Source organism: Pontibacterium sp. (assembly GCF_964228735.1).
In the GTDB taxonomy this organism is placed as follows: Bacteria; Pseudomonadota; Gammaproteobacteria; order Pseudomonadales; family Balneatricaceae; genus Pontibacterium.
In genome coordinates this window covers 1-47,122 of sequence record NZ_CAXRBQ010000117.1, presented here as the reverse complement: position 1 = coordinate 47,122, position 47,122 = coordinate 1, and the positions used below count along the sequence as shown (strand labels likewise).

Below are 47,122 nucleotides of genomic sequence, written 5' to 3'. Positions count from 1 at the left end.
GGTCGCTCTGATAAACGTGACGGGCATACAGTTCGTACACCTGATCCTGGTTTATAAATATCACCCGATACATACGATCATCACTGGCCATTGGTGTTCTTCTTACCTCACTTCAAATGCTCACTGCTCGTCTCATATATGGAGGCGCTGTGATCTTTTACAAGTTTAATCCACAACAACATACTGGTTATTTTTTAGACACATTTTCGCTAGGCAGGCCTCAGCCCATCCAGTATAATTCGCGGTCCTCAATATTCCGGGCACTCACATACACGCGCCCGTTGATCATTCCGAACGAAACACAGGTGAATAATGGCGAAGAAGCTGTTTATCAAAACCCATGGCTGTCAGATGAACGAGTACGACTCTGCCCGTATGGCGGATCTGCTGGGTGAAAGCCATGCCCTTGAACTGACAGACAACCAGGACGAAGCAGATGTCCTGCTGCTCAACACCTGTTCGATTCGTGAAAAGGCGCAGGAGAAGGTGTTCCACCAGCTCGGCCGCTGGCGCAAGCTGAAAGCCGAAAATCCGGATCTGAAGATCGGTGTGGGCGGCTGTGTAGCCAGTCAGGAAGGTGATGCCATCCTCAAGCGTGCACCGTTCGTGGATATGATCTTTGGTCCACAGACCCTGCACCGCCTACCGGAGATGATTGACGTCACCGACAACGGTGGCGTGGGCATCGTGGACGTATCCTTCCCGGAAATTGAAAAGTTCGACCACCTGCCAGCACCAAAAGTGGAAGGCGCCGAGGCATTTGTATCGGTGATGGAAGGCTGCTCCAAGTACTGCACCTTCTGCGTGGTGCCATACACCCGTGGTGAAGAGGTCAGCCGCCCACTGGATGACGTGATCACCGAATGTGTTGAGCTGGCGGAACAGGGCGTGCGTGAAGTAAACCTGCTGGGCCAGAACGTAAACGCGTATCGCGGTGATACCCACGACGGCGATACCGCCGATCTGGCCGAGCTGATCCGTTGTGTCGCAGCGATCGACGGTATTGACCGTATCCGTTTCACCACCAGCCACCCGGTTGAGTTCACCGACAGCCTGATTGACGTCTATGGGGAAGTGCCAGAGTTGGTTAGCTTCCTGCACCTGCCGGTTCAAAGTGGCTCCGATCGTATTTTGATGGCGATGAAGCGCGGGCATATGGCGATCGAATACAAGTCCAAACTGCGTCGTCTGAAGAAGATCCGTCCGGATATAACGTTTTCTTCCGATTTCATCATCGGCTTCCCGGGCGAAACCGACGCAGACTTCGAAGCGACCATGAACCTGATCGCCGATGTCGGTATGGATCAGTCCTACAGTTTTATCTACAGTCGCCGTCCGGGCACACCAGCATCCGATCTGCCTGATGACGTAAGCGAAGAGACCAAGAAACAGCGCCTTAAGATTCTACAGGACCGCCTCAACCAGCAAGCGATGGCGATCAGCCGTCGCATGGTCGGCAGCACACAGCGCATTCTGGTCAACGGTTACTCTAAGAAAGATCCGGGCATGTTGTCTGGCCGTACCGAGAACAACCGTGTTGTAAACTTCCGCTGCGACAATCCTGACCTGATCGGCCATTTTGCGGATGTACGGATTGAACAAGCCTACGCCAACTCCCTGCTTGGGGAACTGGTTGGCTCAGAACTGGATCAAATGCAGTAACTCTCACTGTATTCAGGAGATAATTTGAACACATCACCTTCCATCAAGCTGGCGCTTGAGCCGGATAATCCGGAATACCTCGCCAATCTGTGCGGCCAGCTTGATGAACATATAAAAATGATCGAGCAGCGCCTCGGTATCGAAATCCGCAATCGCGGTAATAACTTTCAGCTGGTAGGCGATATGGACATCATCCGTATCGTCTCCGAAATGCTCGAAGACCTATACGACGAAGCCAAACAAGGCAACCTACTGACGCCGGAGCAGGTCCACCTGTACCTGCAGCAGTCCGGTGTCGAACAGAAACAGCAGGAGCTGGCCGAGGAAGACCGCGAAGTCAGTATCCGTACCAAAAAAGCGCTGATCCGCCCGCGCGGTCCGAATCAGCAACTCTATGTACGTTCCATTCAGACCCACGATATCAACTTCGGTATCGGTCCGGCAGGTACCGGTAAGACATACCTGGCAGTGGCTTGTGCGGTGGAAGCACTGGAGCGTGAAGAGATCGACCGTATCCTGCTGGTGCGTCCAGCCGTGGAAGCTGGCGAGAAACTGGGCTTCCTGCCGGGTGACCTGAGCCAGAAGGTCGACCCTTACCTGCGCCCACTCTACGATGCCCTTTACGAGATGCTGGGTTTCGAGAAGGTCGGCAAACTGATCGAACGCAACGTGATTGAAGTTGCCCCGCTGGCGTACATGCGTGGTCGTACCCTGAACAACTCGTTTGTCATCCTCGACGAGAGCCAAAACACGACTCGCGAGCAGATGAAGATGTTCCTGACCCGTATCGGTTTTGGCTCCACTGCCGTAATCACCGGCGACATCACCCAGGTCGACCTGCCGAAAGGCACCCTGTCCGGCCTTGTGCACGCGATGAAGGTGCTGGATGGCGTGAAGGATATCGGTTTCACCCAGTTCTCCGCCAAGGACGTTGTGCGTCACCCACTGGTACAACATATCGTGCGTGCGTATGACCGCTTTGAGAAAGTGGAACAGGCACGGGAAGAAGCGAAACGAAAGGAACAGGCCAAGTGAGCTACTTTGTCGACCTACAGGTCGAGATCAACGACAACGACCTTCCTTACGAAGCGCAGTTCAACCAGTGGGTTGAAGCGGCGCTGACCGGTCGCAAAGACGAGGCGGAGCTGTGCATCCGCCTGGTCGATCCGGAAGAAAGCCGCGAGCTGAACCATCAGTACCGCGGCAAGGATAAATCCACCAACGTCCTCTCCTTTCCCTTTGAGGTGCCGGACGATATTCCACTCAACCTGCTGGGCGATCTGGTGATCTGTGCCGAGGTGGTTCGCCGCGAAGCGGAAGAGCAAAATAAACCCCTGCATAACCACTGGGCACATATGGTTGTGCACGGGACCTTGCATCTGATCGGCTACGATCATATAAATGACGAAGACGCCGAGGAGATGGAGCAGCTGGAACGTGAAATTCTGGCCCAGCTGGATATCCCGGACCCCTATAAGGAAATCTGACAGAGACACACTATGAGCGAAGACCGAACGGGACAATCTCGTGGCTGGCTGAGCAAACTGACTCAGGCATTCAGTGATGAACCCAGAACACGAGATGATCTGTTAACCGATCTGCGTGACGCCGCAGACGAAAACCTGCTGGATGCGGAAGCCCTGGGCATCATTGAAGGTGCCATGAACGTATCCGACAAACAGGTACGCGACGTCATGATCCCCCGCTCCCAAATGGTCGTTGTGGAAGCTGAACAGACCCCACGCGAATTTTTGCCGGTGGTTATCTCCAGCGCCCACTCCCGCTTCCCGGTTATCGGCGATACTCCGGACGAAGTCCTGGGCATCCTGCTCGCAAAAGACCTCCTGCCCCTGATCCTGGAAGGCAACCTCGAACAGTTTGATATCCGCAGCAAGCTGCGCGAACTGACCGTCATCCCAGAGTCCAAGCGCCTCAACGTGCTGTTGCAGGAGTTCCGTACCACCCGTAACCACATGGCGATCGTGGTGGACGAATACGGTGGTGTGGCGGGGCTTATCACCATTGAGGATGTGCTGGAGCAGATTGTCGGCGAGATCGAAGACGAACACGACGCGGAAGAGGATGACGGCAACATCCGTCCGTTCTCCGACAACGGATACATCGTCAAGGCACTGACACCGATCGAAGACTTCAACGAGTTCTTCGATGTGGGCCTGCCCGATGACCTGTTTGATACCATCGGCGGTCTGGTCACCCAGCGTTTTGGCCATCTGCCACAGAAAGATGAACAGGTTGAGCTCGACGGCTTCAGCTTCAAAGTCCTTTCCGCTGACAACCGCCGTATCCGCCTGTTACAAGTTATCCCCAAAGCGGCCGCCTGACCGATGTTGACTGTGCGCCTGTTGTTGGCCCTGCTTGCCGGTGCATCAGCAACAGCTGCACTGGCACCGTTCCATCTAATCTGGCTCGCGCCCGTCGCGCCGCTGCTGCTCTACCTGATCCTGCAAAACGCGTCGCCGCGCCAGTCTCTGCTACTGGGCTGGATTTTTGGTGTGGGCTTTTTTGGCGCCGGCGCCTCCTGGGTGTTTGTCAGCATCTCGGAGCACAGCGCAACCCCGCTGCCGATCGCCATCCTGCTCACCTCACTGTTTGTGATGGGTCTCGCCTTGCTCTACATGTTGCAGGCCTGGGTCTGGAAACGTTGGTTCAGCGGCAGTTGGGGCGCACTCTCGTTTATCGGCCTGTGGATTCTGGGAGAATGGCTACGCAGCTGGCTGTTTACCGGCTTTCCCTGGCTCTACCTGGGTTACGCCACTCTGGATACGCCGTTGGCGGTATTGGCGCCGATTGGCGGCGTCTGGCTCAACTCTCTGGTTGTTGCCGCCAGCGGTATTTTACTGGTGGAGCTGGTGCGTGATAGCCGCTGGAGCGCCCGTGGCAGTTACCTGATTCTGCTGGTTTTACCCTGGGCCGGATTGCCGTTTCTCAACCAGCAATGGACTGAAATCCGCGGTGAAGCGCTTTCAGTTACCCTGATCCAGGCGGATATCGATCAGGAAGCAAAGTGGGACCCACGCCACCGTGAAACCATACTCGCCCAGTACGAAGCTCTGACCCTGCCGCACAGTGGAGATGATCTGATTATTTGGCCGGAGACTGCGATCCCAACCTTTTTCAGCCGTGCCGCCCCGCAGCTGGAACGCTTGCTGCAGAAACTGGATGACGATGGCACCACACTGATCAGCGGCCTGCCTACCTCCACGCGGGATCCGGACAGTCGGCGTCGTCTCTACCACAACAGCTTGGCGGTACTGAGCAATGGCTCCGGCGTATACCACAAACAACGTCTGGTGCCGTTTGGCGAGTATGTCCCATTAGAGGACTACCTACGCGGTACCCTGGAGTTCTTTAACCTGCCGATGTCGAGTTTCAGTCTGCCCCAGCAGGAGCAACCTCTGCTGGCTGTGAACGGTCACAAACTGTCCGCAGCAATCTGTTACGAGATTGCCTATCCGGAACTGGTGCGCGCGGGCGGACAGCAAGCCGACATCATCCTGACCGTGTCCAACGACACTTGGTTTGGCCATTCGATAGCCCCGGCACAACATATGCAGATCGCCCGCATGCGCGCACTGGAGAATCAGCGCTGGATTATCCGCGGCACCAACAATGGTATTTCCGGTTTTATTGATCCAATAGGCAAGGTGACTGAACAGGCACCCCGTTATACACAAGCCACCCTGAGCGGCAGCGTGCAGGCCCGTCAGGGACTGACACCCTATCAGCAATTGGGTAGCTGGCCAGTGTTGGGGCTGGCGTTTTTGTTCAGCGTAATGGGTTTAGGAAACCGCAACCGCGGCTCGGTTAGCGATAACGCCCAGGGATTTCGTCTAAGCCCTCGTCGCTGATCACCTCAGACAGAAACCAGCCCGGCACAAACTTACCCACACACATTTCGTAGTGCTCGCCATCGGCGAAGTGGACACTCAGGCTGAAGCCCATACCGGGTTGATGGTTCAAGCCGATCACCCGGTCACTATCCGGTGCCAGGCGAAGTACGGAGATTGATTCCTGATTGTCAGCATTGCCGTGCTTGATATCGATCCGCTCAATGACCCGGCTGGACACGTTCACCAATTGCACCGAAAGCATCTGTGCGGGTTTATCGGCTGCGGCGTAGAACCCCAGAGCTGCTGCGCTGGAACTCATTACCAGTGTAAGCAGCAGGCACCAGAGTCGACTTCCTGATCTCATTTACTTTGTTCGTCCTGCGTCCAGGGTTGTGAGATACGACGGAAGAAACGCCCCTTACATGAGGTGCACTCACCGATCTGCGCGGTCTGGGTCAACACCTGGGTAGCTTCACAGTTAAGGCACTGCAGGGTACCTGCGGTTGCCAGCTCACCGGCGATATATTCATCGTCGCCGTGCTCCAGGCGTTCACGCAGCTCTTCCTGCTGAATGCGGGTTTTGTCTGCCAACCCCACCAGCATTTTTTTCATACGCTCCTCAAGGATATTGAGGTCAAAATGCAGCCAAGCGGCGATCCCCTCGCCGGTTTCGTGGGCGTAGAAGCCGAGCTGTTTCATATCCCGCTTGATGTAGGCCTTCATCAGGTCCATCTCATCGCGGGTCATCTCCTCTGCGGTCAGCTCCACCTCAACCGCTTCCTCGATTTTCTCCTGCAGATAATCCCAAGAAGTTGCTTCCGCATCGGACAGGTTTTTATGCAACCGGGCCATGACACGGTTATAGGCACTGATTCCCTGAGCCGGATCTTCACGGCGATCACTATCTTTATCGGTCATATGATGCACTCCCGTCTGTTGGCTCTACTTCATATATTGTATGCTATGCACCATAACTCAAACTTTCCATATGAACATTTAACCGGCATCAATCGGATGCCGGTTTTCAGTTACCGGGTTCAGAAAAGATCACGATGAACGAACAGTATCAGCCACAGGACATTGAGAATAAGGCCCAGCAACACTGGGAAGACAATGACAGCTTCAAATGTACCGAGGAGCCAGGCAAGGATAAGTTCTACTGCCTGTCCATGTTCCCGTACCCAAGCGGCCGTCTACACATGGGCCACGTTCGTAACTACACCATCGGTGACGTGATCTCCCGCTACCAGCGCATGCAGGGCAAAAACGTCCTGCAGCCAATGGGCTGGGACGCGTTTGGCCTGCCAGCGGAAAACGCGGCGCTGAAAAACAACGTTGCGCCAGCGAAGTGGACCTACGAAAACATCGATTACATGCGCAACCAGCTCAAGCAGATGGGCTTTGGTTACGACTGGAACCGCGAACTGGCTACCTGCCACCCTCAGTACTACCGCTGGGAACAGTGGTTCTTCACCAAACTGATGGACGCGGGCCTGGTTTACAAGAAAGAAGCTGAGGTTAACTGGGATCCGGTTGACCAGACCGTACTGGCCAACGAGCAGGTGATCGACGGTCGCGGCTGGCGCTCCGGCGCCCTGGTTGAGCGTAAGAAGATCCCACAGTGGTTCCTGAAGATCACCGACTACGCCGATCAGCTGCTGGAAGACCTGGACAAGCTGGAGCAGTGGCCGGAGCAGGTCCGCACCATGCAGAAAAACTGGATCGGCCGCTCCGAAGGCGTCGAGCTGGTCTTCGACGTAGACGGTTACGGCGAGCTGGAAGTGTTCACTACCCGCCCGGATACTCTGATGGGTGTGACCTACGTAGCGGTAGCAGCGCAGCATCCACTGGCGCAGCAGGCAGCGGCGAACAACCCGGAGCTGGCTGAATTCATCGAAGAGTGCAAACACACCAAGGTGGCGGAAGCTGACCTGGCGACCATGGAGAAAAAAGGCATGGCGCTGGGTGTGGAAGCAATCCACCCACTGACCGGCGAGAAAGTACCTGTTTGGACTGCTAACTTCGTCCTGATGGATTACGGCTCAGGTGCCGTAATGTCCGTACCGGGCCACGACCAGCGTGACTACGAATTTGCCAAGAAGTACGGCCTGACCATCAAGCAGGTGATCAAGCCTGCAGACGCAGCTGAAAGCATTGACCTTGACGAAGAGGCGTACACCGAGAAGGGTGTGCTGCTGAACTCCGGCGACTTCGATGATCTGGAATTCGACATGGCGTTCAAAGCGATCGCCGCGGAACTGGAAGCCAAAGGCAAAGGCAAGGTTACCGTTAACTACCGTCTGCGTGATTGGGGTGTGTCCCGTCAGCGTTACTGGGGTACACCGATCCCTGTGATCAACTGCCCAAGCTGCGGTTCCGTACCGGTACCTGAAGATCAGCTGCCGGTGGTTCTGCCGGAAGATGTGACCTTTGACGGTGTGGGCTCTCCGATCAAGAAGATGGACAGCTTCATTAACTGCAGCTGCCCGAAATGTGGCGGCGATGCAGAGCGCGAAACCGACACTTTCGACACCTTCATGGAGTCCTCCTGGTACTACGCACGTTACGCCAGCCGTATGAGCGAAAACCAGATGCTGGAGCCGGAAAAGGCCAACTACTGGCTGCCGGTGGATCAGTACATCGGTGGTATTGAGCACGCGATCCTGCACTTGCTCTACTCCCGTTTCTTCCACAAGCTGATGCGTGATCAGGGTCTGGTGGATTCAGACGAGCCGTTCCAGCGCCTGCTGTGTCAGGGCATGGTTCTGGCAGACACCTACTACCGTGAGACTGAAAACGGTGGTCAAGAGTGGTTCTCACCAACAGACGTTCAGGTGGAGACCGACGACAAAGGCCGCATCATCAATGCGACTCTGAAATCCGACGGTCAGCCGGTGCTGTCTGCAGGCGTGTCCAAGATGTCCAAGTCCAAGAACAACGGCATCGATCCACAGGTAATGATCGACAAGTACGGTGCCGACACCGTGCGTCTGTTCATGATGTTCGCAGCACCACCAGAGCAATCCCTGGAATGGTCCGACTCCGGCGTGGAAGGTGCACACCGCTTCCTGAAACGTCTGTGGAAGCAGGTATTCGACCATAACCAGAACGGCGGTTCTTCCGTTGCACTGGATACAGCGGCACTGACCGATGATCAACAGGCGCTGCGCCGTAAGGTCCACGAAACCATTCAGAAGGTATCCGACGATATCGAGCGTCGTCAGACCTTCAACACTGCCATCGCTGCAGTGATGGAGCTGTCCAACGCGATCAGCAAGTTCGTTGATGTGAGCGAGCAAGGCCGTGCCGTGACTCAGGAAGCCCTGAGCACTGCTGTTCAGCTGCTGGCACCAATCGTGCCTCATGTGACGCACGAACTGTGGACCGCCCTGGATCAGGACGGCGACATCCTGACCGCTCCATGGCCTCAGGTTGATGAAAGCGCGCTGGTCCGCTCCTCCATCGAGATGGTGGTACAGGTGAACGGTAAGGTACGTGCAAAAATCAGCGTGGCGGCAGACGCCGACAAAGACGTGATCCTGCACACCGCACTGGCGGAAGAGAATGTGCAGAAACACATGGCCGACAAGAGCATCCGCAAGCAAATTGTGGTGCCGGGTAAACTGGTCAATATCGTAGTCGGATAACAAGCGGATAAAGGAGCATCCCATGGCCCTGCAACTGAATGTAAAACCGCTGCTGGCGATTACGCTGGCATTTACCCTGTCGCTGCTCTCCGCCTGCGGGTTTCATTTGCGCGGTGCCGTGGATGTATCCGCCGACAAACTGCAGCTGAGCCTGCAGGACGAGAAAGCGGGTGAAAGACTGAGCCGTTCCCTGAAGCGCAGCCTGCAGGACAACGGTATCCAGCTGGTCGCCGATGCGCCGTACAACCTGAAGGTCGACAAATCCCGCTTCTCGCGTGAGTCGGTTTCTTTGGATAACAGCGCGCGCGTGGACGAGTACTCGCTGACTCTGACCGTGGATTACACCCTGCACTCGATCAAGTCTGACCTGAGCAAAACCGAGTCCGCCATCATCGAGCGCGTGTATACCTACGATGCAGATGCCGCAGCCGCCAAGGATGAGCAGGAAACCCTGCTGCGTAACGAGATGTACGACGCCATGGCCACCCGCATCATCCGCAGCTACATGGCATTCGACAGCAAGAAATGAAGTTAAAACAGGAGCAGCTCGCCAGCCGACTGAAAGGTGAGGTTTCCCCCGTCTATCTGATCACTGGCGACGAGCCGCTGCTCTCAGAAGAGAGCTGCGACATGCTCCGTAGCTATTTCCGCCAGCAGGGCTTCACCGAACGGGAAGTCCTGCACGTGGAAACCGGCTTTAAGTGGGAATACCTGCTGGAGTGCGCCAACGCCCTCTCCCTCTTTGCCGACAAGAAGATCATCGAACTGCGCCTGGGCAGCAGCAAGCTGAACAAGCAGTCAAGTGAGATCCTGCGCCAGTACCTGGCCTCCCCCTCCCCGGACAACGTCCTGTTGCTGATCGCCGACAAGATGGATGGCGCCAGCAAGAAATCCGCCTGGTTCAAAGCCATTGATCAAAGCGGTGTGATCGTAGAGCTCTGGCCGATCGAACCCAACCAGCTGCCCACCTGGATTCGCCAGCGCGCCGCCCAGATCGGTTTGCAGCTGGAGGATGATGCTGTCAGCCTGCTGGTCGACCGTATCGAAGGCAACCTGCTGGCCGCCAAGCAGGAACTGCAGAAACTGCTCCTACTGTATCCGGACAAACCGGTCAGTGCCGACGATGTAATCGAAGCCGTGACCGACAGCTCCCGCTATGATATTTACGGCCTCACCGAAGCAGTCTTACTGGGCCAGGCAGATCGCTGCAATAAAATTCTCCAGGTACTGCATCAGGACGGGACGGAAGCCGCTATCGTGCTTTGGGCGCTGGTGCGTGAAGTCCGTGCGCTTTATAACATTCAGTTAGGCCAGTCTGGCGGCATGAGCTTTGACGCCGTATGCCAGAGGGAGAAGATCTGGGGCAAACGCAAACCTCAGCTTGGCCGCGCCGCACAGCGCCTGCGTCGCTCAGCGCTCGAAAAGCTACTGCAGGAGTGTGGTGAGGTTGACCGGATAGTGAAAGGCGCACAGGCGGGAGATCCCTGGGTGAACCTCGCCAGCATCTGTTTTACCCTTGCGGGTGTCACTCTGCCCGTTTCTTAACTATCATGTAATTCTAATGCGTCTTAACGCAGCACACGGATTGTAAAGGAAGGGCTTCCCATGCGCACAACTGCATTGTTAGTGGCCTGCCTGAGTCTGGCCACCACCGGCTGTGAACAGAAATTTGATCCCGCACGCCTGACAAAAGGCGACGAACTCTACGACTATTACTGTATCGGCTGCCACAAAAGCCGTGGCCTTGGTCCCTATCTGGAAAACCTGCCGATTACCGAGAACAGCCTCAAGGACTACCAGATCATGCTGGTGATCAAGTATGGCTACAACGAATCACACTCGATGCCCACCTTCGATAACCTCAGCGCAGAACAGGCGGAGGCGGTCTCCTCGTACATGGTACAGAAACGCCGGGAACAGCTGACTGCCCAGCAGTGAGCACGCGGGCAATTATTGAGCAGTTTGCTACAGCCCCATGTTCTGTCGCCCCGGGTGAGTTACCCTGAGCTTTTCCACAATATTGCCCCCAGATTTTCTGTATAACCGCTGTAACAAAAATGTTGATAACTGCCCTGAGCTCCACAACATTTTTTCAGAAATCTATTGACAACTCACTTCCTGCGAAAAGTTAGCCACACAGTACAGAAATAGCACACCAAGCCAAAACCCTTATAATCCGGGGCTTTCAGCCATGTACACCAAGCCTATACCCGGTTTACCCCCAGAGTTATCAACAGATTCTGTGAGTAACCCCAAAACATGACTACTAACATAAAAAACCGGCGTAATGCCGGTTTTTTGTACAGCCAATTTCACTTATACCAACTGGTGATCCACACGGGTTTCCAGCTTGATGTTGTCGTGCAACGGGCAGCGGTCACACACCGCATCCAGGAAAGCCTTCTTCTCATCTTCAGACAGGTCTGCGTCAATGCTCGCATCAACCGCGATGGTCTGGAAACCCACCCGGTCATCGGTCTCCTTGCCCAGCAAGCCGGCAGGGTTCAGCGTAGCGTCTACTTTAAGCTCCATACCACGCAGTTCGATCTTCTGCTGCATCGCGGCGATACGGGCGATGCTGGCGATACAGCCGGCCAGGGAGAACAGGAAGTATTCCAGCGGGGTTGGACCTTCGTTGGTGCCACCTGCATTGGCTGGCTGATCGATAACAACCTTGTGGTCACGAATATCAGCATACACAGCAGCGCTGTTACCCATGCTTGCAGTTACAGAGATGGTCTTCAGGGCAGACATGTTAAATACCTCTAATTAAGTTGATGCTAATATAATTAGAAGCCCTCCACTCTGCAACTGCTGGTAGCTAAATCCAAACCCAAAAAAAGGGAGCCTAGGGCTCCCTCTGGTGATTCATCTTGGGTTGAGGATTATTTCACCTCTTCCCCTTTGGCCTGCAGATCAGCATGGTAAGAGGAGCGGACCAGCGGGCCACAGGCCGCGTGCTTGAAGCCCATCTCTTTTGCCAGACGGCTGAACTCGTCAAACTCTTCCGGCGTTACGAAACGCTCTACCTTGAGGTGATCGCGGCTTGGCTGCAGGTACTGACCGATGGTCAGCATGTCCACATCGTGGGCACGCAGGTCACGCATGACGTCGATGATCTGCTCGTTGGTCTCACCAATGCCCACCATCAGGCCGGACTTGGTGCGTACGTTTGGATTACGCGCCTTGTACTTCTTCAGTAGCTGTAGGGACCACTCGTAATCGGAACCCGGGCGTACCTTCTTGTACAGGTCAGGCACAGTTTCCATGTTGTGGTTAAACACGTCCGGTGGTGTCTCGGTCAGGATATCGATGGCGATATCCATTCGGCCTCGGAAGTCCGGTACCAGGGTTTCGATCTGAATGCTATCAACCCGGGCACGGGTTTCGCTGATGCAGTTGGCAAAGTGCTGGGCACCGCCGTCACGCAGATCATCACGGTCTACGGAGGTCACTACCACGTAGCGCAGCCCCATATCGGCAATCGCTTCGGCCAGTTCTCGCGGCTCATTTTCAGCCAGCGGGTTCGGGCGGCCGTGTGCCACGTCACAGAATGGACAACGACGGGTGCAGATGTCCCCCATGATCATGAAGGTAGCGGTACCGTGGCTGAAGCATTCGCCCAGGTTCGGGCAGCTGGCTTCTTCACATACTGATGCCAGTTTGTGGTTGCGCAGCTTGTCCTTGATTCGCTTGACCTCAGCGTTTGATCCCATGCGCACGCGCAGCCAGTCCGGCTTACGTGGCATCTCATCTTTGGCAGTAGGAATTACCTTCACCGGGATGCGGGCTACCTTGTCCGCACCGCGCAGCTTAACGCCTTGCTCGGCACGTTTCGGGGTTTCTTTCGCTGGGTTTTGAGAGTCGGTAGACATGTTGCTAGCTTATTCCAGAACGTCAGAATGGGAGACCTGAGTATACCCGATTTTGCCTACCAATTGGTCGACCAGCTTTTGCATAAGGTCCTCCAATTTTGGCATTTCGGCCAGCTCAGCAAGCTGTGTCATCGGCATTCCCGCGTAGCCACAAGGGTTAATACGCAGGAATGGCCCCAGATCCATGTCCAGGTTTAGCGCCAGGCCGTGGAAGGAACAGCCGCGTCGTACTCGCAGGCCCAGGGAGGCGATCTTGGCATTGCCCACGTACACACCCGGAGCATCCGGTTTGGCATACGCTTCGACGCCATACTCAGCCAGCAGATCCACCAGACTACGCTCCATAATATCGACCATCTCACGTACACCCAGCTTGCGGCGGCGCAGGTTGATCATCAGATATACGATCAACTGGCCCGGGCCGTGGTAGGTCACCTGGCCACCACGGTCGACCTGCACCACCGGAATATCACCGGTGGCGAGCAGGTGCTCAGCCTTGCCGGCCTGGCCCTGGGTAAAGACGGGCTCGTGCTGCAGCAACCAGATCTCGTCACGGGTTTCGTCGTCACGCTGATCGGTAAACGCCTGCATCTTCTCCCAGGTTGGGTTGTAGGGTTCGATGCCCAGGGTACGAATCAGTACCTGATCTTTGATGCTCATTCAGATCACCATGGTGACACGACCGGTTGCCATCAGCGCCTGGTGCAGCGCGCGCAGCTGGTCCTCACCAGTGGCGGTAATCCGGAATCGTACCGACTGGAAGGTGCCTTTTTTACTGTCCTGAATAGTCACGGTTTTCAGATCCAGGTCCGGCACATACTGCTGCACCACTTCGATCACAAAACCTTTGAAATCTTCACCACCGCGACCAATCACCTTGATCGGGTAATCTTCACAGGGAAATTCAATTTTTGGAGCTTCTGTATCACTCATCTTTCAGTCGCTTTATTGTTTACCGGTCATCAGCTGTTGCTGGTAACGGATAAAGAGTTCAAACATCGTACGCCAAAGCGGGCCTTTATCCCCATCACCCACCGGCTCACCATCAATCTCAATCACCGGCACCACCCCACGGGTGGAGCTGGAGATCCAAACTTCATCTGCCGCCTTGAGCATCTCATAGTCGATATCCACCTCCTGCCAGGGGATCGTATGCTCATCGGCCAGCTGCATGATCAGTTCCCGGGTGGTGCCACCCAGAATCTCTGATCCGCGTTTGGGGGTGTAGATCACACCCTGCTGAATCACAAAGACATTGCAGGAGGCCCCTTCGGTCAGCTTGCCATCGCGCATCATCAACGCTTCGTCAGCGTTCTGCGCGTTCGCCTGATGGACCACCAAGATATTGGGCAGGAGACCGTTGCACTTCACATCACAGCGGTGCCAACGCAGGTCAGCCGTAACGATCACCTTCATCGGCGCTACATCGTCCGCACCTGCAGTGTAGATATCCTTGATCGGCGTGCAGCAGGCAAACACTGTCGGCTGCATCGTATCGTCGTAGCTGTGGGTGCGTTTCTCCGCCGCGCCGCGGGTCACCTGTAGGTAGACCGAGAGATTGCCACCGCCATTGCGGCGCACCAGCTCGTTCAGGATCGGTTCCCATTGCAGATGGGGTTTGATCTGCAGCGCCCGCAGGCTGTATTCAAGGCGGGTGAGGTGTTCACTCAGGCGAAAACCGATCCCCTGATAAAACGGAATCACTTCATAGACACTGTCTCCAAACAGAAAACCACGGTCAAAAACCGATATTTTGGCTTCCGTTGCAGGCAGATATTCGCCGTTCAGATAAACAATACTCATAGCCTAAAAACGCAAATGCCCACACCTTTGCAGATGCGGGCATCTCTGCTCGGTTGGGTCAGGGTTAGCCGATCAAGCCAACAAAGAACAGCATGATCGCGTGCCAGATTCGCTTCAGCAGACCCGCAGGCTGGATATCTTCCAGCGCAACCAGTGGCACTTCCTCAACCAGCTCACCGTTCAGCAGGATGTTCACCTTACCGTAAACATCACCTTTGATGACCGGCGCCTTGATCACCTGATCGATATCCATCACCGCTTCCAGCTGATCAACCTGGCCACGTGGAATGGTCACCGCCAGCGGATCAGCCAGGCCTACACGCAGCTGGTCACGGGAACCGGACCATACGGTCGCGTTGCTCAGCGTCTCATTGGCATTATAGAGCTGATGCGTGCGGTAGTAACGGAAACCGTAGGAAAGCAGTTTCTGACTCTCCTGCGCGCGGGCTTCCTCACTGCGGGTACCCATCACTACAGAGATCAGACGCATGCCGTCACGCTTGGCGGACGCAACCAGGCAATAACCCGCGGCATCGGTATGACCGGTTTTCAGACCATCCACGGTCTTGTCACGCCACAACAGTTTGTTACGGTTTGGCTGGCGAATCTTGTTGTAGGTGAAGTACTTCTCGGAGTAGATACCGTAATGCTCCGGGTAATCCATAATAATCGCACGGGCCAGCAGAGCCATGTCCATCGCCGAGGACACATGCCCCTCTTTTGGCAGACCGGTAGCGTTCATGAAGTTGGAGTTCTTCATACCCAGCAGGTCAGCATGCTGGTTCATCAGATCGGCAAACGCCGTTTCGCTGCCAGCAATGTGTTCAGCCACTGCAACGGATGCGTCGTTACCGGACTGAATGATGATACCCTTCATCAGGTCTTCCAGTTTTACCTGGGTACCCTCACGGATAAACATACGGGAACCACCGGTACGCCACGCTTTCTCGCTGACCAGTACCAGGTCCTGCTTGGAGATATTGCCCTTGCCCAGCTCGTAGTCCAGGACATAACTGGTCATCAGCTTGGTCAGACTGGCCGGTGGGAATGCGGTTTCCGCACTCTTCTGCGCAATAACCTTACCGGTATCCGCATCCATCACCACATAGGCACGGGCAGCGATCTGAGGTGCAGCTGGAATAAGAGAAGAAGCCTGTACGCTCACCGCACACAGGCTGAGAATCATCAAAAAAACGAAACGAATCTTGGCTTTAAACATTGTTATCCAAATATCAAAAGCGGAACTGGAAATTAAACACTACAGATGACGCACAACTGTACTGAACCCCTCAGTCTAAGTCCACCAGATGGGTGTCCGGATAACCGGACTGTTCCAGCTGACTCAGCAGATCACGCACCTGGGTTTCGGAGTTAACCGGCCCTACCTGTACCCGGTATAACACCCGCCCGTTGCGATCCAGATTGCGTATGACAACCGGCTGCCCGGTTAGTGCCCTTACAGTTTCAGTCACGCGCTCAGCAGCGACGCGGTTGCTGTAGGCACCCACCTGAAGATACTGCCCCACGGGTACAGCACGCTGCACATTGTCCCGTACCGGCACACGTACATTCGGTGCGGTCCTCACCGGTGCTGCCGTTTTTGCCGTGGCAATCAGTGTGGTTGGCTTCTGCCAGGTACGTGGATCAATCGCTTCCACCTCGACCTGGGCGGTACCGCTACGCAACATATCCAGCTTGGATGCAGCAGCATATGAAAGATCGATGATGCGTCCCGCATGGAAAGGACCACGATCATTCACGCGCACAATCACCTGACGGCCGTTTTTCAGGTTGGTCACCCGCACATAGGTCGGGAGCGGCAGCGACTTGTGGGCCGCCGTCATGGCATACATGTTGTAGGTTTCACCGTTTGAGGTGGTATGGCCATGAAATTTCTTACCGTACCAGGAAGCACCACCACGCTCGCGGTACCCCTGAGCACTGTTCATCACGTAATAGCGCTTACCAAATACCACGTACGAGCTTTTATTGCCGCCACGACTGCGCGGCTCCACCTTAGGCACTGCATCCTTCACGTGAGAGACATCCACGGGTTTGGCCGGCCCGCGATCGTGTTTCATGGAATAACGCCCACCGCCACCGGAGGAACATCCCACCAGCAGAAGCAGTGTCGTCAGCAGCGCAAGCAGTCTCATGACTTGTTTTTACCGTATTCGGCTTTTACCGCCTGACTCAGCTCATGTACTGCCATCGCATACAGACGGCTGTGGTTATAGCGGGTGATGACGTAGAAGTTGTGCAGCCCAAGCACGTGTTGGAATTCGCCGTCTTTTTCCAGGCGCATCAGCGTCGCAGGCTGATCGGAAGCCAGCGGCATACGCGCCTGCACACCACGGGCAGACCAGTCCGCCAGGGTCAGCTTAGGCTTGAGGCCGTCGTTAAACCAGCTGTCCTCGGCGTTTTTATCCACCTTCACATCGCTGATCACGGTGCCGCCCTGCTTCCAGCCGTGACGGGCAAAGTAGTTGGCAACACTGCCGATTGCATCGGTTTTGTTGGTCCAGATATTACGCTGACCGTCACCGTCAAAATCCACGGCGAAGTTACGGAAACTCGACGGGATAAACTGACCGAATCCCATAGCACCGGCGTAGGAACCTTTCAGGCTAAGCGGATCGATCTGCTCTTCCTTCACCATGTGGAAGTATTCCTTCAGCTGGCCGCGGAAGAATTTGGCGCGCTTCGGATAATCAAAACCCAGGGTAGTGAGCGCATCGACAACGCGGTATTTACCCATGATCCGGCCATAGTGGGTTTCCACCCCAATGATCGCCACGATGTATTCCGCGGGCACCCCGTACTCTTTTTCTGCACGCGCCAGCGCCTCGGCATTTTCCTGCCAGAAAGTCACGCCCCGGGTGATACGTTTGGGCTGGATGAAGATATTGCGGTATTCGCCCCAGGTCAGACGTTTTTCCGCCGGACGGGAGATCGCTTCCAAAATCGATTCCTGACGGGAGGCTTCAGCCAGCACGGCACGCACATCCGCTTCTGCAAAGCCCTCGGACACCAACTCTTTGATAAAGGCCTGACCTTCCGGGTGCTGCGCATAATTGCTCGCTTTGGCCTCGGAGATCGCACAACCGGTCTGCAACAATACTGCACTACCCAGCAGCACCGACAAAAGATGTTTCTTACCCTGTTGTTTCTTACCTTGTTCCATCCGACTCTCCCCTAAACTCGCTAACGCAGCATCATCGTCTTGTGGCTATGCATCGACATCAACAAACCAAACCCCGCCATCAATGTCACGATGGAGGTTCCACCGTAGCTTACCAGTGGAAGTGGTACGCCCACCACCGGTAACAGACCACTTACCATACCAATATTCACAAAAACATAGACAAAGAAGGTCAGCGTAATACTGCCTGCGACCAGTCGCCCAAAGCTGTGCTGGACGGTCGCCGCCATCCACAATCCACGCCCGATAATCGCCGCGTAGAGCAATAACAGAGTAACAACACCCACCATACCCAGCTCTTCGGCGATGACCGCGATAATGAAGTCGGTGTGGGATTCCGGCAGGAAGTCGAGCTGCGACTGGGTGCCGTCCAACCAGCCCTTCCCTGTAACTCCACCGGAACCGATCGCGGTCTTGGACTGAATGATGTTCCAGCCCGATCCGAGTGGATCGCTCTCCGGATCAAGGAAGGTCAATACACGCTGTTTCTGGTAATCCTTCATCACCATCCACAACCCTGGCAGTGCCGCGGCCGCCAATCCCAGCGCGGCAAAGATGTAGCGCCAGAGGATGCCACTGAACAAGAGCACAAAAATACCGGACGCGGCAATCAGCAACGAGGTCCCCAGGTCGGGCTGCTTCATGATCAGCACGGTGGGCATACCGATCAGAATCAGCGCGACAAAGGTATGTTTCAGGCTCGGCGGTAGAGGACGTTTGGCCAGGTAGGTGGCGATCATCAGCGGCAATACCAGCTTCATAATCTCCGATGGCTGGAAACGGAAGCCGGGCAGCTGAATCCAGCGCTGTGCCCCTTTTGCGCCCACACCAAACAGGATTACACCCACCAGCAGGGCGACGCCAACAACGTAAATCCAGGGCGCCCAGCGGCCGAAGAAACGGGGTTCCAGCTGCGCCAGGAAGATCATGGCAACAAAGCCCGCCCCCATACGGATCGCCTGGCGGGTAACGTACCCCATATCCTGGCCGGAGGCGCTATAGAGGATAAACAGGCCAAACGCACTCAACGCCAACAGCAGCATCAGCATAATCGGGTCGAGGTTGGTGTAACTCCAGAGCGAGCGTCGGCGTCGCAGGGAGTCACTCGCCTCTGGCATATGGCGGCGAAATTCAGTCGTGGTCATAACCCATCAGGCTCTCAAACTCGGTACTTTCAACCTCTTCCTCACCCACCAGGTAGGCATCCATCACCTTACGTGCAATAGGCGCGGCCGTGGTCGAACCGCCACCGCCGTTTTCTACAATCACCGCAACGGCAATCTTGGGATCCTCCACCGGCGCAAAGGCAACAAACAGAGCGTGGTCACGCAGACGCTCGGCGAGCTTTTCTGCATCGTACTCCTCATCCTGCTTGATACCCACCACCTGTGCGGTACCGGTCTTGCCGGCAAAGCGATACTTGGCCCCCTGGGCCGAACGACGGGCAGTGCCTCGCGGACCATGTACAACGTCGACCATGCCCTGGATTATCAGATCCCAATACTCCGGGTGGTTCAGCTGCACATCCTGCGGTTTATCCTTGCCGAAATCGTAGTCCATCTCACCGATGGCAAAACCTTTCTCTTCATCCGACTGGTACGCCCCTTTCAGCATACGTGGCTGTACCCATCGCCCGCGATTGGCAATCACGGCCGTAGCGGTCGCCAGCTGCATCGGGGTTGCCAACAGGAAGCCCTGACCGATACTCAGGTTAAGCGAGTCCCCTGGATACCAGGGTGCACGACGGTTGTTCCGTTTCCACTCCCGCGATGGCAGGATGCCCCGGGTTGCTTCCGGCAGGTCGAGACTCTCGATGGAACCAAAGCCAAAACGGCCCAGATAATCGGACATCGGATCAACGCCCATTTTGTGACCGGCGGAGTAGAACCAGACATCACAGGACTGCGCCAGCGCCAGGTTCAGGCCCACAATACCGTGCCCGCCACGTTTCCAGTCACGGTAACGACGGCCATCTTTGGTGAGAGTGTACCAACCGGGGTCGCGTACCTTAAACGATGGCGATACGGATCCGGAATCAATGGCGGCCAACGCCGTGATCGGCTTAACGGTTGAACCAGGTGGATAGCGGCCACGCAGGGCGCGGTTAAACAACGGCAGATCGTCGGACTCACGCAGGGCACCGTAATCCTTGCTGGAGATCCCTGTCACAAAATTGTTCGGGTCATACCCCGGTGTGGATACCAGCGCCAGTATGCCACCGTCGTTTGGATCGATCGCCACTACGGCGGCACGCCGTCCCTCCAGCAATTTTTCGGTGGTTTGCTGCAGCTTGAGGTCCAGGCTCAGGATCAGATCCTCACCCGGTACCGGGTCGGTGCGTTCCAGCACGCGCATCACACGGCCACGGGCATTGGTTTCCACTTTCTGGAACCCCACCTGGCCGTGCAGGATCGATTCGTAATATTTCTCGATACCCAGCTTGCCGATGTAATGGGTTGCCGAGTAGTTGGTCTCATCCACCCGTTCCAGCTCACGCTCGTTGATACGGCCCACATATCCCAAGGCGTGCACCAGCGAAGAACCGTACGGATAGTAGCGGATCAGGTCCGCTTCGATACGTACCCCCGGCAGGCGGTGATAGTTAACAGAGATACGGGCGATTTCGTCTTCGGTCAGACGGAAGCGCAGCGGCACCGACTCGAACGGACGGCGGCGCTGCTTCATGCGTTTACGGAACCGCTCGACCTGCTTATCGGTAATCGGGATCAGCTCCTGCAGGCGCTGCAGGGTGCCATCCAGATCTTTCACTTCCTCTTTGAGCAGGGTTACGCTGTAGCTGGGCTGGTTATCCGCCAGCAACACACCGTTACGGTCGTAGATCAGACCACGGGTGGGCGCCACCGGCTGCAGCTGGACACGGTTCTTGTCCGACAGGGCACTGTAGCGGTCATGCTCCATCACCTGCAGGAAATAGAAGCGGGCGATCAAACCGAACAGTGCGATCAGCACGATGGCAAACGCGATCACCGCCCGGACACGGAAGGTGCGTGTTTCCCTGTTGTGGTCTTTTAGTGGCGTGGAACTCATTCCAGCCCCTATTTGTGATACGGATGTCCCTGGATCACAGTCCAGGCACGGTAGAGCTGTTCAGCCAGCAGCACCCGCACCAGCGGGTGGGGCAGGGTCAGGGCCGAGAGAGACCATTTCTGATCGGCCAGGGCAACACAACGGCTGTCGAGGCCGTCCGGACCACCCACCAGCAAAGAGACATTGCGTCCATCCATGCGCCAGTGTTCCAGCTGATCGGCCAGCTGTTCGGTGGACCAGCTCTTGCCGCCCACCTCCAGCGCAATCACCCGATCCCCTTTGGGGATCGCCGCCAGCATCTGGTCACCTTCGAGCTTCTTGGCCCGAGCGACATCGCTGTTCTTGCCGCGATGCCCCAGCGGCAATTCAACCAGCTCCAGCTGCATATCCTGCGGTAACCGCTTGGCATATTCGTTATAGCCGTCGGTTACCCAGCGCGGCATCTTGCCGCCGATGGCGATCAGGCGCACTCTCATCGGGTTTACTGAACCTCGCTCTCGGTCTCGTCGATACTCCAGAGGCGTTCAAGGTCGTAGAAGCTGCGTGCATCCGGCATCATCACATGTACCACCAGGTCACCCAGGTCAACCAGGATCCAGTCGCCCACCTGCTGACCTTCAACACCCATTGGCTGCACGCCCGCTTTTTTAACCTTCTCTGCCACGTCCTGAGCAGTTGAGACCACGTGACGGGAGGAAGTTCCGCTCGCGATGATCATATAGTCGGTAATAGAGGACTTACCGCGCACATCCAGCAGGGTAATGTCTTTGGCTTTCATGTCTTCCAGAATGCTGGAAACCAGTTCGATCAGTTTTTCTGTCTGCATCTTCTCAGTTCAATTGGTTGTATAACCGTAGAGGTTATTGTCTTGTATATACGCCCATACCGGATCGGGAATTAGGTAACGGGGCGAGTAGCCATCGGTGACCAGCTGGCGCACCTGGGTGGCTGAAATGCCTAACGGCGTCATCTCATGGATCAGGACATGCCCGGCGGGTTTACTCAGCAGCGTCGCCGTGTCATGCACCCGGTTGGCCCGGGTAAAGCCTTGCATGGTTTCATCGGGCTCAAAGTGATAGCCCGGACGTGCCACCACGATGATGTGGGCATAGTCCAGAAACTCGAGCCACTGGTGCCAGCCTGGCAGCGTCAGATACGCATCCATCCCCATCACCATGCAGATCGGCATGGTTTCCCCCAACTCCTCACGTAAGCCCTGCAGGGTCAGCAAAGTGTAGGAGGGTTTATCCGAGGTCACTTCGCGGGCATCCGCCCGCAGCGAAGGCTCATCCGCGACAGCCGCGTCCACCATCGCCAGGCGCTGCTCCGACGTACAACCCGGCGCATCTCGGTGCACCGGTTGTTTCGACGGAATCAGACTGACTTGGGGCACATCCAGCCACTGCTGGATCTCGAGCGCGGTACGCAGGTGGCCGTTATGGACGGGATCAAAAGTCCCGCCCATAAAAACAAACGCCTGGTTCACCAGAGACTCCACTTACTTGCGGATATGACCGTCGCCAAGGACCACGTATTTTTCGGACGTCAGGCCATCCAGACCCACCGGGCCACGGGCATGGATCTTATCGGTGGAGATACCGATCTCGGCACCCAGACCGTATTCGAAACCATCCGCAAAACGGGTGGACGCGTTCACCATCACCGAGCTGGAATCCACCTCCAGCAGGAACGCGCGGGACTTGGTGTAGTTCTCGGTGATAATCGCATCGGTGTGATGAGAGCCGTACTTGTTGATGTGACGGATCGCTTCCGCCATATCCTCAACCAGCTTGATCGACAGGATCGGTGCCAGGTACTCGGTGGACCAGTCCTCTTCAACCGCTTCGTTGATGTACGGTAGCAGCTCCCGGGTTGCTTCACAGCCGCGCAGCTCAACACCGATCGCCTGGTAGCGCTCCGCCAGCTCCGGCAGCACTTCAGCCGCAATGGCCTTGTTCACCAGCAGGGTTTCCATGGTGTTGCAGGTACCGTAGCGGTGGGTTTTGGCGTTGATCGCCACGTTAACCGCCTTGGCCTTATCCGCATCACTATCGATGTAGACGTGGCAGATACCATCCAGGTGCTTGATCACGGTGACCTTGGCATCACGGCTGATGCGCTCGATCAGGCCCTTGCCGCCGCGCGGTACGATCACATCCACATATTCCGGCATGGTGATCAGTTGACCCACGGCCGCACGGTCGGTGGTTTCAACCACCTGTACCGCACTTTCCGGTAGACCGGCAGATTTCAGACCCGCCTTGATGCACTCAGCCACCGCCTGGTTGGAATTGATCGCCTCGGAACCACCACGCAGGATGGTTGCATTGCCGGACTTCAGACACAGGCTCGCCGCTTCCACGGTCACATTCGGACGGGATTCGTAGATGATGCCGATCACACCCAGTGGCACGCGCATCTTACCCACCTGGATACCGGTTGGACGGTAGTTCAGGTCAGTGATGGCACCTACGGGATCGGGTAGACCTGCCACCTGACGCAAACCTTCAATCATGGTATCGATACGTGCGGGAGTCAGTTCCAGACGATCCAGCATGGCATCGTCCAGACCGTTGGCACGGCCGTTTTCCAGATCTTTCAGGTTTGCTGCGTGCAGCGCTTCACGGCTGCTATCGATAGCATCAGCCATCGCCAGCAGCGCTGTATTCTTGGTGCCTGTGGAGGCTTTTGCAATCAAACGAGCTGCGTCGCGTGCCTGCTGGCCCAGCTCGATCATGTACTCTTCTACATTCATGAAGTTATCTTCCCGATCAGTAATCGCCCCATTATAGCGCCGTGAGAGTTCCGGGTCATGGCTACTCTTCGCGGAATTGAATTAACCCTTCCCGAAATCTCCTGCTATGATTGAACGTTTGTCGCTTGCAGAGGCCTAATGAACCCGGCTTCGCGGCCGAAACGAGGTGATAAGGAGATAAAACCCCGTTTGTAACTGGTTAAATGGAACCGCCGTCAGCGGAACCTTTTCTATATTTTGATTTTCAGTATCTGATTCAAGCCATATTAACGTGAGCACGGACAACCGCCCCGCCATTTTCTCAGCCAGATCCCTGTCGCTGATTGCCGCCGTAGTGTTTCTCGGCAGCCTGCTGCTGGGTGGCGGGTATTTATGGTTCGCCTCCAACCAGCAGGCCGAAGCGGAAACACGCCGTCTGGGACACTCACTGGCCAAACAGACCACCTTCCTGATCCGCCCCCTGATACTGGCCGACGACCGCATCAGCACCAACTACCTGCTGCAGGAACTGGCTGAGCTGGAACATGTGACTGGTCTGCAGCTTACCGACGCCCAGGACCAGGTCATTGCCCGCGCAGGTGAAAATGAAGGGATCAATATCCAACGTCAGATGATGCAACAGGAACGCCGCATCGGCACCCTGACTCTCTGGCTTGCCCCCAAACCCCTGCAGCAAGTGATGCAACGCCAGCTGTTGCTTGGCCTGTTGATCGCCCTGATCAGCGCCAGCCTGACGGCCATTGTGCTGTGGTACCGTTGCCGGGCAACCGACACCGCCGTGCCGCTTACGCAGAACGAAGTAGTCGAGGACTACCCCGCCGACGAGCCGGATACAGCCCCGGAAACCACGGCAGAAGCGACAGCAAACCACGATCTGGTTGAGTTGCTTCGCCCTGAACCTGCACAACCCGCACCACAGTTAACACCTGACCACTCTGCAAAAGCAGAAGAAGAGCCAGCCACCGACGAACACATAGCGCCTGCTACCGAAGCGGATGCACCTGCGATAGAGCTGGAGGAACAACCGCTCAATCAAAAGACCGAAAAAGCAGCAGCCAAAGAGAATCCGCTGCGTCGCCGCGGCCGTGACGAAGAACAACTGACGCTGTACTCCTTTGAGCACGAGATGGAGCTGATGCTAACACCGGACGATGCGGCCTATCTGCTGTATATCGATGCCACCAGCGCCCACGCCGAATACGCCGATGCGGCAGAACGCGATGAGCTGCTCGCGATCTACGCCCAGCTGGCAGCTCAGGTTGCACATATCTACAGCGGACAGTTGGAAACGCTGAAAAATGGGGATCTACAGATCAACTTTGCCGCGCCGGTCGAGAAAGATGCCCACGGCATCAACGCACTCTGCGCAGGCCTGCTGTTCGTATTGTTATACAAAGGCTTCAATAAACAGCGTATCGGGCAGTTCCAGCCGGTTATGAACCTGCACATTGCTTTGGTGCGTGGCCAAAAGGGCAAACCAGCAATCCTGCAGGAGGAATCCCGCTTCCTGACCCGTACCACGCAGAGTAACGAGCTGATCAGCCACACCGCCCTGACCGAAGCACCGGATATCAAGCGGGCGCTGCTGAAAGATGCGGACATCCGCCGCGAAGATGAGGACAAGGTACTTATCCACAAGGTAGAAAAACGCTACCAGACACTGTTTGAGAAGCAGTGCAACCACCTGCTGACCAAACTGAAACAACAGGCTGAAAGCACCCACTAAAACGGCTAACGCCATCCTAACCGATCATCGCACCGTTTTTGCCACTCCTTTTCACCACATACATGCGTGTATCGGCTTCGCGCAACAGAGTATCCACATCGTCGCCGTGATCCGGGCCGATCGCCCCACCTACAGAACAGCTCACTCGCAAATTATCAACGATGTGGTCAAAGGGGTCATTCAGCACATCCAGAATACGGGACGCAAGCTGGTCTTTTGCCTTGAGCACATCACGCCCAAAGATCAGGATGGCAAACTCGTCACCACCGATACGCGCGACCAGATCTTCTTCGCGCAGAATGCTGTCCAGACGACAGGCAATCTCAGTCAGGACCTTGTCACCGACCGGGTGACCATGCTCATCATTGATCCGTTTGAAGTCATCCACATCCACGTAAAGCACTGCCAGTTTTTCCCGGCTTTCCCGGGCGGAGTCCAGAGCGGCCGCGGCTGCTTCCTGGAAGGCTTGCCGGTTGGGAATCTGGGTTAAAGAGCATCGGTACGCCAGATCACGGTACTGCTCGCTGCGCCGATGCGCCTGCTGGGCTTCCTGCTCCCGTGCCAGCAATTGCTGCTGCATCTCGCGCCGGGCCAGGATATTTTCCACCAGGCGTTCCAGCAGCCCCATATGTCCATGCGCCCAGAAGCCGATGATCGGTACCGCCAGCAATCCCATCAACAAAACGTTGATCAGAAAATTAAACTCCGACTGGATCCGCTCGGCGGCCCCCGCGTTGTAAGCATCATAAGCACGCTGTAATACAGCCAGTGCTTCAATTGCAGTCCTGTCGCTGATCTCTACCCGCTTCTCCAGAATGGCAGGCTGAACACCCTCCACGACGCCCAGCTCGGCACTGCGTACGGATGCCATATAAGCCTCAAAGGTTTTTCGGATGGTGCGCAGCGCAACCTGCTCTTTCATGGTCAGCTCAAGACGACTGTATGAATTGAGGGCATTGCGCGTTTCATCGATATCCAGCGCAAGCCGGTCGAGATAGGTTTGGTCCTGACGTAAGACGTAGTTTTTGTAGTGGTGGATAAAACCACCGTAGCCAACAGCACGATGAATGCGCGCCAACGCATCTCCGCGGGCACTGGTTTCATAACTGTAATCGACCCAGCTTTGCCTGAGCTTCACCAGGTTGTAGAGGAGCGATCCGCCCAGTGTAAGCATTGCTGTGGCCAACAATGTTGCCAGCAACGCCGTCCGCTTTTTGTATCGCTGATTGAGTAAATGCCCTTCCATTGGCGCTCTTTCAAATCCCTTTTCGTCATCTGTGATTGGTTATTCGAACAGCAAAGGTATTCGGTTTACTTGCGGCTCAGTTAATCCAGCCTAGACCAAAACGGGCAGGTTTCAACCTGCCCGTTTTTACAATGCGGCTAACACCTTTTAAGGCGCCCGCCTGGCTTATTCAGCGCTGATCACTTCCAATCGATCAACCCGCTGATAACCCCGTGGCAGTTTGTTACCCCGTCGTCCACGCTCACCCCGGTAGTGCTCGAGATCACTGCCCTTAAGCTTGTGGTGCTGGCGGCCGGAATGCACCACCAGCATGTCATCCGGATTAAACGCAGTCAGCGCAACCAGAATTTCCTCACGGGCAGCAGCACGGGCAGAAGGGATGTTGATAATCTTGTTGCCCTTGCCACGTGCCAACTCCGGCAGTTCCGCCACTGGGAAGATCAGCATCCGGCCCTCGTTGGTCACCGCAGCCAGCAGCATGTCCGCGGTATTCTCCAGCTGCTGCGGCGTCACCACTTTCGCCCCCTTCGGCAACGTCAGCACCGCTTTACCATTCTTGGTCTTGGAGGTCAGGTCGGCCAATTTGGCGACAAAGCCATAGCCCGCATCGCTGGCCAGCAATACCCGATCAGAATCCTTACCCGCTACAGCCGCATCGATGGTGGCGCCTTTTGGCAAGGTAATCTTACCGGTCACCGGCTCACCCTGGCCCCTTGCCGATGGCAGGGTATGGGTATCCAGCGTGTAACTGCGCCCGGTTGAATCCAGCAGCAACGTTGGCTGGTTGGTGCGCCCCTTACAGGCCAGCTTGAAGCCGTCACCCGACTTGTAATTCAGGCCCACGGCATCCACATCGTGGCCCTTGGCAGCACGAATCCAGCCCTGCTTGGAGATCACCACAGTGACCGGATCGGAAGAGAGCAGGTCTTTTTCACTGAAAGCCTGTGCTTCGTCACGCTCAACAATCGGGGAACGACGCTCATCACCGTATTCTTCCACGGCTTCGGTGATCTCTTCCTTGATCAGCTTACGCATCAGGCTGTCTGATCCGAGGATCGCTTCCAGCTGTTTGCGCTCCTCTTCCAGCTCGTCCTGCTCACCACGAATCTTGAACTCTTCCAGTTTCGCCAGGTGACGCAGTTTCAGATCCAGAATGGCGTTGGCCTGGATATCGGTCAGGCCAAAGCGGTTCATCAGTTCCTGCTTCGGATCGTCCTCGTTACGGATGATCGCAATTACCTCGTCGATGTTGAGGTAGGCCACCATCAAACCTTCGAGGATGTGCAGACGATCCAGCACTTTCTGCAAACGGTGCTGCAAACGACGGGTTACGATCTGGGTACGCCAGCCCAGCCACTCGCCCAGGATCATGCGCAGGTTCTTCACCTGCGGTTTGCCATCCACACCGATCATGTTCAGGTTCACACGGTAGGTGCGCTCCAGATCGGTGGAGGCAAACAGGTGCGCCATCAATTGCTCGATATCCACACGGTTGGAGCGCGGCACGATCACCAGACGGGTTGGATTTTCGTGATCGGATTCATCGCGCAGGTCGCTGACCATTGGCAGCTTCTTCTGCTGCATCTGCTGGGCGATCTGCTCCAACACTTTCGCGCCAGATGTCTGGTACGGCAGTGCGGTGATCACAATTTCGCCCTGCTCTTTTTCATAGACGGCACGCATACGCACCGAACCACGCCCCGTAGAGTAGAGCTTACGCAGCTCGTGGCGCGGCGTGATGATCTCTGCCGCCGTTGGCATATCCGGCCCCGGCACAATCTGGCACAAGTCTTCCAGCGTGGCTTCCGGGTTATCCAACAGATGGATACAGGCATTGCCCACTTCCCGCAGGTTATGCGGTGGGATATCCGTGGCCATACCCACGGCGATACCGGTGCCGCCGTTCAGCAACACGTTTGGCAAACGAGCCGGTAGTACAGCAGGTTCGTTCAGGGTTCCGTCAAAGTTTGGAATCCAGTCAACGGTGCCCTGTCCCACTTCACGCAGCAGGACCTGCGAATAACGCGCCAGGCGCGATTCGGTATAACGCATCGCCGCAAAGGATTTAGGATCATCCTGGGAGCCCCAGTTACCCTGGCCGTCGACCAGCGGGTAGCGGTAGCTGAACGGCTGTGCCATCAACACCATCGCCTCGTAGGCGGCAGAGTCACCGTGCGGGTGGAATTTACCCAGCACGTCACCCACCGTACGGGCCGATTTTTTGAATTTAGCCGTGGCGCTCAGGCCCAGCTCGGACATGGCGTACACAATACGGCGTTGAACCGGTTTCATGCCGTCGCCAATATGCGGCAGGGCACGGTCCAGGATCACGTACATGGAGTAATCCAGATACGCTTTCTCGGTAAAGTCTCGCAGCGCAATGCGCTCACCACCCTCGGTAAACGTGGTTTCTACGCTCATCAGGATTCCTTAATTGTTCTCTGCAAGGGTGGTTACACCACCCTTCAACTGTTCTTCCAGCTTCAGTTACAGCCGGTGGTGACCAATGTCACCTGATACGGGTTTGGCGCTGCGGCATCAGCATCCGCCTCCTGGTACTGCACGTAACAGCCGTTGTTGCTGTTGTTGTAGCCGATCCGCACGCGGTTATTTGTGCTGGTGTCGACCGCCAGTCCGGAGGAGAGCTGAAGCTCCAGCAGATCCATGATGTCGGCGTGACCTGCGGTACTGACCCGCGCTTCGGGGTAACCGTATTTCAGCTCCACGGTCATCCCTTCGATCACCACATCGCTGTCGTTACGGGCCTGGTTCTGGACACTTTTCAACACGGCTTCCGCATGCACCAGGTTGGCGATGGAGTGCAACTTGCCCTCCAGGTGCTCCAGCACCGCTTGTCGGGCATTGTTGCCAATATCGAGAAAACGTGGCAGCGCCACCGCCGCCAGAACACCCAACAATGCAATGACGATCACCAGTTCAACGATGGTAAAGCCGCGTACCGGTCGCATCACCTTACACCTCCGCGAGGTTTCCTTTGGTCTCAAGCCAGCTCTTACGGTCGCTGGAGCGCTTCTTGGCCAGCAACATATCCATGGTTTCATTGGTGCCGTCACCCGGTTCAACCATCAGCTGCACGAGGCGACGTGTGTCGGGCGCCATGGTAGTTTCACGCAGCTGTAATGGGTTCATCTCGCCCAGTCCCTTAAAGCGTTGTACGCCGATCTTGGCATTCTTACGCTCGGCACGAATACGGTCGATGATGCCGTCACGCTCGCCGTCATCCAGGGCGTAGTACACCTCTTTCGCCACATCGATACGGTACAGCGGTGGCATCGCCACATAGACGTGTCCTGCTGCCACCAATGGACGGAAGTGGCGCACAAACAGGGCGCAAAGCAGGGTGGCGATGTGCATGCCGTCGGAATCCGCATCGGCAAGGATACAGATCTTGCCGTAACGCAGGCCATCCAGGTTATCGGAGCCCGGATCAACACCAATGGCCACCGAAATATCGTGGATCTCCTGAGAACCCATGGTATCCGGAGATTCCACTTCCCAAGTGTTGAGGATCTTACCGCGCAGCGGCAGGATCGCCTGGAACTCACGCTCACGTGCCTGTTTGGCAGAACCACCTGCGGAGTCCCCCTCCACCAGGAACAGCTCAGACTGGGTTGCGTCAGCACCGGAACAGTCAGCCAGCTTACCCGGCAGGGCAGGCCCCTGGGTAACCTTCTTACGCACCACCTTCTTGTTGGAGCGCTGGCGACGCTGGGCGTTGGAGATCACCATCTCCGCCAACTTCTCGCCCTCTTCCACATGGCGGTTCAGCCACAGAGAGAAGGCATCCTTGATAGCACCGGTAATGAACGCCGCCACATGACGGGAGGAGAGGCGTTCCTTGGTCTGACCGGCGAACTGCGGGTCGCGCATCTTCGCGGAGAGCACATAGGCACATTTGTCCCAGATATCATCAGCGGTCAGTTTGACGCCACGGGGCAACAGGTTGCGGAATTCACAGAACTCCCGCATTGCATCCAACAGGCCGGAACGCATACCGTTAACGTGGGTACCACCTTGTGCGGTTGGGATCAGGTTGACGTAGCTTTCACAGGTCAGCTCGCCGCCTTCCGGCAGCCACTGCACCGCCCACTCAACGGCATCCTCTTCACCCTGCAGTGAGCCGGAGAACGGCTCCGCCGGCAAGGTTTCATAGACCTGGGTGGTGCCCTGCAGGTAGGCGGTCAGACCATCTTCATAGCACCACTCATCTTTCTCTTTCTCGGCGCCGGTCAGGTTGGTAAAGGTCACTTTGAGCCCAGGACACAGCACGGCCTTGGCGCGCAGCATATGCTTGAGGCGAGTCACGCTGAACTTCGGTGAGTCGAAGTACTTAGGGTTAGGGGAGAAGCGCACCGTGGTACCGGTATTGCGTTTACCGCAGGTATCGACCACTTCCAGATCCGATACTTTCTCACCGTCGGCAAAACCGATGCGGTATACCTGACCGTCACGTTTAACGGTCACCTCCAGCAGGCGGGACAGGGCATTCACGACTGATACACCTACCCCGTGTAAACCACCGGAGTAGTTGTAGTTGTCGTTGTTGAACTTACCACCGGCGTGCAGCTTGCAGAGAATCAGCTCTACACCACTCACCCCCTGCTCCGGGTGAATATCCACCGGCATGCCGCGGCCATCATCGCTACAGGAGATGGACTGGTCTTTATGCAGGACAACATCAATCTGCTTGGCATGACCGGCCAGGGCCTCGTCCACGGAGTTATCAATTACTTCCTGGGCCAGGTGGTTCGGACGATCGGTTTCGGTATACATACCGGGACGGCGCCGTACCGGCTCCAGTCCGCTGAGGACTTCAATCGCATCAGCTGTATATTGTTTCGTCATCTATTAAATCCTTAGCGACGTGACGACTAACTAAGAGGGTTCGCGGACGGCAATTCAACACGCCCCTGGCTAAACGCCAGTATCGCGGGAATCAGATCCTGGAAGCGGTCAAACCCATGGCTTCCACCCGGCTGTACAAACTGCGGAGACAGCGCAAACTTATCCACCGCTTCACGGTAATCCAGCGTTTCGTCAGCCGTTTGTGTCAGCAGCAGGTAGCGGGACGGATCGTGAATCTGCTCACAGTCGATCTCCAGCAACTGCTGCAAATGATCCCGGGTTAGCACGTAGTGCTCGTGGGTATAGAGGTTTTCGTTCTCTCCCAGCCAGTCTTCCAGCAACGCATAGGGCCGCACGGCAGGGTTTACCAATACTACCCGGACGTGGCTGTATTTTTCCGCCAGCCAGGTGCTGTAGTACCCTCCCAGGGAACTGCCGATCAGTGTAACCGGGCGATCCGCAGCTGCTTCAATCAGCGTTTCCAGTTGTTTAATTGCTTGCGCCGGCCAGTGAGAGAGTTCCGGTACTTCATAATCAACGTCGATCTGAGCCTCACCCAGATACTGCCCCATCAACTGCGCCTTGATAGACGACGGCGAGCTGTTAAAGCCATGCACGTAGATAAACAGAGGTGTCTGCATCAATACTCCTCAAACCTCGAGCTCATATCTTATCGGCCTGAACTGAGAATAATGCAGTATCAGGATTGAAGAGACGTTACCCGACCGCTGACGGCCGTGCAACCGGGACTACAGCCGGACGACGTTTGCGTTGATCTGACCGCTGTCTGTAAGCTGATAGACGGCATAGGCCGGCCCCGTTTTCTGCGGATCATCCTCCAGCACTACACTATCACTGCACGCTTTGTATTGGGGCGCCACAGCAGGCGAAGAGAATAGCCGGATACCCTGTTCAGACAGATCCCACGCCTGATGCACATGCCCAAACAACACACAACGAACAGCCTGAGACATGGAGAGACAGCGCCAGAACGCATCCGCATTGCCCAACGATATTGGGTCCTGCCAGCCACTGCCCAGATGAATCGGGTTGTGGTGTACCAGCACCATCAGATGCGCGTCCTCTGAGTTATTCAGGGTATCTTGCAGGAAATCCAGTTCAGACTGCGCCAAGCTGCCCCCACCCAAACCGTCAGCATGGGCGGTGGAATCCAGCAACACCAGTCGCCAGCCTGCTAGATCAATGATTTTGCGGTTGAGTGCTGCTGTACCGTACTGGCGCATCTGTTTCGGATCATCATGATTTCCAGGTAACCAGACAGCTGGCAGGTTCAGTTCATCGAGCTGTTTCACCAGACGCTGATAAGCCACCGGTCCGCAGTGATGCACCAGGTCACCGGTCAGCACCAGCAGATCGGCATTGGAATGATAACGTTGGATATGCTTGAAAACAGTCAACCAGCGCTGCTCGATCACAGCACCCTGCATTTTTTCGGCAGGATCGGCCTGCAGGTGCAGATCCGTTACCTGAATCAATTTCAGCATTGTGGATCAGCCTTCTGTTCAGCCGACAAAGACAGGTTCCATCACATGACCGTGACTGATGCAGTGGGTGAGCCATTCACCGAGGTATTCGTTGAGCTGAATCTTCTCGTCCGGGTGGCGCATGCATTTGTTGGGGTAGGTGTACGCACCTGCAAGCTGCTTGTGGCGAGAACACACCACTTCTGCCGTACTGGCGTCGTGGTACAAACGCACCACCAGCTCGGGCGCAAACAGCCACGGTGAATCGTGATCATGCTGCTGGCTTACTTTCACAGTAGTGGTATAGGTGAAACGCTCCTCTACCTCCAGACGCAAGCTGGCCTGATGATCTGGCCAAGCCACCTGGTAACAGCGCTCGTCGACGTTATCCAAGTCCGGCATCAGCTTCATCAGACGCATATAGTTGGCTTCACACTGAGCCATCTGTTTGCGTAGATCAGGGATGTATTTACGTTTCATCAGCTACCTAACGCGCCCTCTGGAGCGCTGTTTATTGGACCAACGTTATCTTAACGCAATTGAGTACAAGGGGATATCGGCCCCACTTTCTGACAGGATACCAGATAGACGGGGGCCGCTGAGATGAATTTGATAGGATCAGGAAACCTTGATGAAGCTGATTTCGATAAAGAAGTCACCGTAATCGGTCTCAAACGGCAGAATGATGGTCGGTCCACTGGAGGAGTGTTCAATCTTGTGGTCTTTGCCACTCACCATGACTGGCACAGCCATATCAAAATCAAAACCTTTTTCCGCCAGTAGCGCCTTCGCCCCACCCGTGGCCATATTGGTCAACTCACCCACCATGTCGGTGACGGTTTCGTTAACGTTGGAAACTTCCTCACCTAACATCCGTTTGGTGATTGCATAGATGACCGGCTCGGAAAACGACACTGCAAATGAGCCCTTAAGTTGCTCCCCTGCCATACCGATAATGCCGGTCACAGCGCCGAGAGCAGTAGCGCTTTTTTTCACTGCGGGCTGCCCTGGTCGAGACTCAATCTGAGCCATCGTAGAGAGCACATTGGTCATCGATGTAAGAAATGGATTAATAAATTCTGCCTTCATCATCGTCCGTTCACCGTCATTGCAGATCTTGCAAATACCCTCTACAAAACTTTTGAAACCTGTCGTTTCAGCGTAAAGTCCATTTCGTATAGAAAGCGGTTTTTACCAACACCTTGAATCCTACGCATTTCAGCTTTACGTCAGCCAGCGCTGATTCAGATCATCCCGATTCAGTTGTAACCACTGTAGGGCGATGATCGACGGTGCGTTGTCGATTCGACCTTCCGCGACCATCTCAAAAACCTGTTTGCATGGCAACACTTGGACACGAATATCCTCTCCCTCTGTTTCCAGCCCGTGAACGCCTCCCATTTGGGCGCTATCCACACGTGCACAATAGAGCGAGATCCACTCATTGGTGCCCCCAGGGCTGACCAGATAGCGGGTGATCGGTACCAATTCGGTCAGGGTTGCCCCTGCTTCCTCATCCGCTTCACGGTGAGCAACTTCTTCACAGGTTTCCCCCTGCTCAACGATGCCTGCCACCAGCTCCAACAACCAGGGACTGCGTGGGTGGTCGAGCGCCCCCACACGAAACTGCTCAATCATCACCACAGACTCTTTGGCAGGATCGTATAACAGCACACATACGGCCTCACCACGAACAAAGAGTTCGCGGGTAATTTCTACCCTGCCGCCCGCAAAACAAGCATGGCTGAGATGTAACTTGTGCATCTCGAAAAATCCGTCATACACCACATCGCAGGAGTGTATCTCTACATCGGAATGATCAAACATCTGGACCCACACAAAGATTCAAATTGGCACCATAACCTACTGAAAATTCGAAAAAATATAGCATCGATAGTGCACTGCACCGAAGATTGATTATAATCATTAAACATATACATAGAATATTTAACTATAGACAACCATCCCACTTTTATTGGTAGAGGTTTGACGCAATGCGTCCACTGGTCAACACCTTCCCCCTTGCGCAGTGGCTGCAGAGCTACCAACGCAGCACATTCATCAGCGATCTGCTGGCGGGTGTGATCGTGGCCATTATGCTGGTGCCACAGGGGATGGCGTACGCCTTCCTGGCCGGCCTGCCACCACAATACGGTCTTTATGCCAGCATTCTGCCGCTGATGTTATATGCCTTACTCGGCAGCAGTCGCTCTCTCGCCGTTGGCCCTGTGGCCATTGTTTCCTTGTTGGTCGGCTCGACTATAGGCCAGTTTGCAGAACAGGGCACCGACACCTACATCAATGCGGCGGTTAACCTCTCTCTGTTAGTGGGCATCCTATTGCTGCTACTACGCGCCCTACAGCTGGGCTCGATCGTTAACTTTATAAGCCACTCGGTGACTTCCGGTTTTACCAGTGCCGCTGCGCTGATGATCGCAGTCAGCCAGATTAAATATTTCAGCGGTCTGGATATTCCCCGAGAACTGCATATCTGGGAAGTGTTTGGCTTCCTGGCGAATCACACCAACGAGATCAGCCAAATTACCTTGCTGGTAGGTTTCACCTCGCTGTTTGTATTGTGGTTCACCAAAGGCAAACTTTGCTGTTTACTGCAGTCGCTGCGCATCCCTACCTGGATTGCACAGCCCATCTGCAAAGCAGGTCCCATGTTCGCCCTTATTGTCGGCAGCCTGATGGTCTGGGGCTGGCAGCTGGACACTAACGCAGGGGTCTCCACAGTAGGCTCAATCCCTACCGGGTTGCCGGACCTGTGTGCGATCAGGATTGATATTGCTCTCTGGCAAGACCTCTTTGTGCCTGCGCTTTTGATCGCCCTGATCGGTTTCTTAGAGAGTGTATCCGTGGGGACCGTATTGGCCAGCAAACGCCGGGAGCGGATTGATCCCAATAAGGAGCTGATCGCTCTGGGGGTCGCCAATCTGGGTTCGGCCATCTCGGGCACCTACCCTGTCGCCGGCGGTTTTGGCCGCTCTATGGTAAACCACAGCGCAGGCGCCCAGACCACGATCGCCTCCCTGATCTCTGCATTCCTTGTACTTCTGAGCCTGCTGTTCCTGACACCACTTTTCTATTATCTGCCTAAAGCCACGTTAGGCGCAGTGATTGTGATGGCGGTTATACCATTGATCGATTTTTCCTCCTTCCGGCAGTGTTGGCGGTTCAACAAGGCCGATGCTCTGACACTGCTGGCCACCTTTGTGCTGGTATTGGTGCTGGGAGTAGAACTCGGCATTCTCTCCGGCATCGGCATCTCCATCGCCCTGTTGTTGTACCGGTCCAGCCAACCGCACATTGCAGTCGTCGGCCGCGTGGGTAACAGCGAGCATTTCCGCAACATCGAACGCCATGATGTAACCACCTATAACGATACGCTCGCGCTGCGTATTGATGAGAGCCTGTATTTCGCCAACACCCGTTATGTGGAAGAGTTTGTGCTTGCCCAGTGTGTTGAACAAAAGAGCCTGCGGCACGTGGTGCTGATCTGTAATGCGGTGAATTTTATCGATGCCAGCGCACTGGAGACGCTGGAAAACCTAGTGTTCAAATTGCGCGATGAGGAGATCACCCTGCACCTGGCAGAAGTAAAAGGTCCGGTGATGGATCAGCTGTTGAATACCGCATTTATCGAACACTTGGGTGAAGGACAGGTGTTCTTCACCACCGACCAAGCGATACGTGCTCTTTCAGGCAAGCAGCACACGACAGTCAACTGAGTGGATCGATGTGGTCATCCCGTCCGCGACGGCGGGATATAAACAGCGCGCTACCTGGCAGCGCCTTGGCTTCTTTTTTCGCCAGGGTCGCCAGCTCCGCTACCTCATTGTGTGAGTCACAACGACTGGCATCCGGATGCACAACACCAATGGCCAATCCCAGTAGTGGAAAAAAGGTCGGGTTACCATTACGGTCCAAAGCTTCGATCCCCTCTCGCTGCAGATCCTGCGGTGAGTAGAACGCCCGTACCTGGTCATCAAACTCGGAGATGATCCGATCACAACACTCCTGCCAGTCCGCACTGCGGAAGATCACCACAAAATCATCACCACCAATATGGCCGACAAAATTGTTGTTGCCTTGAGCATGGCGGTTAAGCAACTCGCCCATCAAGCGGATCACCTGGTCACCTTTGGAGTAACCGTAACAATCGTTGTACGGCTTGAAGTTGTTGAGATCGAAATAGGCCACCCGGAAATCAATCAGTTGGCGCAACAGCATATCGATCTCACGGTTTATCGGCACGTTACCGGGGAGCAAGGTCAGAGGGTTGGCATAACGGGCGTTACGGATCTTCAGCTCGGTAATGCGTTTCAGCAGGTCACGCACGCTACCCATGCCCAGATAGACGCCATCCTGGGTGATTATGATGTCTTGCTTCAAGGCAAACTCATCCTGATTGGTCACGATCTGGGACACTCGCGACAAAGTGGTACTGCTCTCAACCACAAGTACCTTCTGGCTAAGCATCTTGCGCACTGGCTTGTTTTCGTACAGCGCTCGTCCGTACTGAGTCGAGAACATCTCCAGCAATTCGCTCTTCAGAACAACACCAATCGGCTTACCGTCGACCAACACCGGGATAGTCGTTAGTTCAGGATTCTGCCGAAACAATTTGCTGACATATCCGATCTTGTCATCGGGATCCAGGGTGGGTGATGAGCGCAAGAGACTGAATGCGGTATCACCGCTATCCATTACTTTTACCGCGCTGGTATCCAGTTGGTCGACCAGGATAAAACTCTTATCCACTTCTGCTTTTGGTGCGGAGGTGGGTCGCCCTAGGAAGTACCCCTGCCCGATATTCACACCCAGCTGCTGCAGGGCGCGTAACTCCTCCATTCGCTCCACCCCCTCCCCGATCACCATACAGTGCATTGCCTGGGCGATATTGCAGATGGAGCGTACAAACTCTTTTTTCACCGGATCGCGATCAACAGACGAGATAAAGTGCATGTCAATTTTGACGTATTCAGGGCGCAACTCATTCCAGAGCTTAAGGCCAGAATAACCGCTACCCAGATCATCGATGGCAATCGCAAAACCCATCTTGCGATAGTGCTCTACAGCGGCGACAGTTAGACCATAGTTGTCAAAAGGATGTTGTTCAGACAGCTCTATCACAATATCCGACATCGGGATATCGAGCTCTTTGAGCAGCTCCTCAGTGAAGCCTTCCTGATGCTTATCCGATCCCAACAACGAGGCGCTGATGTTTAGAAACAGTTTTGATCCGGGACGCAGTTCAGCGTAATTTTCCAACGTACCCTTACGATATGCTAGCTCAAGCTCTAGTTCAAGACCGCACTCTATAGCGGTACGAAACAGGGCGTCGGGATACTGTAATGGGCTGAAATACGGGCCGCGAATGAGGACTTAAAAGCCTATTAGCCCGCCACGACGGAGGTCGACTATGGGTTGGAAGTGAGTAACGAATCGAGCGTTCTTCAACAATGCTGTAAGTTCAACGATAGAGTCACGAGTTATCCCCAATCCAGAAGCAGCCATCATAAAACCCAGTTTCAATAAAAATCCACGTGGTAATATAAAACATAATAATGAATATTACGTTAAGGAATCACACCTAGGAAAAAATTTTGATGCATGCTCGATCTAATTTATTCACCTTGTACAATATGTGAATCTATAATACGCTGAAGCTTCTGAATACGCTTATCTAAAAGGTAAACCGCCTCATATACAGAAATCATTTGTCCGTCAAAAACAACAACCCCCTCACCCTTCATATAAAAACTTTTTTCGTCGACTCCTATATCATCAATAAAACCCAAAGCGTTTCGCTGCTCCAAAAAGACAAGCTGATCTTTCATATAGCTGACCTGTTTTAGAAAGTGCTCGGTGATACTACCGTGTTGAATAGGAGCAGTTTCCGCTCTAGTTGGGCAAGGCTTCACCGCTTTTAGCCCATATGATATTTGATCTACAACGTCCGATTTCGAACACCGAGCTAGATACTTTTCCTCCTCTGACAGCGAATCATATCGTGAAAAGTAATAAAAATTTATATATGTAGTTTCAAACTCAACACCAACTTCTGAATTCGCGGAATAACGAAGTCCCCATTGGGGACAAGCGGGCGTCGCATAGTAAGAAGCATCCAATGCCACACACTCGAAAGAAGACGAAAAAAAACGAAATGTGTGTTCATTAAAGCAAATCAAGTTGTTATGAAACGGATTTGCTAGGTTAGCTCCCGAATTGAAATATGGCACTGTTACAAAGAAAACCCCCTCATCCTTAAGGACCCTATAGACCTCTTCCAATACATTAATAAACCCCTCTACCGTGAGGTGCTCCAAACAATGAGAGGAGTAAACAAAGTCGAAGGTATTGTCATCAAATGGAAATTTATCCGTATTCAAGTCGACTACGTAGTCTGCGTCGGACATAGCAGAAAAATCCAACCCGATAGATCCCGGTAGTTTTTTTTGCCCACAACCGACATCCAGAGTCATAATTTCAACCATATATCACCTATTACAATCTCACAAAAAGTCTTTATAAACACGCAACGTATCGGACATAACGCGATCATTGGAAAATTCACGTTCGACAAGCGCTCGCGAGTTAATCCCATATTTTCGCGCCAATTCAGGGTCGTTTAAGATATTACAGATCGCTTCATATAGATCGGCAGGGCTATTAGTGTTGACTAAAATACCATTTGATTCGTGCACGACTATATCCCTACTACCTCTTACGTCACAGGAAACAAGCGGACGTCCACATGAAGCTGCTTCTATCAGTATTCTGGGAACGCCCTCTCCATATGAAGTCGGCAAAACCACCAGATCAACATTCCTCATGAGGGCAGCCATGTCTTCCACACGCCCTAACCAACGAATGAGCCCAAGTCTGTCATACTCAAGTACGTCATCTAATGGGATACAATCATGCGCGTCGGTATCTACAATACCGGCAACTAAAACGTTAAAAGGTTGCCCTTTGTCATCCGCTAGCCGCTTAGCTTCGACTAAATCATAAAAGCCTTTACTTTTAAGCAACCTAGCGGCAAAAAGCACACTTCTAGCGTTGGGGGGTGGGGAAACTGAATACTCACAAACATCAACTCCGGCGCCACGAATCGTGACTGATTTCGTCAAAGGGACAGCGTTAAGTTTCGCCAACAATTTACGATCTTCATCGTTCTCGAAAATAAATCTAACGTTAGGAGTTTTTGAGGATAATTTATAGCAAATGATTACGAACCGCCTAAAAAGGCGACTCAAACTGTCTGAGTTGGAGAATAACGCCCCCAATCCAGTGACGCTACAAATTAAGGGAATACTTAACAAGCGTGAAAGCAATCCGCCATAAACATTGGGCTTTACGGTAATTGTATGGACTATATCTGGCTTCAACGCCAAAACCAACCTACCCAATCTATAAACCGACCGAATCTCCTTTAAAAAAGAAAAAGATTTTCTATCAAGAGGATAATCATGACAAAAAAACCCTAAACTCACTAAATGTCGTTTGTTTTTATCTTCAGTAAACGATGCCGCAATATGAACCTCATAGCCCTCAGACTGCAACATATTAGCCCTATCGAGCCAATGCAACATAAAATACCAATCTACATTTATGACAAGCAGACATTTCTTACTCACGAAATTCGATCCTTAACTTCGTTCAGCCCAGAAAGATATTCCTTATACGTCGACTTAATATCCACCACCACTCCGCCGCACTCCCTCCGCTCGAGACAGACTGCAGGTTCATCTTCCCGCTTTAACACCAGTTTCTTATTTACACCAAAAAACGCTATAAAGAATGCGGCGGCATTTTGTAACCTTTCGCCTGAAAACAAAGAATAAATCACCACCTGCGCGAGGATTTTAATAACCTTCGCGAACCTCCAATAGAGGGGAACTTCTCCATAAAAAGCTAAGGCAAGCAAGTTTCTATAGTACAAAAAATGCCTAAATGGACTATGATTAGACACTTTCTTCCCAAAAACAGACAAATATCCATTACCAATTGAGTGCTTCATCACTGCTTGATGGTCAACCATAATCTGGACACCCTGAGACTTTGCTCTTAAACAGTAGTCGACGTCAACACAATCTAAAAAAAACCTCTCGCGCATCGAGCCAATTATCGACCAAATCCTTTTACTTATGATCATTCCTGACCCAACAACGAAATCGACTGATGCATATTCTGTAGCATTTCGATAGATTCTACATTCTGACGCAACACCCTCTGGATTATACTCACTCGTAATCAATCGCTCCCGATCATATATTGACGGGGCGTAAATTGCAGGAACCTCAGTATATTTTTCTATCGAACGTTGAATAAAACCATCAGGAAGCTCACTATCCTGATCCATAATAACAATGAAATGAGCGCCCTCTTCAAAGGCAAAATCTATAACGGCGTTGAGCCCACAAACCCCAACGTTATGAGGACTTCTAATGACATGAACATTTGACATATCAAACTGTGGAGCCACAGATGAAGCGTTGTCATAAATGTACACAGTGTTCACTTGCTCGCGCGCTAACCTGACCGAACGCTCCAACAGACTATGATCGGGGTTGTACGATAAATAAACGGCAACGACTATCGGTTTCATTCGTAGTACGCCAAAAGATCTTCATCGATATTTAACTTCATCATATCTTGAATAAGCCTATCTTTAGGTGACCAAAAACTACAATACTCAACGCTATCGGACTCAACGTAGTAGTTCGCGTAGCAGGCAATATCTTTTTGCTTGCGGTTTTGACCAAGAGAACCGACATTTATGACATTCCCCCCACTGGAAAGACCAGTGCAAAACTGTATATGTGAATGTCCTATAAATATCGACTGACTTTCAACTGTCTGAAAAATCGTATTTGGGTATATATGACGCCCTTCAAGGGTGTGCGTAAATACCAAGCTCCTGGCGTTACGATCACCGTTATCGACAACTTTATTAGGAAATTTTTTTAATCGAGGATCCTCACTATATAGGCCATATGAGAAACTAAAAAAGCGCTTAGCCAGAGGGGAGCAACTTTCATGTGCTCTCCCTGAAATAAACATATCTTCGTGATTACCTCTAACAATGTTGTCTACTCCACACTTGCTTATAGCAAGTTCTATGCAAGCATTGCTGTGAGGCCCGTAACCTACCAAGTCGCCCAAACAAATAAATTTGTCAGAACTTTCTCTCTCGAAAAGAGATTCCAGTGAATATATGTCACCATGAATATCACTAAAAATCGTAATTTTCATTAGAAATAAATCTCTTCATAATAACGAATAAACTGTTTTCCTAGCTGAGGACTGAATTTTTTATACGGCTGGTTAAGCACTATATTGTAAAAATAGGCCTCTACGGAGTTGAACCCCATCTGTGACTTCGGGGCTTCCGTAGAACTTAGTCTACCGTTAATTTCGAAAAGGTGAGGCTTATCTCCTGCTAGCCTGAGCTGCACATTGATATGACCATATTTGAAGCCTGCGTATTTTGAGAACGCCAAAGCGACGCTAGAAAGATACTCTGAAATAGTTTTATCTTCGACGACCACCCCATATAAAGACGCCCCATCTTCAGTAAGCTCACGATCGAGTATAATGCTACTAACTTCACCACTGTACTTATCCAAATACACGCCGCATGTATACTCATTCCCCTCAATAAAGTCTTGTACGACAGCGTGCTTAATTCCTAGTTCGACATACTTATCAAGCGCTGTTTCCAAGTCCTTTGAATTATCACATTTAAATATGTTTCTAGATGCAGAACTAGAATTAGGCTTCAAGATACAGGGATAAAAGCCAATCTCGCGCTCAACAGTTCCACCAGTAACTCTTACTGTTTCCGGTGCTGGGATATCCATTTTACGTATAACGTCAACCGTAGTAGCCTTATCCAAGCAGCTTTCTGCAGTGAGGCTAGAAGGGCATGCGACAATATCGTTGAGCTCTTTATACGTACTTAGAGCTGAAAGCTCATGCTGCGTTCCTGGATATATAATATTTACCGAATGTTCCATCACAATATGCTGAATAAAGCCAAGATATTCCGGATCAGTTGCAAATGGACAAATCAAGGTCTCAAAGCTACTGAATTTACCACCTAGCGTGTCACTAAAATTAAATCCAGCCGCCACTTCCAGACTATTCAGCACGATGAGATTAATGTGATCGGAAAAATCCGATTCTGAAAGTGCTTTTATAATACTCTGCCCCATTACGGAGCCCGCACCTGTTACAACTACGACGTACTTCTTAGCCATTTTTAGTCTTCCTTAATACTGCAAACATAGTGTTCAAGCGCTTCTTCCATGTCGAAGCGGTAAGAATACCCAGAAACTTTCGATTGACACATAGTTCTTACGTCAAACAAATCAGCTTTTACCTCATCGCCATTCAACAAACGCTTAAAGTCTCGGATATAGATATTTTCAGCCAATTTGGACAGACTCATTGGCGTTTTATGGCAGAGATTATAAATCTCCCCTTGGTGCTCGAAATCACCAACAATAAAATCTAATATATTACAAAGCTCATCAATATATATATAACTTCTCACCTTAAAGCTTTTTGAGCTTAAATTAAAAACCGTTCCATTTTTCAACGAATTCTCAATAGCCCTAAAAAAATTACCATGTCGCTGCCCAGCGCCGAACACATCAGCTATCCTAATAACTGTGTACTCACGGCTTTCAAGGCCTGCGCACATAGATTCACCGATAAACTTAGACAAAGAGTAACCACCATCAGGGCGTGCTTCGTCACCAACTTTACAATTTAATTTTAACGGATAAACATTATTCGTAGATGAATATACTAACTTCAGCCCGTTTTTTGCCACAGTCTCTATAACGTTGGCGTCTAATATAATATTAGCTGAAAGTGTAGAAACTGAGTCAGCACCCAGATCTGCTCGAGCAGCCAGGTGTAGAAGCGTTGTGCCGGCAGGCACATTACTCAGATTTACTACTCTACCTGGACGCTGACTAATAAATTTAGACCCAATATATCCCCTATATCCTGACACGCATACAGGGCTATCATCCAAAAGAAAAACGTCAATCATAAACGCTTGAACCTGTTTATTTTATAGAATGAATATTTCATATACACTTTATATTTCAGGCGAGAAAGAAAACTATGCGTTACAAAGTATGCAAAACGTAGTTTCGACAGCACTACATCACGCCATAATGGAAATAAAGTATCCTCCGCATATTTAACGCCACGCATAAGATCCCGCAGAAATTTAACCGACTTGTAAAAAACATATCGCAGGCCACGTCGATGCAATAAAGGAATGCTATATAGTTTTATGTCAGTCGGGATCGAACTTTGAACAGTGCCATTTAAAAAGGCACCACGCTCCCTAGAATTCACCAACCAAAGAACCACGCCAGAATAAAGGTGCTTAGATGTATCCGGATCATCCAATTTAAATTGATCTTTATCACTTTCGAATAAAACAGAAACATTATCAAAATTGACAAATTCGCAGCGCTGAGGCAACAAAACTAGAACCTGCTTGCTAGGATCCATATTATCAAAAAGTTGAGAAAGCTCGCTGAATCCCTCATAGGTCAGTGCGTCTATTACTATATAATCAAAAATTTCGCATATATTGTTAAAGCACGCTTTATCATTTTCAATATCACCACTCAAAATCAAGTACGAAGCCAACCCCTTCGCCATCGACTTATCCATTTTATGTACAGTGCTAGCGGCATTTTCTACTAAGTGAAACGCGCCATGAATACCATCTTCAAAAAGCGCTTGCTTTGTCTTGTCACCTATATGCTTACCACCGTTTATAACGACAAGATCAACTCTAGACGAAAACTCTTTGTGACAAGCACCATTCCCCTTTGATACTTTCTGTTTTGATAAGGTTGTCAGTATATCTTCCCAATATTGAACAGCGCTTTCAAACCTATAGTTTAGACAAATATCTTCATGCGCATTTTCACAAATCTTAAGTCTAAGCCGCCTATCTTCAATGAGTGCTTTAATATTATCGTACCAACTATCAACGGTATTAAACGCAAGCATACCGTTAACACTTGGGACCACACACTGCTGATAAAGAGTAGTATTTGAATATACCCCGGCAACCCCACATCCTGAATATTCCCTATATTTATTATTGGTCTTTGAGTTATAGAAAACACTTTCACCTAGCGGGGCCAGCCCTATATCGTACCCTGTCTGATAGAAACGTCGAACAAACTCTTCATAATTTGCCAAAGGGGAATTGAACACGACGCCTTCCATGTTCTCAAGACATGTAAAAGGTTTTCTCCAGAAATGCAGTTCCACATCCCCTTTATACTCTATCATTATCCTTTCTAAGGCAGCCTCTAACGTTCGCTCTAGCTCAGGATCGTCCACCCTAGTCGTCGCAAATGCGATCTTTAATCTACCTTCGGCTTTTTTTTCAATACCTTCTAAGATAGAAAAATCAAAGTAACACTTTATAAAGTTAACATTTTCATTATATCTGAGTGCTTTTGTCTTAAGCTCTTCAGAATAAACGTTAACAAGATCCGCGCTTTTTATAAATTGCTCTAGAATTCTAATTGAAAATGGAGAGCGATGATAAGATGAAAGCGGATGCTTTTTGGGGAATTCAAAAAAGTTATCGTCGATATCATATATAACAGGCACTCCTGCACTTTTTAGCGTTCTAAATGCTAAGTAAGACCTTATATCCTGAGACCTGCAAAAAACCGCCACATCGGCCCATTCACATTGCTGACTAGAAATGTTACTAGGCCGAACCAACCTAAACGAAATTTTCGACCTATTGTTCAGCTCTATCAGTGGACGTACTATCCCTATTAGAAACGTTGGTATAAGTGCATCTGTCACTAACAACACATTACACTTTGCCATTTAGGTATTCCTCTAAAACTTCGGAGACTTTTCCATCCATTACGATATTTCCTTTATCTAACCAGATTGCTCTGTTGCAGAGCCGAAGTGCTAGCTCTGTGGAATGCGTAGCCATCACAATAATACTCCCTTTATCCAGCATCATTTCCATTCTTGCGTTAGCTTTTTCAGTGAACGATGCATCACCTGCCCCTACAATTTCATCTATAATCAGGATATCGGGTTCAATACTGGTAGCCACCGCAAATGCAAGACGAACAAACATACCGGACGAGTAGGTTTTAATTGGTTGGTTTATAAAATCCCCTAATTCAGCAAATTCAGCTATTGCATCTCTCTTATTTAATATTTCAGAACGCGTCATTCCTAAAAGCATTCCGCGAATTATAATATTCTCATAGCCAGTCATCTCCATCTCGAATCCTGTAGCAAAATCCAGAAGAGATGATATGTTACCTTCTACGGTGATGCTTCCGGAAAGCGGAGTAAGAATACCTGCTAGTGTTCTTAACAACGTTGATTTACCCGCACCATTTGAGCCGATCAAACAAATGCGGTCACCTTCTCGGATATCCAAGCTAATATTATTTAGAGCTTTATGCTCCTCAACTACAACCCTCTTTCCCTTTAAAGCTGAAAGTACCGTGGACTTTAATGATGTACTTTCACCGGTAATAAGTGGATACGAGACCTGCAATTGCTTAAGTCTAATGTGCTTATTCATCGCTTTCACAAGTAGTACGCTATTCGTTTTTCAAGCCTAGAAGACGCAATTTTACTAGAGACAATCGCAATCAATAGAACGACAAAAACAACCAAATAATCAATCAAGGGAGCAAAGGACTGGTCCACTATTGGAACTCTAACAATCTGAATAAACGAAGAGAGAGGGTTAAAATAGACTGCAAACCACAACCCTTTACTAAGTAACAACTCAGGCGGGTATATCACGGGCGTCAGTACAAAAAGCAGTTGAAAAACATTCGACAGCCCATGTGATAGATCTCTATATTTAGCACCCACTAGCCCGCAAAAAACAGAAACAAAAAAGCCTGTA

Annotated in this window: 47 protein-coding genes; 11 read left to right on the top strand and 36 right to left on the bottom strand. The window is 52.7% G+C overall.

Annotation, left to right across the window (positions count from 1 at the left end):
- Positions 1 to 73 (bottom strand): DUF1820 family protein (locus tag ACEQ15_RS13455; protein ID WP_370279723.1); only part of this gene is annotated, 73 nt, incomplete at its 3' end.
- Positions 74 to 312: 239 nt separating this feature from the next.
- On the opposite strand from ACEQ15_RS13455, the gene miaB reads away from it, so the two are divergent.
- From miaB to lnt, 5 genes are read left to right on the top strand one after another with little or no spacing between them, the layout of a single operon-like run.
- Positions 313 to 1,662 carry a tRNA (N6-isopentenyl adenosine(37)-C2)-methylthiotransferase MiaB gene (gene miaB, locus ACEQ15_RS13450; RefSeq protein WP_370279721.1) on the top strand — a complete coding sequence of 450 codons (1,350 nt, stop codon included), beginning with the start codon at positions 313 to 315 and terminating at the stop codon, positions 1,660 to 1,662.
- A 24-nt stretch (positions 1,663 to 1,686) separates the two neighbouring features.
- On the top strand, positions 1,687 to 2,697 hold the full coding sequence (locus ACEQ15_RS13445) for a PhoH family protein (protein ID WP_370279720.1): 1,011 nt from the start codon (positions 1,687 to 1,689) through the stop codon (positions 2,695 to 2,697).
- Positions 2,694 to 3,149, top strand: a complete 456-nt coding sequence (ybeY, locus tag ACEQ15_RS13440) for an rRNA maturation RNase YbeY (RefSeq protein ID WP_370279719.1) — start codon at positions 2,694 to 2,696, stop codon at positions 3,147 to 3,149. The genes ACEQ15_RS13445 and ybeY overlap by 4 nt, the downstream gene beginning before the upstream one ends.
- A gap of 12 nt (positions 3,150 to 3,161) precedes the next feature.
- The gene (locus ACEQ15_RS13435) at positions 3,162 to 4,004 is read left to right on the top strand and encodes an HlyC/CorC family transporter (RefSeq protein ID WP_370279718.1); all 843 of its coding nucleotides are present in this window, start codon (positions 3,162 to 3,164) and stop codon (positions 4,002 to 4,004) included.
- 3 nt (positions 4,005 to 4,007) lie between these two features.
- On the top strand, positions 4,008 to 5,531 hold the full coding sequence (lnt, locus tag ACEQ15_RS13430) for an apolipoprotein N-acyltransferase (RefSeq protein WP_370279716.1): 1,524 nt from the start codon (positions 4,008 to 4,010) through the stop codon (positions 5,529 to 5,531).
- Here lnt and ACEQ15_RS13425 read toward each other — a convergent pair.
- Complete coding sequence (locus ACEQ15_RS13425; protein WP_370279714.1) at positions 5,488 to 5,877, bottom strand: hypothetical protein; 390 nt, start codon at positions 5,875 to 5,877, stop codon at positions 5,488 to 5,490. The two genes, lnt and ACEQ15_RS13425, sit on opposite strands and share 44 nt — an antisense overlap.
- The gene (locus tag ACEQ15_RS13420; protein WP_370279713.1) at positions 5,874 to 6,431 is read right to left on the bottom strand and encodes a metalloendopeptidase; all 558 of its coding nucleotides are present in this window, start codon (positions 6,429 to 6,431) and stop codon (positions 5,874 to 5,876) included. The genes ACEQ15_RS13425 and ACEQ15_RS13420 overlap by 4 nt, the downstream gene beginning before the upstream one ends.
- A gap of 134 nt (positions 6,432 to 6,565) precedes the next feature.
- Between ACEQ15_RS13420 and leuS the strand changes: the two genes are divergently transcribed.
- The 4 genes from leuS to ACEQ15_RS13400 are packed head-to-tail and all read left to right on the top strand — an operon-like array spanning position 6,566 to position 11,098.
- Entirely contained in the window at positions 6,566 to 9,160 is a 2,595-nt protein-coding gene (gene leuS, locus ACEQ15_RS13415; RefSeq protein ID WP_370279711.1) for a leucine--tRNA ligase, read from the top strand.
- 22 nt (positions 9,161 to 9,182) lie between these two features.
- A complete protein-coding gene (gene lptE / locus ACEQ15_RS13410; RefSeq protein WP_370279709.1) occupies positions 9,183 to 9,689 on the top strand; it encodes an LPS assembly lipoprotein LptE in 507 nt (168 codons plus the stop codon).
- The gene (gene holA / locus ACEQ15_RS13405) at positions 9,686 to 10,705 is read left to right on the top strand and encodes a DNA polymerase III subunit delta (RefSeq protein ID WP_370279707.1); all 1,020 of its coding nucleotides are present in this window, start codon (positions 9,686 to 9,688) and stop codon (positions 10,703 to 10,705) included. Before lptE ends, holA begins: the two co-directional genes overlap by 4 nt.
- Before the next feature lie 60 nt (positions 10,706 to 10,765).
- On the top strand, positions 10,766 to 11,098 hold the full coding sequence (locus ACEQ15_RS13400) for a cytochrome c (protein ID WP_370279706.1): 333 nt from the start codon (positions 10,766 to 10,768) through the stop codon (positions 11,096 to 11,098).
- 378 nt (positions 11,099 to 11,476) lie between these two features.
- Here ACEQ15_RS13400 and ACEQ15_RS13395 read toward each other — a convergent pair whose 3' ends face one another.
- From ACEQ15_RS13395 to ACEQ15_RS13330, 14 genes are all read right to left on the bottom strand, one after another.
- Entirely contained in the window at positions 11,477 to 11,914 is a 438-nt protein-coding gene (locus tag ACEQ15_RS13395; RefSeq protein WP_370279704.1) for an OsmC family protein, read from the bottom strand.
- Positions 11,915 to 12,045: 131 nt separating this feature from the next.
- A complete protein-coding gene (gene lipA / locus ACEQ15_RS13390; protein WP_370279702.1) occupies positions 12,046 to 13,035 on the bottom strand; it encodes a lipoyl synthase in 990 nt (329 codons plus the stop codon).
- A 9-nt stretch (positions 13,036 to 13,044) separates the two neighbouring features.
- Positions 13,045 to 13,695, bottom strand: coding sequence for a lipoyl(octanoyl) transferase LipB (gene lipB, locus ACEQ15_RS13385; protein WP_370279700.1), 651 nt, complete (start codon positions 13,693 to 13,695; stop codon positions 13,045 to 13,047).
- Positions 13,696 to 13,968 (bottom strand): YbeD family protein, encoded by a 273-nt coding sequence (locus ACEQ15_RS13380; RefSeq protein WP_370279699.1) that lies wholly within the window; start codon positions 13,966 to 13,968, stop codon positions 13,696 to 13,698.
- 12 nt (positions 13,969 to 13,980) lie between these two features.
- Positions 13,981 to 14,838, bottom strand: coding sequence for an aminotransferase class IV (locus ACEQ15_RS13375; protein WP_370279697.1), 858 nt, complete (start codon positions 14,836 to 14,838; stop codon positions 13,981 to 13,983).
- 64 nt (positions 14,839 to 14,902) lie between these two features.
- Positions 14,903 to 16,057 (bottom strand): D-alanyl-D-alanine carboxypeptidase family protein, encoded by a 1,155-nt coding sequence (locus ACEQ15_RS13370; protein WP_370298818.1) that lies wholly within the window; start codon positions 16,055 to 16,057, stop codon positions 14,903 to 14,905.
- A 70-nt stretch (positions 16,058 to 16,127) separates the two neighbouring features.
- Positions 16,128 to 16,994: a septal ring lytic transglycosylase RlpA family protein gene (locus ACEQ15_RS13365; RefSeq protein ID WP_370279695.1), complete on the bottom strand. Its 867-nt coding sequence runs from the start codon at positions 16,992 to 16,994 to the stop codon at positions 16,128 to 16,130.
- On the bottom strand, positions 16,991 to 18,022 hold the full coding sequence (gene mltB / locus ACEQ15_RS13360; protein ID WP_370279693.1) for a lytic murein transglycosylase B: 1,032 nt from the start codon (positions 18,020 to 18,022) through the stop codon (positions 16,991 to 16,993). Before mltB ends, ACEQ15_RS13365 begins: the two co-directional genes overlap by 4 nt.
- A gap of 20 nt (positions 18,023 to 18,042) precedes the next feature.
- Complete coding sequence (gene rodA, locus ACEQ15_RS13355) at positions 18,043 to 19,185, bottom strand: rod shape-determining protein RodA (RefSeq protein ID WP_370279692.1); 1,143 nt, start codon at positions 19,183 to 19,185, stop codon at positions 18,043 to 18,045.
- The gene (gene mrdA / locus ACEQ15_RS13350; protein ID WP_370279691.1) at positions 19,172 to 21,088 is read right to left on the bottom strand and encodes a penicillin-binding protein 2; all 1,917 of its coding nucleotides are present in this window, start codon (positions 21,086 to 21,088) and stop codon (positions 19,172 to 19,174) included. Before mrdA ends, rodA begins: the two co-directional genes overlap by 14 nt.
- 8 nt (positions 21,089 to 21,096) lie before the next feature.
- Positions 21,097 to 21,564 (bottom strand): 23S rRNA (pseudouridine(1915)-N(3))-methyltransferase RlmH, encoded by a 468-nt coding sequence (gene rlmH / locus ACEQ15_RS13345; protein ID WP_370279690.1) that lies wholly within the window; start codon positions 21,562 to 21,564, stop codon positions 21,097 to 21,099.
- A 5-nt stretch (positions 21,565 to 21,569) separates the two neighbouring features.
- Entirely contained in the window at positions 21,570 to 21,914 is a 345-nt protein-coding gene (rsfS, locus tag ACEQ15_RS13340) for a ribosome silencing factor (RefSeq protein WP_370279689.1), read from the bottom strand.
- Between the two features lie 9 nt (positions 21,915 to 21,923).
- Positions 21,924 to 22,574, bottom strand: a complete 651-nt coding sequence (gene nadD / locus ACEQ15_RS13335; protein WP_370279688.1) for a nicotinate-nucleotide adenylyltransferase — start codon at positions 22,572 to 22,574, stop codon at positions 21,924 to 21,926.
- A 12-nt stretch (positions 22,575 to 22,586) separates the two neighbouring features.
- Positions 22,587 to 23,843 (bottom strand): glutamate-5-semialdehyde dehydrogenase, encoded by a 1,257-nt coding sequence (locus ACEQ15_RS13330; RefSeq protein ID WP_370279687.1) that lies wholly within the window; start codon positions 23,841 to 23,843, stop codon positions 22,587 to 22,589.
- Positions 23,844 to 24,114: 271 nt separating this feature from the next.
- Between ACEQ15_RS13330 and ACEQ15_RS13325 the strand changes: the two genes are divergently transcribed.
- A complete protein-coding gene (locus tag ACEQ15_RS13325) occupies positions 24,115 to 25,569 on the top strand; it encodes a hypothetical protein (RefSeq protein WP_370279686.1) in 1,455 nt (484 codons plus the stop codon).
- 16 nt (positions 25,570 to 25,585) lie between these two features.
- On the opposite strand, the gene ACEQ15_RS13320 is transcribed toward ACEQ15_RS13325, so the two are convergent.
- The 9 genes from ACEQ15_RS13320 to ACEQ15_RS13280 form a co-directional block, all read right to left on the bottom strand.
- Complete coding sequence (locus ACEQ15_RS13320) at positions 25,586 to 26,815, bottom strand: diguanylate cyclase domain-containing protein (RefSeq protein ID WP_370279683.1); 1,230 nt, start codon at positions 26,813 to 26,815, stop codon at positions 25,586 to 25,588.
- Between the two features lie 165 nt (positions 26,816 to 26,980).
- Positions 26,981 to 29,236: a DNA topoisomerase IV subunit A gene (gene parC, locus ACEQ15_RS13315; RefSeq protein ID WP_370279682.1), complete on the bottom strand. Its 2,256-nt coding sequence runs from the start codon at positions 29,234 to 29,236 to the stop codon at positions 26,981 to 26,983.
- 62 nt (positions 29,237 to 29,298) lie between these two features.
- A complete protein-coding gene (locus ACEQ15_RS13310; RefSeq protein ID WP_370279681.1) occupies positions 29,299 to 29,784 on the bottom strand; it encodes a Tfp pilus assembly protein FimT/FimU in 486 nt (161 codons plus the stop codon).
- A gap of 4 nt (positions 29,785 to 29,788) precedes the next feature.
- Complete coding sequence (parE, locus tag ACEQ15_RS13305) at positions 29,789 to 31,681, bottom strand: DNA topoisomerase IV subunit B (RefSeq protein ID WP_370279680.1); 1,893 nt, start codon at positions 31,679 to 31,681, stop codon at positions 29,789 to 29,791.
- A 26-nt stretch (positions 31,682 to 31,707) separates the two neighbouring features.
- On the bottom strand, positions 31,708 to 32,322 hold the full coding sequence (locus tag ACEQ15_RS13300) for a YqiA/YcfP family alpha/beta fold hydrolase (RefSeq protein WP_370279679.1): 615 nt from the start codon (positions 32,320 to 32,322) through the stop codon (positions 31,708 to 31,710).
- A gap of 108 nt (positions 32,323 to 32,430) precedes the next feature.
- Positions 32,431 to 33,186, bottom strand: coding sequence for a metallophosphoesterase (locus ACEQ15_RS13295; RefSeq protein ID WP_370279678.1), 756 nt, complete (start codon positions 33,184 to 33,186; stop codon positions 32,431 to 32,433).
- An 18-nt stretch (positions 33,187 to 33,204) separates the two neighbouring features.
- Positions 33,205 to 33,645, bottom strand: a complete 441-nt coding sequence (locus ACEQ15_RS13290; RefSeq protein ID WP_370279677.1) for a DUF1249 domain-containing protein — start codon at positions 33,643 to 33,645, stop codon at positions 33,205 to 33,207.
- 138 nt (positions 33,646 to 33,783) lie between these two features.
- Entirely contained in the window at positions 33,784 to 34,257 is a 474-nt protein-coding gene (locus ACEQ15_RS13285) for a chemotaxis protein CheX (protein ID WP_370279676.1), read from the bottom strand.
- Positions 34,258 to 34,389: 132 nt separating this feature from the next.
- Positions 34,390 to 34,992, bottom strand: a complete 603-nt coding sequence (locus tag ACEQ15_RS13280) for an NUDIX domain-containing protein (protein ID WP_370279674.1) — start codon at positions 34,990 to 34,992, stop codon at positions 34,390 to 34,392.
- 167 nt (positions 34,993 to 35,159) lie between these two features.
- On the opposite strand from ACEQ15_RS13280, the gene ACEQ15_RS13275 reads away from it, so the two are divergent.
- Positions 35,160 to 36,899: a SulP family inorganic anion transporter gene (locus tag ACEQ15_RS13275; RefSeq protein WP_370279673.1), complete on the top strand. Its 1,740-nt coding sequence runs from the start codon at positions 35,160 to 35,162 to the stop codon at positions 36,897 to 36,899.
- Here ACEQ15_RS13275 and ACEQ15_RS13270 read toward each other — a convergent pair.
- The 10 genes from ACEQ15_RS13270 to ACEQ15_RS13225 all read right to left on the bottom strand — a co-directional run.
- Positions 36,892 to 38,508, bottom strand: coding sequence for a GGDEF domain-containing protein (locus ACEQ15_RS13270; protein ID WP_370279722.1), 1,617 nt, complete (start codon positions 38,506 to 38,508; stop codon positions 36,892 to 36,894). The two genes, ACEQ15_RS13275 and ACEQ15_RS13270, sit on opposite strands and share 8 nt — an antisense overlap.
- A 290-nt stretch (positions 38,509 to 38,798) precedes the next feature.
- Positions 38,799 to 39,668 carry a methyltransferase domain-containing protein gene (locus ACEQ15_RS13265; protein WP_370279670.1) on the bottom strand — a complete coding sequence of 290 codons (870 nt, stop codon included), beginning with the start codon at positions 39,666 to 39,668 and terminating at the stop codon, positions 38,799 to 38,801.
- A gap of 18 nt (positions 39,669 to 39,686) precedes the next feature.
- Positions 39,687 to 40,811, bottom strand: coding sequence for a glycosyltransferase family 4 protein (locus ACEQ15_RS13260; RefSeq protein WP_370279669.1), 1,125 nt, complete (start codon positions 40,809 to 40,811; stop codon positions 39,687 to 39,689).
- Complete coding sequence (locus ACEQ15_RS13255; protein ID WP_370279667.1) at positions 40,808 to 41,782, bottom strand: glycosyltransferase; 975 nt, start codon at positions 41,780 to 41,782, stop codon at positions 40,808 to 40,810. Before ACEQ15_RS13255 ends, ACEQ15_RS13260 begins: the two co-directional genes overlap by 4 nt.
- Positions 41,779 to 42,429, bottom strand: a complete 651-nt coding sequence (locus ACEQ15_RS13250; RefSeq protein ID WP_370279666.1) for a metallophosphoesterase — start codon at positions 42,427 to 42,429, stop codon at positions 41,779 to 41,781. The genes ACEQ15_RS13255 and ACEQ15_RS13250 overlap by 4 nt, the downstream gene beginning before the upstream one ends.
- Positions 42,429 to 43,436 carry an ATP-grasp domain-containing protein gene (locus ACEQ15_RS13245; protein ID WP_370279665.1) on the bottom strand — a complete coding sequence of 336 codons (1,008 nt, stop codon included), beginning with the start codon at positions 43,434 to 43,436 and terminating at the stop codon, positions 42,429 to 42,431. The genes ACEQ15_RS13250 and ACEQ15_RS13245 overlap by 1 nt, the downstream gene beginning before the upstream one ends.
- Before the next feature lie 2 nt (positions 43,437 to 43,438).
- Positions 43,439 to 44,239 (bottom strand): NAD-dependent epimerase/dehydratase family protein, encoded by an 801-nt coding sequence (locus tag ACEQ15_RS13240; RefSeq protein WP_370279664.1) that lies wholly within the window; start codon positions 44,237 to 44,239, stop codon positions 43,439 to 43,441.
- Positions 44,236 to 46,065: a glycosyltransferase gene (locus ACEQ15_RS13235; protein WP_370279663.1), complete on the bottom strand. Its 1,830-nt coding sequence runs from the start codon at positions 46,063 to 46,065 to the stop codon at positions 44,236 to 44,238. The genes ACEQ15_RS13240 and ACEQ15_RS13235 overlap by 4 nt, the downstream gene beginning before the upstream one ends.
- Complete coding sequence (locus ACEQ15_RS13230) at positions 46,052 to 46,789, bottom strand: ABC transporter ATP-binding protein (protein WP_370279662.1); 738 nt, start codon at positions 46,787 to 46,789, stop codon at positions 46,052 to 46,054. The genes ACEQ15_RS13235 and ACEQ15_RS13230 overlap by 14 nt, the downstream gene beginning before the upstream one ends.
- A gap of 5 nt (positions 46,790 to 46,794) precedes the next feature.
- Positions 46,795 to 47,122 (bottom strand): hypothetical protein (locus ACEQ15_RS13225; protein ID WP_370279661.1); only part of this gene is annotated, 328 nt, incomplete at its 5' end.

What these genes read in the sequence shown, in the direction of transcription:
- leuS (WP_370279711.1), top strand. Translation starts at nt 6,566, where the DNA reads ATGAACGAACAGTATCAGCCACAGGACATTGAGAATAAGGCCCAGCAA.
- ACEQ15_RS13310 (WP_370279681.1), bottom strand. Translation starts at nt 29,784, where the DNA reads ATGCGACCGGTACGCGGCTTTACCATCGTTGAACTGGTGATCGTCATT.
- rodA (WP_370279692.1), bottom strand. Translation starts at nt 19,185, where the DNA reads ATGACCACGACTGAATTTCGCCGCCATATGCCAGAGGCGAGTGACTCC.
- ACEQ15_RS13400 (WP_370279706.1), top strand. Translation starts at nt 10,766, where the DNA reads ATGCGCACAACTGCATTGTTAGTGGCCTGCCTGAGTCTGGCCACCACC.
- ACEQ15_RS13240 (WP_370279664.1), bottom strand. Translation starts at nt 44,239, where the DNA reads ATGATTGACGTTTTTCTTTTGGATGATAGCCCTGTATGCGTGTCAGGA.
- miaB (WP_370279721.1), top strand. Translation starts at nt 313, where the DNA reads ATGGCGAAGAAGCTGTTTATCAAAACCCATGGCTGTCAGATGAACGAG.
- mrdA (WP_370279691.1), bottom strand. Translation starts at nt 21,088, where the DNA reads ATGAGTTCCACGCCACTAAAAGACCACAACAGGGAAACACGCACCTTC.
- ACEQ15_RS13370 (WP_370298818.1), bottom strand. Translation starts at nt 16,057, where the DNA reads ATGTTTAAAGCCAAGATTCGTTTCGTTTTTTTGATGATTCTCAGCCTG.
- ACEQ15_RS13330 (WP_370279687.1), bottom strand. Translation starts at nt 23,843, where the DNA reads ATGAATGTAGAAGAGTACATGATCGAGCTGGGCCAGCAGGCACGCGAC.
- ACEQ15_RS13290 (WP_370279677.1), bottom strand. Translation starts at nt 33,645, where the DNA reads ATGAAACGTAAATACATCCCTGATCTACGCAAACAGATGGCTCAGTGT.
- ACEQ15_RS13285 (WP_370279676.1), bottom strand. Translation starts at nt 34,257, where the DNA reads ATGATGAAGGCAGAATTTATTAATCCATTTCTTACATCGATGACCAAT.
- ACEQ15_RS13275 (WP_370279673.1), top strand. Translation starts at nt 35,160, where the DNA reads ATGCGTCCACTGGTCAACACCTTCCCCCTTGCGCAGTGGCTGCAGAGC.
- ACEQ15_RS13230 (WP_370279662.1), bottom strand. Translation starts at nt 46,789, where the DNA reads ATGAATAAGCACATTAGACTTAAGCAATTGCAGGTCTCGTATCCACTT.
- ACEQ15_RS13375 (WP_370279697.1), bottom strand. Translation starts at nt 14,838, where the DNA reads ATGAGTATTGTTTATCTGAACGGCGAATATCTGCCTGCAACGGAAGCC.
- ACEQ15_RS13255 (WP_370279667.1), bottom strand. Translation starts at nt 41,782, where the DNA reads ATGAAACCGATAGTCGTTGCCGTTTATTTATCGTACAACCCCGATCAT.
- ACEQ15_RS13320 (WP_370279683.1), bottom strand. Translation starts at nt 26,815, where the DNA reads ATGGAAGGGCATTTACTCAATCAGCGATACAAAAAGCGGACGGCGTTG.
- rsfS (WP_370279689.1), bottom strand. Translation starts at nt 21,914, where the DNA reads ATGCAGACAGAAAAACTGATCGAACTGGTTTCCAGCATTCTGGAAGAC.
- lnt (WP_370279716.1), top strand. Translation starts at nt 4,008, where the DNA reads ATGTTGACTGTGCGCCTGTTGTTGGCCCTGCTTGCCGGTGCATCAGCA.
- ACEQ15_RS13300 (WP_370279679.1), bottom strand. Translation starts at nt 32,322, where the DNA reads ATGCAGACACCTCTGTTTATCTACGTGCATGGCTTTAACAGCTCGCCG.
- parC (WP_370279682.1), bottom strand. Translation starts at nt 29,236, where the DNA reads ATGAGCGTAGAAACCACGTTTACCGAGGGTGGTGAGCGCATTGCGCTG.
- ACEQ15_RS13295 (WP_370279678.1), bottom strand. Translation starts at nt 33,186, where the DNA reads ATGCTGAAATTGATTCAGGTAACGGATCTGCACCTGCAGGCCGATCCT.
- mltB (WP_370279693.1), bottom strand. Translation starts at nt 18,022, where the DNA reads ATGGAACAAGGTAAGAAACAACAGGGTAAGAAACATCTTTTGTCGGTG.
- ACEQ15_RS13380 (WP_370279699.1), bottom strand. Translation starts at nt 13,968, where the DNA reads ATGAGTGATACAGAAGCTCCAAAAATTGAATTTCCCTGTGAAGATTAC.
- ACEQ15_RS13425 (WP_370279714.1), bottom strand. Translation starts at nt 5,877, where the DNA reads ATGAGATCAGGAAGTCGACTCTGGTGCCTGCTGCTTACACTGGTAATG.
- lipB (WP_370279700.1), bottom strand. Translation starts at nt 13,695, where the DNA reads ATGAGCATCAAAGATCAGGTACTGATTCGTACCCTGGGCATCGAACCC.
- ACEQ15_RS13435 (WP_370279718.1), top strand. Translation starts at nt 3,162, where the DNA reads ATGAGCGAAGACCGAACGGGACAATCTCGTGGCTGGCTGAGCAAACTG.
- lptE (WP_370279709.1), top strand. Translation starts at nt 9,183, where the DNA reads ATGGCCCTGCAACTGAATGTAAAACCGCTGCTGGCGATTACGCTGGCA.
- lipA (WP_370279702.1), bottom strand. Translation starts at nt 13,035, where the DNA reads ATGTCTACCGACTCTCAAAACCCAGCGAAAGAAACCCCGAAACGTGCC.
- ACEQ15_RS13395 (WP_370279704.1), bottom strand. Translation starts at nt 11,914, where the DNA reads ATGTCTGCCCTGAAGACCATCTCTGTAACTGCAAGCATGGGTAACAGC.
- holA (WP_370279707.1), top strand. Translation starts at nt 9,686, where the DNA reads ATGAAGTTAAAACAGGAGCAGCTCGCCAGCCGACTGAAAGGTGAGGTT.
- ACEQ15_RS13420 (WP_370279713.1), bottom strand. Translation starts at nt 6,431, where the DNA reads ATGACCGATAAAGATAGTGATCGCCGTGAAGATCCGGCTCAGGGAATC.
- ACEQ15_RS13265 (WP_370279670.1), bottom strand. Translation starts at nt 39,668, where the DNA reads ATGGTTGAAATTATGACTCTGGATGTCGGTTGTGGGCAAAAAAAACTA.
- ACEQ15_RS13235 (WP_370279663.1), bottom strand. Translation starts at nt 46,065, where the DNA reads ATGGCAAAGTGTAATGTGTTGTTAGTGACAGATGCACTTATACCAACG.
- ACEQ15_RS13245 (WP_370279665.1), bottom strand. Translation starts at nt 43,436, where the DNA reads ATGGCTAAGAAGTACGTCGTAGTTGTAACAGGTGCGGGCTCCGTAATG.
- ACEQ15_RS13250 (WP_370279666.1), bottom strand. Translation starts at nt 42,429, where the DNA reads ATGAAAATTACGATTTTTAGTGATATTCATGGTGACATATATTCACTG.
- ACEQ15_RS13280 (WP_370279674.1), bottom strand. Translation starts at nt 34,992, where the DNA reads ATGTTTGATCATTCCGATGTAGAGATACACTCCTGCGATGTGGTGTAT.
- rlmH (WP_370279690.1), bottom strand. Translation starts at nt 21,564, where the DNA reads ATGAGAGTGCGCCTGATCGCCATCGGCGGCAAGATGCCGCGCTGGGTA.
- ACEQ15_RS13365 (WP_370279695.1), bottom strand. Translation starts at nt 16,994, where the DNA reads ATGAGACTGCTTGCGCTGCTGACGACACTGCTTCTGCTGGTGGGATGT.
- parE (WP_370279680.1), bottom strand. Translation starts at nt 31,681, where the DNA reads ATGACGAAACAATATACAGCTGATGCGATTGAAGTCCTCAGCGGACTG.